Below are 57,671 nucleotides of genomic sequence, written 5' to 3' on the forward strand. Positions count from 1 at the left end.
GCGATGCCGTGCGCCGTCAGTCAGTTGGTTGGGCACTCCAGACGTTATCCCGTCAATTTCTGCAAAATTAAACTTGATACTGTATGACTATACAGTATAATTACCCGCAACAGAAAGTGCACAGGCACCATGCGTGCGTGTTTACCCGGCATGATTAGGAGTAGAAATGGCAATTGATGAAAACAAACAGAAGGCTTTAGCTGCCGCGCTCGGCCAGATTGAGAAGCAATTTGGTAAAGGCTCCATCATGCGCTTGGGTGAAGACCGCTCAATGGATGTGGAAACCATTTCAACGGGTTCTCTGTCACTGGATATCGCATTAGGTGCGGGTGGTTTACCGATGGGACGTATCGTTGAGATCTACGGCCCAGAGGCCTCAGGTAAAACGACACTGACACTTCAGGTTATTGCCGCCGCGCAGCGTAAGGGCAAAACCTGTGCCTTTATCGATGCCGAGCACGCACTGGATCCCATCTATGCTAAGAAACTGGGCGTAGATATCGACAATCTGCTGTGTTCACAGCCGGATACCGGTGAGCAGGCCCTGGAAATTTGTGATGCGCTGGCCCGCTCTGGTGCCGTTGACGTCATTATCGTTGACTCCGTAGCTGCACTGACGCCAAAAGCCGAAATCGAAGGTGAAATCGGTGACTCACATATGGGCCTGGCGGCACGTATGATGAGCCAGGCAATGCGTAAGCTGGCGGGTAACCTGAAGCAGTCTAATACGCTGCTGATCTTCATCAACCAGATTCGTATGAAGATTGGTGTGATGTTCGGTAACCCGGAAACCACTACCGGTGGTAACGCGCTGAAGTTCTACGCTTCTGTTCGCCTTGATATTCGCCGTATCGGTGCGATTAAAGAGGGTGACAACGTGGTGGGTAGTGAAACGCGCGTTAAAGTCGTTAAGAACAAAATTGCGGCGCCATTTAAACAGGCTGAGTTCCAGATCATGTACGGCGAAGGCATTAACACCTTCGGTGAGCTGGTGGATCTTGGCGTGAAGCACAAGCTGATTGAAAAAGCCGGTGCATGGTACAGCTATAAAGGCGATAAGATCGGTCAGGGCAAGGCAAACGCGGGCAACTTCCTCAAAGAAAATGCCGCGGTGGCCGACGAGCTTGATATCAAACTGCGTGAAATGCTGCTTAACGGTGGCGATCAAAACATCGCGGCGGACGTTGCAGGCAACGACGTTGAGAAGGCGGCGAGCGAAGCCAACGAAGATTATTAAAGCCTGAAGCAGGAGCGGATTTTCCGCTCCTGTTTTACATTAACGCCTCACGTGCCTTTCCTCTGTTCCTGTCTCCCGCCATACTCTCCCTCCGTTCGTAAAAGGTGCGCAGTATGTCTGAACAATCTCAGCCACAAGTCATCTCATTTTCACGCCTGCTGGATCGTGCGATGCGCCTGCTGGGCCAGCGTGACCACAGCCGCGAAGAGCTTAAACAAAAGCTCCAGCTGTCCGCTCAGCGTAGCGCGTGGATGAAACAAAAAGATCCTGAAATCATTACGCCCGAGCTAATGGAAAAGGTGCTGAACTGGTGTGGTGAAAACGGCTGGTTAAATGACGAGCGCTTTACCGCACGATTTATTCAGAGCCGAAGCCGCAAGGGATTTGGTTCACAGCGTATCAGGCTGGAGCTGGCACAAAAGGGCATCAGCCGTGATGCGATCGATCTCGCCATGGAAGAAACCGATATTGACTGGTCGGCCTGTGCGGCTGAACTCGCCGAGAAAAAATTTGGTCACCCATTGCCGACAGAATGGAAAGAAAAAGCCAAAGTGCAGCGCTTTTTGCATGCCAAAGGCTTTCTGAGCGAGGATATTCAGCAGGTTTTCAGAAATTTTGATGACTAAAAGTCGATGTGATTTTACTTCCCTCCGAAGAATATTTATCTTACCCCTTTTGGTTCCTTATGCTTGCTGCCGTAACGATGCGGTACGCCTGATAAAGAAGGACCTTTCGTTAGCGTGATTCCAGGATATATATGAGCAAGAGCACTGCTGAGATCCGTCAAGCGTTTCTCGACTTTTTCAATAGTAAGGGACATCAGGTTGTAGCAAGCAGCTCCCTGGTACCAAACAACGATCCGACGTTGCTGTTTACCAACGCCGGAATGAACCAGTTCAAAGATGTGTTTCTGGGTCAGGAAAAGCGTGACTACACGCGAGCAACGACGTCACAACGCTGCGTACGTGCCGGCGGGAAACACAACGATCTTGAAAACGTCGGTTATACCGCACGTCACCACACCTTTTTTGAAATGCTGGGCAATTTCAGCTTTGGCGACTACTTCAAAAAAGAAGCTATTGCGTTTGCCTGGGAACTGCTGACCGGCGAGCAGTGGTTTAAGCTGCCCAAAGAGCGCCTGTGGGTCACCGTGTATGAAACCGATGACGAAGCTTACGATATCTGGGCCAACGATATTGGCGTTCCCCGTGAGCGTATTATCCGTATCGGTGATAACAAGGGCAGCGCCTACGCGTCAGATAACTTCTGGCAGATGGGTGATACCGGGCCTTGCGGTCCCTGCAGCGAAATTTTCTACGATCACGGCGACCATATCTGGGGCGGACCACCGGGCAGCCCTGAAGAGGATGGCGATCGCTATATTGAGATCTGGAACATCGTCTTTATGCAGTTTAACCGTCAGGCGGATGGCACGATGTTGCCATTACCTAAGCCCTCTGTGGATACCGGGATGGGGTTGGAACGCATCACTGCGGTTCTGCAGCATGTTAATTCAAACTATGAAATCGACCTGTTCCAGACGTTGATTGAAGCGGTTGCGAAGGTCACCGGTGCGACCGATCTGAATAATAAATCCCTGCGCGTTATTGCCGATCACATTCGTTCCTGCGCCTTCCTGATTGCCGATGGCGTCATTCCGTCGAATGAAAACCGTGGCTATGTCCTGCGTCGCATCATTCGCCGCGCCGTACGTCACGGCAATATGCTGGGTGCTAAAGACGCATTCTTCTACAAGCTGGTTGCACCACTGATTCAGGTTATGGGCGCGGCAGGCGATGAGTTACAGCGTCAGCAGGCACAGGTTGAGAACGTTCTGAAAAGTGAAGAAGAGCAATTTGCTAAAACGCTTGAACGTGGCCTGGCACTTCTGGACGAGGAACTGGCAAAACTGCAGGGTGATACACTGGATGGCGAAACCGTCTTCCGCTTATACGATACCTTCGGATTCCCTGCCGATTTAACGGCTGACGTTTGCCGTGAACGTAACCTCAAAATCGATGAAGCCGGTTTTGAAAAGGCGATGGAACAGCAGCGTCAGCGCGCACGTGAAGCCAGCGGCTTCGGCGCAGACTACAGCAATGTGATTCGTATCGACGCGGCTTCCTCGTTTAAAGGCTATGAGCAGTTGGATCTGACGGCGACCGTCAAGGCGCTGTTCGTGAACGGTGAAGCCGTTGACGCCCTGTCTGCCGGTCAGGACGCGGTGATTGTGCTGGATGAAACGCCATTTTATGGCGAGTCTGGCGGTCAGGTAGGCGACACTGGCGAGCTGAAAGGCAATAACGCGCTGTTTAGCGTACAGGATACGCAAAAATATGGTCAGGCGATTGGTCATATTGGCAAACTCAGCAGCGGACAATTACGTGTTGGCGATCGTCTTGAGGCGGTGGTTGATGAGGCGCGCAGGGCTCGTATTCGTCTGAATCACTCCGCAACGCATCTGTTGCATGCTGCATTGCGTCAGGTTTTAGGTGAACATGTTGCTCAGAAGGGCTCGTTGGTTAACGACAAATATTTGCGTTTTGACTTCTCACATTTTGAGGCCATGAAACCTCAGGAGATTCGTCAGGTCGAAGATATTGTTAACGCACAGATCCGTCGCAATTTGCCTGTTGAAACCCGTGTCATGGATCTTGAGGCGGCGAAAGCCAAAGGCGCGATGGCCCTGTTCGGTGAAAAATACGATCAGCAGGTTCGCGTTCTGACCATGGGGGATTTCTCGGTTGAGCTGTGTGGCGGAACGCACGCTGCGCGAACCGGTGATATCGGCCTGTTCCGCATTCAGGCCGAGTCCGGTACTGCCGCAGGGATTCGCCGTATTGAGGCGATCACAGGCGAGGCGGCTTTGGCACAGGTTTATGCGCAGAGTAGCCAGCTACAGGATATTGCCCAACTGGTGAAAGCCAACAGCAGTAACCTGAATGAAAAAGTGCGCGGGCTGGTTGATCATCTGCGTTCGCTGGAGAAAGAGTTGCAGCAGTTACGCGATCAGCAGGCGGCGCAGGAAAGTGCGCAGCTGGGCAATCATGCGGTCGACGTCAAAGGCGTTAAGCTGCTGGTGACTGAGCTCAGCAACACCGATCCGAAAATGCTGAGGACCATGGTGGATGATCTGAAAAACCAGCTGGGCTCGGCGATTATCGTGCTGGCTACGGTAGCAGATGGCAAAGTGTCACTGATTGCTGGCGTAACGAAAGATTTAACCGACCGTGTTAAGGCTGGGGAACTCATCGCCGAACTTGCGCCTAAAGTGGGTGGTAAGGGCGGTGGCAGACCTGACATGGCGCAGGCAGGTGGCAGTGATGCTACTGCACTGAAAGGTGCGCTGGCAGGTGTTGAAGGATGGGTTTCGAGCCGTCTGTAATGAAATAAAATAATTCATCGTAGCAAGCGCCAGAACTGATGTTCCGGCGCTTTTTAATACGATGTTAAATTTGCTAGTGACAAAGTCGGGTTGATGTAGCGTATTTCGGCTAAACTATTTATCAGCAGAATGTATTGGCGCGTTGATGTGCAATGGTGTATTTCTCATAGCCTGTGTACAGCGTTAAGTGATGGATAACGCCGGGAAGCTTTATCAAGCCCGACTCTTTTAATCTTTCAAGGAGCAAAGAATGCTTATTCTAACTCGTCGAGTTGGTGAAACCCTCATGATCGGTGATGAGGTGACTGTAACGGTACTGGGCGTCAAAGGTAACCAGGTCCGCATTGGTGTTAACGCACCAAAAGAAGTGTCTGTGCATCGCGAAGAGATTTATCAGCGCATCCAGGCCGAAAAAACGCAACAAACCAACGTTTGACAGATTCAGCGTCTCGCACCTGTGCGAGACGCTACCCTTTGTTCCCACCGTCTCGCTTTTTCTTTTTCCTCGTTATCTACCCTTTTTGTTAACTTCATCATCTTTGATTGTTGATTATTCACTCTTTTTGCGGTCATTTTGTCCCAATTGCCTGTCATTTGTGCAAACGGAAAAAACCTTCCGAAAAATTGTTTGACTTATAAGTGCGGGAAAGTAATATGTGCGCCACGCAGTGCCGATGAGCAGAAACAAGTTCAGAAGCGCAGTTCGGAAGAACGCGTAAGGTGAGGTGGCCGAGAGGCTGAAGGCGCTCCCCTGCTAAGGGAGTATACGGTCAAAAGCTGTATCGAGGGTTCGAATCCCTCCCTCACCGCCATTTCCGATGCATCCGTAGCTCAGCTGGATAGAGTACTCGGCTACGAACCGAGCGGTCGGAGGTTCGAATCCTCCCGGATGCACCATATCGTTGAATATGGATATGTTGATGTCAGGCGAAGCGCCGCAGAAAACATTGTCGGAACAGAGTTGTAAAGTGAACTAGCAATTCCTTCATGGTGAGTCGTTAGCACCCTGCGTTGTACAAGAATTTCATAATGCATCCGTAGCTCAGCTGGATAGAGTACTCGGCTACGAACCGAGCGGTCGGAGGTTCGAATCCTCCCGGATGCACCATACTTTTCGGTATGGACGTGTATTCCTGGTCTGTAAGGCATCGTCGATTTGTCAGGCAGAGCCAGAGAGGATAACGTTGCTTCAGCAACGGCCCGAAGGGCGAGGCGTCAGCCGAATAATCCTCCCGGATGCACCATTCTTCGTATTACCCCCAGGTTGATTTCTGCCAGTCCATAAAAGATTATCTATGCATCCGTAGCTCAGCTGGATAGAGTACTCGGCTACGAACCGAGCGGTCGGAGGTTCGAATCCTCCCGGATGCACCATATTCTGTAGTGCTAAAGCGAAACCTCTCTGTCATGGTCCGGTGTCATCACAGCGAACACCAGGGAGGATAACGTTGCTTCAGCAACGGCCCGAAGGGCGAGGCGTCAGCCGAGTCATCCTCCCGGATGCACCATATTCTGTAGTGCTCAAGTGAAACCTCTCTGTCATGGTCCGGTGTCATCACAGCGAACACCAGGGAGGATAACGTTGCTTCAGCAACGGCCTGAAGGGCAAGGCGTCAGCCGAGTCACTGTCTTGCGAATCTTCTGGCCGAAATCCCCAGCATATGACCTGTGAAGCCATCGTGTTATCAGGCGCAGGACAACACTGTTCGTTCTCTCTGTTTACTCAGACGATCTGAGAACGCCTCACCTGAATGCCCTCAAACCTCACCTGTGTCGCGCAAGCTTCGGTTTATGCGGCCTGAACGCGTCCGGGCTTTAAGGCGTGAGCGTAGTCGCGATCTTGTGCCAGAATCACATTGATTGTGGTGATACATTTTCTGCTGAACATTGTTAATCCTTGATAACATTCCTGGCATAGCGCTTACCTTCTGCATCGCTGCTAAAATCACAGGGAATTCGCGACCTTACAGGCTTTCCAACCCGATCACCTTTATCTGAAAACTAAAATAGCTAATGCTTTCAAAGCATTTGCTGTTCATCCCGCCTGGCGACAACCTACGCACATTCAGCTAAAGTAATGGCTCATTTGTTGGAGGTCCTCAGTGACAATCTACGATCAATACGACGCCCTGATTTTCGATATGGACGGTACTATTCTTGATACTGAACCGACACATCGAAAAGCGTGGCGTCAGGTGCTGTCACGCTATGGCCTGGCGTTCGATGAAGCGCGCGTAACGGCGTTCAACGGTGCGCCCTCATGGCAACTGGCGAAGTTCATTATTGAAACCAATAATTCAGATCGCGATCCTTATTTGCTCGCCGCTGAAAAAACAGCAGCGGTAAAAGCGATGCTGCTGGATAACGTGCAGCCGCTTCCGCTCATGGAGGTCGTCAAGGCGTACTATGGTCGCCGCCCTTTGGCTGTGGGTACAGGCAGTGAGCACGCTATGGCTGATGCGCTGCTCAGCCAGTTGGGTGTCAGAGATCTCTTTTCTGCTGTGGTGGGGGCCGACGACGTGCAGCGTCACAAGCCTGAGCCCGATACCTTTCTACGCTGTGCTGCGCTGATGGGCATCGCGCCAGAGCGCTGTGTGGTGTTCGAAGACGCTGATTTTGGCGTGCAGGCAGCGAAGGCCGCAGGGATGGCCGTGGTTGATGTTCGCCTGCTGTGAGCGAAACACTGGCTTATGTGTCTTTATTGAGTAGCAGCTTTCTCAGTGCGACGTTACTTCCGGGTAGCTCAGAGGCGCTGTTAGTTGCACTACTGATCGCGAAAAGCGCATCAGTCTATGGGTTGATTTTAGTCGCATCGTTAGGGAATACCCTGGGTGGCTTGACCAACATAATTTTGGGTCGCTTATTGCCGTTAAAACGTCAGGGGCGATGGCATGAGACAGCGATGACGTGGTTGCAACGGCTGGGGCCGGCAGCACTGTTGTTTAGTTGGCTACCGATTGTAGGCGATCTGCTCTGCGTTCTTGCAGGTTGGTTACGCTTTGGCTGGTTGCCCTCAATACTGTTTCTGGCTATCGGTAAAACGCTGCGTTATATCGTTATTGCGACCGCCACATTACAGGGCATGGAATGGTGGCATTGATTCGTACTGATTCGGGGCTAGGGTTAACACTATGCTGAACAAAAATAAATTATTCACACAGCGGGAGGTTAATGTGATCCCCGACGTATCAAAAGCGTTATCCTGGCTGGAAGCGCATCCTGATGCACTTAAAGGCATTGGCCGTGGCATTGAACGTGAAACGCTGCGTGTGCAGCCAGATGGTCATCTTGCGACGACCGCGCATCCAGAGTCACTGGGGTCGGCGCTTAAGCATGACTGGATCACCACCGACTTTGCTGAAACGCTGCTGGAGTTCATTACCCCGGTTGATCACAGCATCGATCACATGCTGGCGTTTTTGCGTGACGTTCATCGTCATGTTGCCCGCGAACTCGGTGAAGAGCGCATGTGGCCTTTCAGCATGCCTTGCCTGATTGAAGATGCGGATAAAATTACGCTGGCACAATACGGCAAATCCAATATCGGTCGTATGAAAACCCTTTACCGTCAGGGATTAAAGAACCGCTATGGTGCGTTGATGCAAACCATCTCCGGTATCCATTACAACTTCTCGCTGCCGTTGTCCTTCTGGCAGGCCTGGGCGGACGTAAAAGATTATGAAAGCGGTAAAGAAACCATTTCTGCCGGTTATCTGCGGCTGATCCGCAACTACTATCGTTTTGGCTGGATCATCCCTTATCTGTTTGGCGCATCGCCTGCAATTTGTTCCAGTTTCCTGCAGGGCGGCGAGAGCGCACTGCCGTTTGACACCGATAATAAAGGTACGCTCTGGCTCCCCTATGCCACTTCGCTGCGTCTGAGTGACCTGGGCTATACCAATAAGTCTCAGAGCTCGCTGGGTATTACCTTTAACTCTCTTGAGGGTTATGTCAGCGCCTTGAAAAAAGCGATTAAAACGCCTTCTGAAGACTTCGTGAAGATGGGCACGCGGGATGCAGACGGAAACTGGTTGCAGCTGAACACCAACGTCCTGCAGATTGAGAATGAGCTCTATGCGCCGATTCGTCCCAAGCGCGTTACCCGATCCGGTGAAGCGCCTTCCGATGCCCTGCAACGTGGCGGCATCGAGTACATCGAAGTGCGCTCAATGGACATTAACCCTTTCTCGCCCATCGGGGTGGATGAAAACCAGGTGCGGTTCCTGGATCTGTTCCTGATTTGGTGCACGCTGGCAGATGCGCCAGAGATGAGTTCTGATGAATTGCAGTGCAGTCGGCAGAACTGGAATCGCGTGGTGCTGGAAGGGCGCAAACCCGATCTGAAAATTGCAGTCGGCTGCGGTGAAGCAGAGTATTCACTGGTCGAGGTCGGCAAGACACTGTTTGCTGATTTGCGCCGCGTTGCGGAAGCGCTGGACAGCAATCAAGGCACAACAGAATATCAGCAAGTCTGTGACGAACTGGTAGCATCCTTCGACGATCCTGAGCTAACCTATTCGGCGCGTATTCTTAAAGCCATGAAAGAAAGCGGCGTGACGGGAACGGGCATCGCTCTGGCAGAGCAGTATCAGCAGTTGCTGGTTAACGAGCAACTGGAAGTGCTCAAGCCGGAAGACTTTGCGCGTCAGGCACAGGCGTCCGTTGCCGCGCAGCAGCAGCTTGAAGCGAATGATACGTTAGATTTTGAAACCTATCTGGCTGGCCGGGAAGGGTAGAAAAGAAAAAGGCCACATCAATGTGGCCAAATTAACATCTCTGTTGTCAGGGATGGATGATAACAAATGCGCGTCTTTCATATATTCAGACGCTGGGCGATCGGAAAAGTTTCATCGTTCTCAAAAAATTTTTCAGACCAAGAGGTGACGTATGCCATTACTGGATAGTTTTACTGTTGATCACACCATCATGGCCGCGCCCGCAGTGCGTGTAGCAAAAACCATGAAGACTCCCCATGGCGATACGATTACTGTTTTTGACCTGCGTTTTTGTCGCCCCAATATCGACATTCTGACTGAACGTGGGATCCACACGCTTGAGCATTTGTTTGCGGGCTTTATGCGTAACCATCTCAACGGTAACGGCGTAGAGATTGTTGATATTTCACCTATGGGTTGCCGCACAGGCTTCTACATGAGCCTGATTGGTACACCAGACGAGCAACGTGTGGCACAAGCCTGGAAAGGCGCGATGGAAGACGTGCTGAAGGTGAAAGATCAGAACCAGATTCCAGAGCTGAACGAATATCAGTGTGGCAGCTATAAACTGCATTCTCTGGATGAAGCTCAGCAAATTGCCCGCAACGTGCTGGCGCAGGAGATCGGTGTTAACCACAATGACGATCTGAAACTGCCTGCCGAAAAACTGAAAGAGCTGCACATCTAGTCAGTTAGGTTAGTCCGGACAGTAAAACGCCGCACATGAGCGGCGTTTTTTATAACAGCGCCTGCATGACGACGGCGGGCTTTTCAAAAACCTGCGGGTCAGGCGAAAAAAACCGCCTTGCAATGAACTGCACCCAAAAAGTTGGACACCCAACTGAGTAAGGTGCAGTTTTTTATGAGCATCAGGATCCTACGGATTGCTTGAGCGGTGTCTGTGGTGTGATGCGAACCTGCTTAATCATATTGTCCTGCACATCCAGAATATCAACATCATAGTGATTCACCTGAACGCGCGTGTTCACTGTTGGAATCTCTTCCAGTGCTTCCAGTAACATACCGTTGATGGTACGCGCTTCCTGCTCAGGCAGTTGCCAGTTGAAGGCTTTATTGATCTCACGAATATTCGCGCTACCTTCAATCAGTACGGAGCCATCATTTTGCGGCATCACTTCTTCAGCCAGCGACGGAGACATTGAGGTCGTGAAATCACCCACAATCTCCTCCAGAATGTCCTCTATCGAAATCAGGCCTTTGATATCGCCGTACTCATCCACGACCAGACCGGTCTTTTTCTTGTTGCGCTGAAATTTCACCAACTGAACGTTGAGCGGCGTGCCTTCGGGAATGTAGTAGATCTCATCGGCGGCACGCAGCAGCATCTCTTTCGTAAACTCTTTTTTCTCGGTCATCATGCGCCAGGCTTCGCGCACCCGCAGCATCCCTACACAATCATCCAGCGAATCACGGAACAGGACAATGCGACCGTGCGGTGAATGGCTTAACTGACGGATGACTGATTTCCAGTCATCGTTGATGTTAATACCAACAATCTCGTTACGCGGCACCATAATGTCGTCCACACTGACCTTTTCAAGGTCCAGTACAGATAACAACATATCCTGATTGCGGCGCGACATGTGCGTACGCGATTCGTAAACGATGGTACGCAACTCTTCTTTACTGAGCGCTGAACTAATCGCACCATCCGCCCGGATGCCCACCAGTCGCATCAGCAGTCGGGTAATGGTGTTAAGCAACCACACCAGGGGCAGCATGATGTATTGCAGCGGACCGAGCAGAAAGCTACTAGGGTAAGCGACTTTTTCTGGATAAAGTGCAGCAACCGTTTTGGGCAGCACTTCTGCAAACACCAGTACAACAAATGTCAGGATACCGGTCGCGATCGCGACACCGGCATCGCCATACAAACGCATCCCTACGATAGTACCAATGGCGGACGCCAGAATATTGACCAGGTTATTACCGATAAGGACCAGGCTGATGAGGCGATCCGGGCGCTTTAACAATTTTTCGACGCGGCGGGCTGCGCGATGGCCATGTTTAGCCTGATGGCGCAGTTTATAACGATTGAGCGTCATCATGCCGGTTTCAGAGCCTGAAAAATAGGCTGAAACCAACACCATAATGATGAGTGTGACAATCAACGTCGTGGTCGAAACATGTTCCACCGCAAAACTTCCTTTTATTAAGAACTGTGAATGAGCAGGTGTTGCAGTACGCGACTGCCAAAGTACGCCATCGTGAGCAGCGCTGCGCCGCCGCAGTTAAACCACACTACGCGGCGACCACGCCAGCCTTCATGATAGTGGCCCCAGAGCAGAACGATGTAGACAAACCAGGCAATAATCGATAGCACGGCCTTATCTACGTTTTCGGCGCTGAACAGGTCATGCATATAAAACAGGCCGGTACACAGCACCAGCGTCAGTAACACAACGCCAACCTGGGTGATGTGAAACATTTTACGTTCAATGGTCAGCAGCGGTGGCATGTCCTGAGTGAAAGCCAGTTTTTTGTTCTTAAGCTGGTAATCAATCCACGCAAGCTGCAACGCGTACAACGCCGCGATGATGAGCGTTGCATAGGCAAACAGCGACAGCCCGATATGAATCATAATGCCGGGCGTGGTTTCAAGGTGCGTAATAAACGCATTCGGGACAAAAGTGGCAAAGGCCAGGTTAATTAATGCAAAGCTGTAAACAATCGGCAGCAGTAGCCAGCCACGATTTCGGGAGGCAACAATGGTCATGATTGCACAAATCAGCAGGCTGACCAGAGAGCCGATATTCAACAGGCTGAGATTTTGCCCGCCATCAACGGCAAAGATACGCTGCTGCAGGGCGACAGCGTGCGTGACTAACGCCACACAGGCCGACAGCACAGCTAACCTGCGCCAGCCGCTTTGACGCTTCAACAGGCTTGGGATGATGAGTGCAAGGCTCAGGGAGTAGGCGAACAGCGCCACAATCGCGAAAACGGACATAGTTCCTTTCAGGCATCAGTCAGATAAAGGAAAAGGGCAGTATAGCGCCAGCCGCAGCAGGCTCCAAACGATCTAAGGTGGAATTGAAGAGGAACTGAGGTGGAAGTGAAGAGATCGCCTCGGCTTCGTGTTATAATCCGCCGCATTCTGCCGGTATGGTGCCTCGCGATTTTTTTTAAGTGAGAGACAATGTTTGACAATTTAACCGATCGTTTGTCGCAAACTCTGCGCAATATCAGCGGCCGCGGAAGGCTGACTGAAGACAACATTAAAGATACGCTGCGCGAAGTGCGCATGGCGCTGCTGGAAGCTGACGTTGCGCTGCCGGTGGTGCGTGACTTCATTAATCGCGTCAAAGAGAGCGCGGTAGGCCACGACGTCAACAAAAGCCTGACGCCGGGCCAGGAATTTATCAAAATTGTCCGTAACGAACTGGTTACGGCGATGGGCGCAGAAAACAACGCGCTGGATCTTGCCGCACAGCCGCCGGCCGTTGTGCTGATGGCCGGTCTGCAGGGGGCGGGTAAAACCACCAGTGTCGGTAAGCTGGGTAAATTTCTGCGTGAAAAGCACAAGAAAAAAGTGCTGGTGGTATCTGCTGACGTTTATCGCCCGGCGGCGATCAAACAGCTTGAGACACTGGCACAGCAGGTCGGTGTGGATTTTTGCCCCTCGGATCTGAGCCAGAAGCCCGTTGATATCGTCAACAACGCGCTGCGTGAAGCCAAACTCAAGTTTTATGACGTATTGCTGGTCGATACCGCGGGTCGTCTGCACGTAGACGAAGCGATGATGGACGAGATTAAACAGGTTCACGCCGCAATTAATCCGGTAGAAACCCTGTTTGTCGTGGATGCCATGACCGGTCAGGATGCGGCAAATACCGCCAAAGCCTTTAATGAAGCGCTGCCGCTGACAGGGGTTATTCTGACGAAGGTGGATGGCGATGCACGCGGTGGTGCTGCCCTGTCGATTCGCCATATCACCGGCAAGCCGATCAAATTTATGGGGATGGGCGAGAAGACCGATGCGCTGGAAGCCTTTTATCCTGACCGCATTGCCTCGCGTATTCTTGGCATGGGCGACGTGCTGTCGCTTATTGAAGATATCGAAAGTAAAGTTGACCGCGCGCAAGCGGAAAAACTGGCGAAGAAACTGAAAACCGGCGACGGTTTTGATCTCAATGACTTCCTTGAGCAGTTAAAGCAGATGCGTAACATGGGCGGTATGGCGAGCCTGATGGGCAAGCTGCCGGGCATGGGGCAACTGCCAGACAACGTGAAATCGCAGATGGATGACAAAGTGCTGGTGCGCATGGAAGCCATCATCAATTCGATGACACGCAAAGAGCGTGAAAAACCAGAAATTATCAAAGGTTCGCGCAAGCGCCGCATCGCTACCGGCTCGGGCATGCAGGTGCAGGACGTTAACCGCTTATTGAAGCAGTTCGACGACATGCAGCGGATGATGAAGAAAATGAAGAAGGGCGGAATGGCGAAAATGATGCGCGGCATGAAAGGTATGATGCCGCCAGGTTTCCCAGGACGCTAATGGGTTCCACAAAAAAGCCTGGGATTACTCGGTTTAGGTTGCTTTTTGCGCCAAAATGAGTAAAATTTTCGGGCTTTTTATACAGCACCCGGACCCCGTTCCTCGATGGGGGCCGGGTGTTTTATTAACTGAAGAGGATGTTATGGTAACAATTCGTTTGGCACGTCACGGCGCTAAAAAGCGTCCGTTCTATCAGGTCGTCGTCACTGACAGCCGCAATGCACGCAACGGTCGCTTCATCGAGCGCGTAGGTTTCTTCAACCCGATCGCATCTGGTCAGGCAGAAGGTCTGCGTCTGGATCTGGATCGTATCGAGCACTGGGTTGGCCAGGGCGCAACGCTTTCTGATCGCGTTAACGCGCTGATCAAAGAAGCAAAGAAAGCAGCTTAATCTGTCACGGTGGTGAGCATGAGCAGACAACTTGCCGCACAGGCACCTGTTAACCCGATTGTTTTGGGGAAAATGGGTGCGGCATACGGCATTCGCGGCTGGCTCAAAGTGTTTTCCTCCACTGAAGACGCTGAAAGCATCTTTGACTACCAACCCTGGTTTATCCAGCGCGCCGGTAAATGGCAGCAGGTGGAACTGGATGGTTGGAAGCACCACAATCAGGACCTGATCATCAAAGTCAAAGGCATTGACGATCGGGATGCGGCGGCACAGTTGACCAATTGCGAAATTCAGGTCGACTCGACGCAGCTGCCTGCGCTGGATAACGGTGAGTACTACTGGAAAGACCTGATGGGTTGCAAGGTAGTCAACGTTGAAGGCTACGAACTGGGTAAAGTCGTCGATATGATGGAAACCGGTTCGAACGACGTTCTCGTCGTGAAGGCAAACCTGAAAGATGCGTTTGGTGTACAGGAGCGGTTAATTCCGTTTCTTGATGAACAGGTTATCAAGAAAGTCGATCTCTCTACTGGCCTTATTGAAGTAGATTGGGATCCTGGTTTTTGATCTCCGAATCAAACGGTAACGTAACGGCGAAGACAATGTGGATTGGTGTAATTAGCCTGTTTCCAGAAATGTTTCGCGCTATTACCGATTACGGGGTAACTGGCCGGGCAGTAAAAAATGGCCTGCTCAGCGTTCAAAGCTGGAGTCCACGTGACTTCACGCACGACCGGCACCGTACTGTGGACGATCGTCCTTATGGTGGCGGACCGGGAATGCTGATGATGGTACAACCTTTACGGGATGCCATCTCCGCAGCGAAAGCAGCGGCGGGAGAGGGTGCCAGGGTGATATATCTTTCACCTCAGGGCCGCAAACTTGACCAACAGGGCGTTTGCGAACTGGCATCACGAGACAAGCTCATCCTTGTCTGTGGTCGCTATGAAGGGATTGATGAGCGCGTAATCCAGACCGAAATTGATGAAGAATGGTCAATCGGTGATTACGTTCTCAGCGGCGGGGAACTGCCAGCAATGACGATGATTGACGCGGTTGCCCGGTTCATTCCGGGAGTACTCGGCAAACAGGCGTCAGCCGATGAGGATTCGTTCTCTGACGGATTGCTGGATTGTCCGCACTATACCCGACCTGAAGTGTTAGAAGGGATGGACGTTCCGCCAGTTTTGCTGTCGGGCAACCATGCCGATATTCGCCAGTGGCGCCTGAAACAGTCGCTAGGCCGTACCTGGCTAAGAAGACCTGAACTTCTGGAAAACCTGGCTCTGACTGAAGAGCAAGCAAGGTTGCTTAAGGCGTTCCAACAGGAACACCAGCAACAAAACGATGATGCGGAAGAGTGATCTTCCCTGACTATCAGTTTACCCAGGATAAGAGATTTAATTATGAGCAACATTATCAAGCAAATTGAACAAGAGCAGATGAAACAGGACGTACCTTCCTTCCGTCCGGGTGATACCGTGGAAGTGAAAGTATGGGTCGTTGAAGGTTCTAAAAAACGTCTGCAGGCATTCGAGGGCGTGGTTATCGCTATTCGTAACCGCGGTCTGCACTCTGCATTCACTGTTCGCAAAATTTCTAACGGCGAAGGCGTTGAGCGTGTCTTCCAGACTCACTCTCCGGTAATTGACAGCATCGCTGTTAAACGTCGTGGCGCTGTGCGTAAAGCCAAACTGTACTACCTGCGTGAGCGTACTGGTAAGTCTGCTCGTATCAAAGAGCGTCTTAACTAAGGTATCGCTAACGCGACATCTAAAAGTTAATAGCAAACAAGGGGTTGGCAATGTGCCAGCCCCTTTTTTATGCCAGTGCCTACAAAATGCCTACGCCGAATGTTTGCCGTCATCTGCAGGCAAAGTGTGCCAGACCAAAGCGCTGTCTCACATAAAGGAAAACCTGTCGGAACAGAACAGGTATCTTTGCGATGCTGTGCATGCCAACCGCCGGGATGCTGCGTAACGCAATCTGCTCGTCATCGGACACAACCGATTATTCTCTTATTCAATCTCATTGCCCTAAGGACAGGTTTTGAAAGACGTCGTTTTTTTAGTTTCCGGCTTTATATTTTCGCTCGCCTCATTCTATTCAGCCCGATATGCACTTGAAGGCAACAAGCATAAGTGGCTTTGCCGCTGCCTGACCGCAGTCTGGGTAAGCATGGGATTCGTGTTGTTTCCCCTTTTTCTTGCGCTGGGGTTGTATGGTCCGGCCCTTATCTTTGTGGCGGCTAACGTGATCCTTGTTTGGGCAGGCCGCGAACACAAAAAGGAACTGGCACGTAAGAACAAAACGTCCACGGCGGTGACGGCGCATGTGCCCCTGGTCGAGGTTGATATGCCCTGGCTGAGTCTAAAAGAGATCGGCTTCAGCTATTTTGACTACGAGGGTAAGGTGGCTTACCGGCGCGTGGATGTGGAGTCCTGCGATGGGATGTTTATCAAAGGCTATTGTCATTTCCACAGAGAGATGCGCGCATTCGAACTGGTCCGGATCGAATCCGGCATTATCATTCTGCGTAATACCGGGAAAACCATAGACGTTAACAGCTGGCTTGTCGCTTATGTTGAGGCCTACGACCGCTGAGTACGATCTCATGCCTTTTCATGAGGGGCGCTGGAAATGATAGATCGCCGCGTTGACCGGCCCGCTGTCTAAAACAATTAAACCATAACGGTAATCGATAAAGCGCCCGCCACTCTTTTCCGCTACACGTCTGCTGGCGAAGTTATTCTCCACCGCCAGCAGTTCTATTGTCTGTACATCCGGGCGCGCAAAGCCAAATTCCAGTAACAGCTTTACCGCTTGCGTGGCAACACCCTGACATTGCGCGTCACTGCGAACCCAGTACCCCAAAGCGCAAAACTCTCCCGGTTTTTTAGCAAAGCGAAAGCCTGCACCACCTAACAGGCGGTTCTGGGCATCCACGATGGCAAATTCTTCTGCTTCTTTAAGTGCGCGTTGTAAGTGTGTAAAGCGAATCCAGCTTTCGGCTTCATCCGGCTGATAATCCGGATGCGCCCAACTCATCCAGGGCAATAACGTATCCAAAGAGTCATTAACGGCTACGGTGAAGGCCTCAATATCGCTTAGATCAAAAGGACGCAGGCGAATGGCTGCGGTGGTCTGGGTCATGTTTTCGTCCTTGTCAGTTAACGTATCAATATTAACAGGGGGATTTCGGTGGTGGAACAGATGCTATGTATATTTATGTTTACACAATGACAGCCTGACTGATTGTGTTTTTATTTTTTAATTCATTGATATTAAATATATTTTATTGATATTTTCAGGTGTTTTATTTTTGATGGTAAATAAAGTGTACATAAGGGATTGTCGAGTGTACTCATTATGATACAGTTTCATCTCTCCTCCATGAGGATCCCGTGACCGCATAAATGAGTGTAAAGGACAGGACGATGCAAAAAGACGCGTTAAACAATGTTCATATCGCCAATGAGCAGGTGTTGATTACTCCCGAAGAGCTTAAAACGAAATTCCCGTTGAGCAATGCGCAGCAGGCGCAAATCGCCGCCTCGCGCCAGACGATTGCGGATATCATTGCAGGCCGTGATTCCCGCCTGTTAGTGGTTTGTGGCCCATGCTCAATTCACGATACAGAAGCGGCTCTGGATTATGCGCGTCGTCTGCAAAGCCTCTCTGAGCAGGTGAAAGATCGACTGTACCTTGTTATGCGCGTCTACTTTGAGAAACCCCGCACGACCGTTGGCTGGAAGGGGTTAATTAACGATCCTTACATGGATAACTCATTTGATATGGAAGCGGGTTTGCACATTGCCCGTGAGTTGCTGGTGAATCTTGTCGATATGGGCTTGCCGTTAGCGACGGAAGCGCTGGATCCAAACAGCCCGCAATATTTGGGCGATCTTTTTAGCTGGTCGGCGATTGGCGCACGCACGACGGAATCACAAACCCACCGTGAAATGGCTTCAGGCCTGTCAATGCCGGTGGGCTTTAAAAACGGTACCGACGGCAGCCTGGGGACGGCGATAAATGCCATGCGCGCGGCGGCAATGCCTCATCGGTTTGTGGGTATCAATCAGTCAGGCCAGGTTTGCCTGTTGCAAACACAGGGAAATCCTGACGGGCACGTTATTTTACGCGGCGGCAAAGCACCAAACTACAGTCCGGAAGACGTGGCACAATGTGAAACGGCCATGCTTAAAGCGGGACTCCGCCCGGCCTTAATGATAGATTGCAGCCACGGTAACTCTGATAAAGACTACCGCCGTCAGCCTGGCGTCGCGCAGTCGGCCATCGATCAGATCAAGAAAGGCAACCGTTCGATTATTGGCCTGATGCTGGAAAGCCACATTAGCGAAGGCAATCAGTCTTCCGAGCAGCCGCGCAGTGAGATGAAGTACGGCGTCTCTGTTACCGATGCCTGCATCAACTGGAACGTCACCGAGGCGTTACTGCACGAAATGCATGATGAGCTAAACGAGGTTCTGTCGGCGCGTCTTTCACACGAGGTGTAGTGGGCAATGGTGGCTGAATTAACGGCATTACGCGAACAAATTGATAAGGTAGATAAAGCACTGCTGGATCTACTGGCAAAACGTCTGGAACTGGTAGCGGAAGTCGGCGAAGTTAAAAGCCGCCATGGTTTGCCAATCTATGTTCCGGAGCGGGAAGCTTCTATGCTGGCGTCCCGTCGCAAAGAGGCAGAAGCGCTGGGCGTGCCTGGCGATCTGATTGAAGACGTATTGCGCCGCGTCATGCGAGAATCCTATACCAGCGAAAATGATAAAGGGTTTAAAACCCTGCGTCCCGAGTTACGTCCGGTGGTGATCGTCGGCGGTAATGGCCAGATGGGACGCCTGTTTAATAAAATGCTGACGCTGTCAGGCTACCAGGTAAAAACGCTGGATAAAGATGACTGGGATCGGGCGGAAACGCTGTTCAGCGATGCCGGTATGGTGATCATCAGCGTGCCTATCCATCTGACCGAGCAGGTGATTCAACAACTCCCTGCGCTGCCGGATGACTGTATTCTGGTGGATCTGGCGTCCGTCAAGAATCGCCCCCTACAGGCGATGCTGGCGGCGCATCAGGGACCGGTACTCGGTCTGCATCCTATGTTCGGGCCGGACAGCGGCAGTCTTGCCAAGCAGGTTGTGGTCTGGTGCGATGGGCGGCAGCCGGAAGCCTATCAGTGGTTTCTGGAGCAGATACAGGTCTGGGGAGCGCGCCTGCATCGCATTGGGGCAGAAGAACACGATCAGAACATGGCATTTATCCAGGCGCTGCGCCATTTCGCGACTTTTGCTTATGGCCTTCACCTGGCTGAAGAGAATGTCAATCTTGATCAGCTCCTGGCTTTGTCCTCGCCCATTTACCGGCTTGAGCTGGCAATGGTGGGGCGCCTGTTTGCACAGGATCCGCAGCTGTACGCGGATATCATTATGTCGTCTGAAAATAACCTGAACCTTATCAAACGTTATTATCAGCGCTTTGGTGAAGCCATTGCCCTGCTGGAACAAGGTGATAAAAACGCCTTTATTGCCAGCTTCAACCGGGTAGAAGAGTGGTTTGGCGATCACGCCAAACGCTTTTTGGTTGAGAGCCGAAGCCTGCTGCGCTCGGCGAACGACAGCCGGCCATAAGCTAAAAAGGCATCCAGTTGGATGCCTTTTTACTGATTACTTGTCGGGTTCAACGGGAATAATATTTTCGCTGGGGTAACAGCCAAGTACTTTTAACGAACGCGTCATTGCCCTCAGCTCTTCTAATGCCTGCTGCATCTTTTGAGACTGCAGATTGCCCTGCACATCCAGATAAAACATCTCTTCCCACGGGTTACCGTTGATAGGCCGGGATTCCAGTTTGCTCATAATCAGGTTGTGCTGGCGCAAGACCAACAGTGCGTCAACCAGTGCACCCGCCTGCTGGCCGGTTGCCATGATCAGCGTCGTTTTCGCCGAAATCTGATCGGATACTTCGATGGGCTTACGGGCCAGGACAATAAAGCGTGTGTGATTCTGCTGTTGGTTGGCCAGATTACGCTCCAGCACCTGTAACTGATACAGTTCGCCACCGGCTTCGCTACCGATCGCCGCGACCTTAGGTGAGTTGAGCGCGGCCACTTTTTCCATGGCAGCGGCGGTGCTTTCGGTGTAGACAATCTTCCAGTGCGGGAAGCGGTTAATGAAGTGGCTGGTCTGCTGAAAAGGCTGCGGATGGCTGTAGACCGTTTCAATCTGTTCCAGGTCGCTCTGGCTACTGACCAACATGCAGTGCTCAATCGGAAGCGTCAGTTCCCCTACGATAGAGAGGTTGGTCTGTTGCAGCAGGTCGTACACATCGTTGATTGAACCGGAGCTGGTATTCTCGATCGGTAAGACGGCGTAATCCGCCGCGTTATTCTCCACCTGTTTGATAATGTCATGAAATTTCAGGCAACCGCATTCAACCATGTTACTGAAATGACGCGCGGCATACTGACGGGCAGCCAGATGAGAGTAAGAGCCTTTCGGGCCCAAGAAGGCGATGCGGGCCGCATGAGCATGCGTATGGTTGAGGTTTTTTTGCAGCAAGGCCTGCTGAGTCAGAACCGAATCTTCAATCACTAACTGAAACAGGCGGGTAATGTAGTGCGCATCCAACTGATGTTTTTTACCCAGTACGATGAGGTGCTCAATCAGTGCGCGTTCACGTTCGACGTCGCGGACAGGGCGGTGCGTTGCCAGCTTCGACTTTGCAACCTCCACAGCCAGCAAACGCCGTTCAGCAAGTAACGTCAGTAGTTTTTCATCAACGGCGCTGATTTTATCACGCAGTGCCAGAAGCGGATTGTCCGGGGTCATAAGGCTCACCTGTAAGCTATCCAATAAAAAAGCCTCCCGGTTGGGAGGCTTTGTTGTTCGTCTTCGCTTTCTTTTTACACGACGAATGGCCTCCCAGTCAGGGGAAGGTAAAAAAGAAAGCGAAGAAAAACGACAGTGTTTTCATGACAGGTTCCAAAAATAAGCTGTTCTGAGAGTAACCGCACAGATGAAAAGCTGTCAACAAAAAACGCGCCCGTAGGCGCGTCAGGAAGGTGAGGACAAAACTTACTCTTCGGCGGCGGGGGTAAAGTCTTTAACGCTGGTGGCCGCGCGGCGCGCTTCAGATTTGTGCTGCACTTTATTAAGTTGGCGCTCGAGTTTTCCTATCAGATCGTTGATAGCAGTGTACATATCGTCATGTTTGGCACTGGCGACCAGTGTACCGTTTGGCGTATTAATCGTGGCGTCTGCCACAAACTCTTTGGATTCTTTCGACAGAACGATATGCGGGTTAATCAGGTCGGTTTGCCACTTTTCTAGCTTGGCGAGACGGTCTTCGACGTGTTCACGGATGGCTGGAGTAATTTCCATTTGCTTACTGGTAATATTCACGATCATTATGCTTACCTCTCTGTGATTGCCGTCTGAATAGATCCAGCATAGCGCGATATCTCTGTAGATGTGTGATTTTGATCACAAAAAAATGTCACTTTTTGTCAACTACAGCAAATTGTGAGAAAGGGCGAGAATGTGGCCGAAAAGCCTTGAAGCTAACACCTTATCAAGGCATTCTTGATAAGTTAGCTCAACAGGTAAATCAACATTTTGCCTGTTTTATGCGCATAAAAAAGCAGCCTCCAGGGCTGCTTTTTTTGTGGCTCAACGCGCGAACGTCTCAGTCGTTGTTTGCTGCGATAATTTTTGCGACTTTATCCGCCTCGGCGTTCAGTTGCAACTGGCGATAGGCGTTTTCCATCAGCGGTAACGCATCGTGCGTCGCCTGCGTGTCCGGATAATCGCGCATCATGCCTTCAACACGGTTAACAACCGCGACATAGGCCCCACGCTTGGTATAGAATTGCGCCACTGAAAGCTCATATTTTGACAAACGGTCTTTCAGATAGACCTGACGTTTATAGGCATCGGCTGCATATTGGCTGTTTGGATAGCTGCGCAGCAGCTGTGCAAAGTCGCGGAATGCATCACGAGCATGGGTAGGATCGCGATCGGAACGGTCGATGCCGAAAAAGCCCTGCAATGCCGAATCATCCAGCGCCATATCCGTCAGCCCTTTCATATAGATGACGTAATCGATATTAGGATGCGTAGGATTTAAACGCATAAAGCGGCTGATGGCAGCCTGCGCCATCGGCAGATCGGCATTTTTATAGTACGCGTAGATCAAATCCAACTGAACCTGCTGCGAATAGGGACCGAATGGGTAACGATTATCCAGCGCTTCCAGTTGCTTAATCGCCGCTTTAAAGTTACCGTCCTGCAGCTTTTGTTGCGCTGTAGCATAGATTTCAGAAGGCGGGTTGTCCGGTACCGCGTCATTTGAGCCGGAACAACCAACAAGTGCCAGGCTCAGTGTGGCTGCAGCCACCAGATATTTCATACGCGTCATGACGAAGTGATTATCCTCAAAATGTTATGGCGGAAGCTGTCCGTATAGCTCCCGGTAATGACCAGGTACGATAGCACATTATATTAAACGGCATCGCCGTAAAACCCAACGTTAACGAAGAAGCTGTATATGGCACAACAAGTTCAACTCACCGCAACGGTATCCGAATCACAACTCGGACAACGTTTAGATCAAACTTTGGCGGAATTGTTCCCTGATTATTCACGTTCCCGCATAAAAGAGTGGATCCTTAACCAGCGCGTCAGTGTCAACGGCACTGTGACTGATAAGCCGAAAGAAAAAGTGCTCGGCGGCGAGCGCGTGACCATCGATGCTGAGATCGAAGAAGAGCAGCGCTGGGAACCCCAAAATATCCCGCTGGATATCGTCTACGAAGATGAAGATATCATTGTCATCAATAAACCACGTGACTTTGTGGTGCATCCGGGCGCGGGCAATCCTGATGGCACCGTACTCAATGCGCTGCTGCATCACTATCCCGCCATTGCCGATGTGCCGCGCGCGGGCATCGTTCATCGCCTGGACAAAGATACAACCGGGCTGATGGTCGTGGCGAAAACCGTCCCGGCGCAAACGCACCTTGTCGACGCCCTTCAGCGCCGTGAAATTACACGTGAATATGAAGCGGTCGCCATCGGTACGATGACTGCTGGCGGCACGGTCGATGAACCGATTAGCCGTCACTCGACTAAACGTACGCATATGTCCGTGCATCCCATGGGGAAACCGGCTGTCACTCACTATCGCATCATGGAGCATTTCCGTGCTCATACGCGGTTGCGTCTGCGCCTGGAAACCGGCCGTACGCACCAGATCCGTGTGCATATGTCGCATATTAATCATCCTCTGGTGGGCGACCCGCTTTACGGTGGCCGTCCGCGTCCGCCAAAAGGCGCATCGGAAGACTTTATTACCACGCTGCGCGGGTTTGATCGCCAGGCGCTGCATGCGACGATGCTCCGGCTTTACCATCCTATCTCTGGGATTGAGATGGAATTCCATGCCGCGATACCTCAGGACATGATTGATCTGATTGATGCGCTGAAAGCGGATACAGAGATGTTCAAGGATCAGCTGGACTGGCTATGAGCCTGATTATTCCACAATGGCCGGCACCCGATCGGGTGCGTGCCGTCTCAACATTACGGCAGGGCGGCGTGAGCGAGGGGAACTGGCGTTCGCTTAATCTCGGCAGCCATGTCGGTGACAAGCTGCATCATGTGGCAGCCAACCGTGAGCGGCTGATAGCGCTTGCGGCGTTGCCCGCGATGCCGCAGTGGCTGGAGCAGGTTCATTCAACCGACGTTGCCTGCCTGAGCGCAGGGGGAACCGCGCCGCGACAGGCAGATGCTTGTATTACGCGGGAAACGGGCGTGGTATGTGCAATCATGACGGCTGACTGCCTGCCTGTGCTGTTTTGTTCGGATGACGGCCGTGAAGTTGCTGCGGCTCATGCAGGATGGCGCGGGCTGTGTGGCGGCGTACTGGAAAATACCCTGGCACAGTTTCAGGCTGCGCCCGGCAATATTCACGCCTGGCTCGGGCCGGCCATTGGTCCTGATGCGTTCGAAGTCGGTGCAGAAGTGCGTCGCGCGTTTATGAATCACGATCCTGAGGCAGCTGCCGCTTTTCGTCCGGCGGGGGAAAAATTCTACGCGGATATCTGGCTACTGGCCCGTCAGCGGCTCCATGCTGCAGGCGTGAAATCAGTGAGTGCGGATTCACGTTGTACCTTTAGCGAGCAGGACGATTTTTTCTCCTATCGTCGGGATGGCATCACCGGCCGTATGGCAACTTTAATTTGGCTGTTATAGTCTTAGCCCGTAAGACGATCCAGACAGCGCGTTTTTTAGTCCTTTTTCAGGTCATTAACCTTGAATATTTGAGGAATGACCTCATTTTAATCTCCAGTAGCATTTGACCTGTAATGGGAGGAATTATGCGTCTGGATCGTCTTACTAATAAATTTCAACTCGCTCTGTCCGACGCGCAGTCTTTGGCTTTAGGACAGGATAACCAGTTTATTGAACCCTTGCACCTGATGAGCGCGTTGCTCAAGCAGGAAGGGAGTTCCGTTGCGCCCCTGTTGTCCTCAGCCGGTACTGACGTAGCATCGTTACGTACGCAAATTGATCAGGCTATTGACCGTTTGCCGCAGGTAGAAGGCAGCGGCGGAGATGTGCAGCCATCATCCGACCTGATCCGAGTGCTTAACCTGTGCGATAAGCTGGCACAGAAGCGCAACGACAACTTTATCTCATCAGAATTATTTGTTTTGGCAGCCCTGGATTCACGTGGCTCGCTGGCGGACATATTGAAATCCGCAGGCGTCACCAACGAAAAGCTCACCAAAGCGATTGAACAACTTCGTGGAGGCGACAACGTGAACGATCAGGGTGCTGAAGATCAGCGTCAGGCTTTAAAGAAATATACGATCGATCTCACCGAGCGCGCCGAGAAAGGCAAGCTCGATCCGGTGATTGGGCGTGATGAAGAGATTCGCCGTACCATCCAGGTACTGCAACGTCGTACTAAAAACAACCCCGTGTTGATTGGTGAGCCCGGCGTAGGTAAAACCGCCATCGTCGAAGGGCTGGCGCAGCGCATTATCAATGGTGAAGTGCCGGAAGGGCTGAAAGGCCGCCGTGTGCTGGCACTGGATATGGGCGCGCTGGTGGCAGGGGCTAAATACCGTGGTGAATTCGAAGAGCGTCTGAAAGGCGTGCTCAGCGACCTGTCTAAGCAGGAAGGCAACGTCATTCTGTTTATTGATGAGCTGCATACCATGGTGGGCGCGGGTAAAGCAGATGGTGCAATGGACGCCGGCAATATGCTGAAACCTGCGCTGGCGCGCGGCGAGTTACACTGTGTCGGCGCTACCACGCTGGACGAATATCGCCAGTATATCGAGAAAGACGCAGCGCTGGAGCGCCGTTTCCAGAAAGTGTTTGTGGCAGAGCCCAGCGTTGAAGATACCATCGCGATTTTGCGGGGTTTGAAAGAGCGTTATGAGTTGCACCATCATGTGCAGATCACTGACCCGGCTATCGTCGCGGCAGCAACGCTTTCTCATCGCTACATAGCCGATCGCCAGTTGCCAGATAAGGCGATTGACCTTATTGATGAGGCGGCATCCAGTATCCGTATGCAGATTGACTCCAAGCCGGAAGCACTGGATCGTCTGGAGCGCCGTATTATTCAGCTGAAGCTGGAACAGCAGGCGTTGAAGAAAGAATCTGATGATGCCAGCGTCAAACGTCTGGATATGCTGGAAGCCGAGCTAAACCAGAAAGAGCGTGAATATGCCGAGCTGGAAGAAGAGTGGAAAGCGGAAAAGGCCTCGTTGACCGGCACGCAGAATATCAAAGCGGAGCTGGAGCAGGCGCGCCTTACCCTTGAGCAGGCACGTCGCTCAGGCGATCTGGCACAGATGTCTGAACTGCAGTACGGCAAGATCCCGGCGCTGGAGAAACAGCTGGCTTCCGCTACACAGTCTGAAGGCAAGACGATGAAGCTGCTGCGTAACCGCGTAACGGACGTTGAGATTGCCGATGTTCTGGCGCGCTGGACCGGTATTCCGGTCGCCCGGATGATGGAAGGGGAGCGCGACAAACTTCTGCGTATGGAGCAGGAACTGCATTCACGAGTCATCGGACAGGATGAAGCGGTTGAAGCGGTTTCCAATGCCATTCGCCGTAGCCGCGCAGGTCTGGCCGATCCTAATCGTCCTGTCGGGTCGTTCCTGTTCCTGGGCCCAACAGGTGTGGGTAAAACGGAACTGTGTAAATCACTGGCTAACTTCCTGTTCGACAGTGACGATGCGATGGTTCGTATCGACATGTCAGAATTTATGGAAAAACATTCTGTGTCGCGGCTGGTGGGCGCACCTCCGGGTTATGTCGGCTATGAAGAGGGCGGCTATCTGACTGAAGCGGTTCGCCGTCGTCCTTATTCTGTGATCCTGTTGGATGAAATCGAGAAGGCGCATCCCGATGTCTTCAATATTTTGCTGCAGGTTCTGGATGATGGCCGGTTGACGGACGGACAAGGGCGCACCGTTGATTTCCGCAATACGGTCGTGATCATGACCTCTAACCTGGGCTCAGATTTAATTCAGGAACGTTTCGGCAATCTGAATTATCCCGAGATGAAAAATCTGGTGATGGGCGTAGTGGGTCAACATTTCCGTCCAGAGTTCGTGAACCGTATTGACGAGGTAGTGGTGTTCCATCCGCTGGGTGAGAAACACATTGCGTCTATTGCACAGATTCAACTGCAGCGGCTGTACAAACGTCTGGAAGACCGAGGCTATCAGCTGCATATCTCTGATGCGGCGATCAAACTGTTGGGCGAAAACGGTTATGACCCGGTTTACGGTGCGCGTCCACTGAAACGCGCTATCCAGCAGCAGATAGAAAACCCACTGGCACAGCAGATTCTTTCTGGTGAGCTGGTCCCGGGCAAAGTGATAGAGATGGACGTAAAAGACGATGTCATTACTGCCCACCAGTAAAGGCATATTTATTAAAAACGGGCGTTACGCCCGTTTTTTGTACGCGGAATCTGTGGTTTTGGCTTTTTTTAAAGCGTATTGCCTGGAAAGTAATCACTCGAAAGATTTATTTGAATTAGCGCTTGTCAGCCTAAAATATTTGCCTATAATGCGCCTCCACTGACACGGCACAACGGCTTACGGAATGCGGTGTTGAGAGGGTCAGGCAACTGAGCCGCCGGAGAAAAACTTCTGAAAAAGAGGTTGACTCTGAAGGAGGAAAGCGTAATATACGCCACCTCGCGACAGACGGTTAACCCGCTGTTCGCACTGCTCTTTAACAATTTATCAGACAATCTGTGTGGGCACTCGCAGGATTGATATCAGCGTCTCCGGACGTAAAAAATATCAAAGCCTCACGAGTGAACACATAATGAAATTCATTATGACGTTTTACAGATGAGCACCGCTGGACTTGTTTCAGCAAATCAAACTTTAAATTGAAGAGTTTGATCATGGCTCAGATTGAACGCTGGCGGCAGCCTAACACATGCAAGTCGGACGGTAGCACAGAGGAGCTTGCTCCTCGGGTGACGAGTGGCGGACGGGTGAGTAATGTCTGGGGATCTGCCCGATAGAGGGGGATAACCACTGGAAACGGTGGCTAATACCGCATAACGTCGCAAGACCAAAGAGGGGGACCTTCGGGCCTCTCACTATCGGATGAACCCAGATGGGATTAGCTAGTAGGCGGGGTAACGGCCCACCTAGGCGACGATCCCTAGCTGGTCTGAGAGGATGACCAGCCACACTGGAACTGAGACACGGTCCAGACTCCTACGGGAGGCAGCAGTGGGGAATATTGCACAATGGGCGCAAGCCTGATGCAGCCATGCCGCGTGTATGAAGAAGGCCTTCGGGTTGTAAAGTACTTTCAGCGGGGAGGAAGGCGATAAGGTTAATAACCTTGTCGATTGACGTTACCCGCAGAAGAAGCACCGGCTAACTCCGTGCCAGCAGCCGCGGTAATACGGAGGGTGCAAGCGTTAATCGGAATTACTGGGCGTAAAGCGCACGCAGGCGGTCTGTTAAGTCAGATGTGAAATCCCCGGGCTTAACCTGGGAACTGCATTTGAAACTGGCAGGCTTGAGTCTCGTAGAGGGGGGTAGAATTCCAGGTGTAGCGGTGAAATGCGTAGAGATCTGGAGGAATACCGGTGGCGAAGGCGGCCCCCTGGACGAAGACTGACGCTCAGGTGCGAAAGCGTGGGGAGCAAACAGGATTAGATACCCTGGTAGTCCACGCCGTAAACGATGTCGACTTGGAGGTTGTTCCCTTGAGGAGTGGCTTCCGGAGCTAACGCGTTAAGTCGACCGCCTGGGGAGTACGGCCGCAAGGTTAAAACTCAAATGAATTGACGGGGGCCCGCACAAGCGGTGGAGCATGTGGTTTAATTCGATGCAACGCGAAGAACCTTACCTACTCTTGACATCCACGGAATTCGGCAGAGATGCCTTAGTGCCTTCGGGAACCGTGAGACAGGTGCTGCATGGCTGTCGTCAGCTCGTGTTGTGAAATGTTGGGTTAAGTCCCGCAACGAGCGCAACCCTTATCCTTTGTTGCCAGCGATTCGGTCGGGAACTCAAAGGAGACTGCCGGTGATAAACCGGAGGAAGGTGGGGATGACGTCAAGTCATCATGGCCCTTACGAGTAGGGCTACACACGTGCTACAATGGCGCATACAAAGAGAAGCGACCTCGCGAGAGCAAGCGGACCTCATAAAGTGCGTCGTAGTCCGGATCGGAGTCTGCAACTCGACTCCGTGAAGTCGGAATCGCTAGTAATCGTGGATCAGAATGCCACGGTGAATACGTTCCCGGGCCTTGTACACACCGCCCGTCACACCATGGGAGTGGGTTGCAAAAGAAGTAGGTAGCTTAACCTTCGGGAGGGCGCTTACCACTTTGTGATTCATGACTGGGGTGAAGTCGTAACAAGGTAACCGTAGGGGAACCTGCGGTTGGATCACCTCCTTACCTGAAGATACTTTCCCGCGAAGTGCTCACACAGATTGTCTGATAGAAAGATAAAGAAGCAAGACGGCTGCGAAGTCGAGACACGTCAGTGTCCCCTTCGTCTAGCGGTTAGGACTCCGCCCTTTCACGGCGGCAACAGGGGTTCGAATCCCCTAGGGGACGCCACTTGCTTGGTGACAGGTGAAAGGTGTCTCCACGAAGTATCTCAAAACTGGCCTCAGGGTCACGTTTGAGATATTTGCTCTTTAACAATCCGGAACAAGCTGAAAATTTGAAACGACGCATTGTCGTGTTCCTCCGTAATAAGGAACACAGTACAACGCGTTCGAGTCTCTCAAAAGCTTACAGCTTACAAGCTAACTGTGAAGCCGTTACGGCGAAACAGATAAACGCCTGTGGGTTGTGAGGTTAAGCGACTAAGCGTACACGGTGGATGCCCTGGCAGTCAGAGGCGATGAAGGGCGTGCTAATCTGCGATAAGCGCCGGTAAGGTGATATGAACCGCAATAACCGGCGATACCCGAATGGGGAAACCCAGTGTGACTCGTCACACTATCATGCAGTGAATACATAGCTGTATGAGGCGAACCGGGGGAACTGAAACATCTAAGTACCCCGAGGAAAAGAAATCAACCGAGATTCCCCCAGTAGCGGCGAGCGAACGGGGAGGAGCCCAGAACCATCATCAGCTTGTGCATCAGTGGAAGCGTCTGGAAAGTCGCAGGGTACAGGGTGATACTCCCGTACACAAAGGTGCACAGGCTGTGAGTTCGATGAGTAAGGCGGGACACGTGGTATCCTGTCTGAATATGGGGGGACCATCCTCCAAGGCTAAATACTCCTGACTGACCGATAGTGAACCAGTACCGTGAGGGAAAGGCGAAAAGAACCCCGGCGAGGGGAGTGAAACAGAACCTGAAACCGTGTACGTACAAGCAGTGGGAGCCTTCTTTATGGGGGTGACTGCGTACCTTTTGTATAATGGGTCAGCGACTTATATTCTGTAGCAAGGTTAACCGTATAGGGGAGCCGCAGGGAAACCGAGTCTTAACTGGGCGTTAAGTTGCAGGGTATAGACCCGAAACCCGGTGATCTAGCCATGGGCAGGTTGAAGGTTGGGTAACACTAACTGGAGGACCGAACCGACTAATGTTGAAAAATTAGCGGATGACCTGTGGCTGGGGGTGAAAGGCCAATCAAACCGGGAGATAGCTGGTTCTCCCCGAAAGCTATTTAGGTAGCGCCTCGTGAACTCATCTCCGGGGGTAGAGCACTGTTTCGGCTAGGGGGCCATCCCGGCTTACCAACCCGATGCAAACTGCGAATACCGGAGAATGTTATCACGGGAGACACACGGCGGGTGCTAACGTCCGTCGTGAAGAGGGAAACAACCCAGACCGCCAGCTAAGGTCCCAAAGTCATGGTTAAGTGGGAAACGATGTGGGAAGGCCCAGACAGCCAGGATGTTGGCTTAGAAGCAGCCATCATTTAAAGAAAGCGTAATAGCTCACTGGTCGAGTCGGCCTGCGCGGAAGATGTAACGGGGCTAAACCATGCACCGAAGCTGCGGCAGCGACGCTTATGCGTTGTTGGGTAGGGGAGCGTTCTGTAAGCCGTCGAAGGTGTGCTGTGAGGCATGCTGGAGGTATCAGAAGTGCGAATGCTGACATAAGTAACGATAAACAAGGTGAAAAACCTTGTCGCCGGAAGACCAAGGGTTCCTGTTCAACGTTAATCGGAGCAGGGTGAGTCGACCCCTAAGGCGAGGCCGAAAGGCGTAGTCGATGGGAAACAGGTTAATATTCCTGTACTTGGTGTTACTGCGAAGGGGGGACGGAGAAGGCTATATCGGCCGGGCGACGGTTGTCCCGGTTTAAGCGTGTAGGTGTGTGTTCCAGGCAAATCCGGTTCACTTTACACTGAGGCGTGACGACGAGGCACTACGGTGCTGAAGTGATAAATGCCCTGCTTCCAGGAAAAGCCTCTAAGCATCAGGTAACACAAAATCGTACCCCAAACCGACACAGGTGGTCAGGTAGAGAATACCAAGGCGCTTGAGAGAACTCGGGTGAAGGAACTAGGCAAAATGGTGCCGTAACTTCGGGAGAAGGCACGCTGGCGCGTAGGTGAAGGGACTTGCTCCCGGAGCCGAAGCCAGTCGAAGATACCAGCTGGCTGCAACTGTTTATTAAAAACACAGCACTGTGCAAACACGAAAGTGGACGTATACGGTGTGACGCCTGCCCGGTGCCGGAAGGTTAATTGATGGGGTTATCCGCAAGGAGAAGCTCTTGATCGAAGCCCCGGTAAACGGCGGCCGTAACTATAACGGTCCTAAGGTAGCGAAATTCCTTGTCGGGTAAGTTCCGACCTGCACGAATGGCGTAATGATGGCCAGGCTGTCTCCACCCGAGACTCAGTGAAATTGAAATCGCTGTGAAGATGCAGTGTACCCGCGGCAAGACGGAAAGACCCCGTGAACCTTTACTACAGCTTGACACTGAACACTGAGCCTTGATGTGTAGGATAGGTGGGAGGCTTTGAAGCGTGGACGCCAGTCTGCGTGGAGCCGGCCTTGAAATACCACCCTTTAATGTTTGGTGTTCTAACGTAGGCCCGTAATCCGGGCTGCGGACAGTGTCTGGTGGGTAGTTTGACTGGGGCGGTCTCCTCCCAAAGCGTAACGGAGGAGCACGAAGGTTGGCTAATCCTGGTCGGACATCAGGAGGTTAGTGCAATGGCATAAGCCAGCTTGACTGCGAGAGTGACGGCTCGAGCAGGTGCGAAAGCAGGTCATAGTGATCCGGTGGTTCTGAATGGAAGGGCCATCGCTCAACGGATAAAAGGTACTCCGGGGATAACAGGCTGATACCGCCCAAGAGTTCATATCGACGGCGGTGTTTGGCACCTCGATGTCGGCTCATCACATCCTGGGGCTGAAGTAGGTCCCAAGGGTACGGCTGTTCGCCGTTTAAAGTGGTACGCGAGCTGGGTTTAGAACGTCGTGAGACAGTTCGGTCCCTATCTGCCGTGGGCGCTGGAGAATTGAGGGGGGTTGCTCCTAGTACGAGAGGACCGGAGTGAACGCACCGCTGGTGTCCGGGTTGTCACGCCAGTGGCACTGCCCGGTAGCTAAGTGCGGAAAAGATAAGTGCTGAAAGCATCTAAGCACGAAACTTGCCCCGAGATGAGTTCTCCCTGAGCCTTTAAGGCTCCTGAAGGGACGTTGAAGACGACGACGTTGATAGGCCGGGTGTGTAAGCGCAGCGATGCGTTGAGCTTACCGGTACTAATGACCCGTGAGGCTTAACCTTACAACGCCAGAGGCGTTTTGGTTGAGAGACGACTTAAATTTTCAGCATTGTTTACCGGATAAAGAATTTAGTTCTGTTCTGCGGACGTGAGTCCGAAGGATTTTGCGCTGAGTGCAAGGCGGTAACCGAGACGGGGTGAAGGAGCATACTGAGGTATGTGACTGAGCGGCGCGAGGGAAGCCAGCGCGGCAGCAGCGTGAAAGACGCAGGACGGAGCACAAAGAATTTGCCTGGCGGCTGTAGCGCGGTGGTCCCACCTGACCCCATGCCGAACTCAGAAGTGAAACGCCGTAGCGCCGATGGTAGTGTGGGGTCTCCCCATGCGAGAGTAGGGAACTGCCAGGCATCAAATTGAACGACCTGCACGTAACTTCGGGCAGTTCACTACTCAGTAGAGTAGGACAAAAGCGAACGCTTTTGAACACTGCGAGGCAGCGGCCCGAAGGGTGAATCACAGCGTGATTCATAAACTGCCAGGCATCAAACAAGTAAAAAAGCCCTGAACTGACGTTCAGGGCTTTTTTACGTGCGTAACCGGTGAAAAGCGGGTCGTCAGGCCGGCTGTCCTGCACGGCCGGGACCGCGCGAGTGCCTTCCGCGTCATTAAAACCGCCGGATCGGGAAAATGGCGCGTGAGAAAGCCGGATGGCATGCCGCGCCCGGCGTCATATACCTGCACCCCCTGCCCAAAGACGACGAACCGCCTGATCATCGTGATACAACAAACGCCATCGATACAAAAGCCGCAGGTCAACAAAAGCCGCAAGTACCTGACCGCAATTCACCGCATTCCTTCTCTGTTTGAGATCCAGCACAATGCAATAGCTGTTTTTTTAACCGATAGCATTAATCAGGCAACAAGGAATTTGCCGACTACCTAGCTATGAAGGGTAGAACGAGTGAAAAGCAACTTTGCATTGCATCCTGCAAAATCGCGACACCGTTAAACCGGTAGCGGATGCGTTTTCTTCACTTCTCTGAGCGAAATCGAAGAATTAATACTCAGTATCCCCGGTAATTTACGCAGTTCCTTTTCGATAAAAAGACTGTAATGGTCTAAGTCGCGCGCCACGACCTGTAAAAGGAAATCAGCTTCACCGGTAATGTTGTGGCAGGAAAGCACATAGGGATTGGCATTAATCCTGTCTTCAAAATCCCGCGTTGCCGCTTCACTGTGCTGGCTACAGACCAGACGGACAAATGCCATCACGCCAAAGCCCACTTTTCTGCGGTTAACCACCGCCTGATAACCCTCAATAAACGCCTCATCCTCAAGCCGTTTCAGACGTCGCCATGCAGAAGCCGGGCTAACATCCAAATCCTGTGAAAGTTTAAGACTCGATACCCTGCCGTCCTGCTGCAGATAACGCAGCAGCGCCAGATCTTTCTTATCAAGAAGACTCACTGAAATATCCACTCAACCATTGCATGTTTGATGAAGGATAATTTCATAAATAATTATCCGCCTGCAACAGATGAAAAGTAATTTCCGAATCGAAAGGTATAATTTTATGAACGCCTACGATGAGGGTTTACTGATGAAAGCAGTGATATACGAGTCATTTCTGTCGCCGCCGATGCTGCAAACGGTCCCGGACCCTACTCCCGAGCCGCATGGCGTGGTGATTCGGGTCAAAGCCACCGGTGTTTGCCGAAGTGACTGGCACGGCTGGGTCGGGCACGATCCCGATATTCCTCTGCCTCATGTGCCGGGACACGAATTCGCAGGCACAATTGAAGCCGTTGGCAACGCGGTGACTAAATGGCGGCCAGGCGATAATGTCACGGTACCCTTCGTATCGGGGTGCGGCTTTTGTCACGAATGTCATACCGGTAATCAGCAGGTCTGTGACCATCAGTTCCAGCCTGGCTTCACGCACTGGGGATCGTTCGCCGAATACGTAGCGATACAGCAGGCCGACTTAAACCTTATCGCACTGCCGGACACGCTGAACTTCACTACCGCAGCCAGTCTCGGGTGCCGTTTTATTACCTCGTTCAGGGCAGTGGTCGATCAGGGAAGAACGTCGGCAGGACAGTGGCTTGCCGTGCACGGCTGTGGCGGTGTGGGACTTTCCGCCATCATGATCGCGAATGCGCTCGGGGCAAACGTGGTGGCGGTGGATATTTCGGATGAAAAGCTGCAGCTGGCCCGTGATTTGGGTGCAGTTGCCGTAGTAAATGGCGCTCGCGTGCACAATGTGGCGGAAGCCATTAGAGAAATCACCCAAGGCGGAGCACATGTGTCACTGGATGCGCTGGGTCATACTGTGACCTGCGTGAACTCCATTCATTCCTTAAGAAAAAGAGGCAGGCACATCCAGATAGGCCTGATGGCGGGCGAACACAGTGCACCGCCCATTCCAATGGCCAGCGTTATTGCTAACGAACTGGAGATTATTGGCAGTCACGGCATGCAGGCTCATCGTTACGGCGACATGATGAACATGATTGCCACCGGTAAACTCTGTCCTGAAAAGCTCATTGGCCGCACCATCAGCCTCAAGCAATCCATAGAAGCGTTAATCAATATGGATAAGTTTGAATCACCGGGCGTCACGGTAGTCACGACGTTCTGATGCACTAAAACACCGGCCTGTCTGCACTGCTCGTACACATGTTGTAGAGAAAGGTCGGTCGTTTTTGATATTCGTAGCGGGCTGGCGCGGTGGTCTGACACTTTCAGTTGTTACAGCAAATTAACAACATAAGTCACATTTTGTCATCCAGAACCAACACCTCTTTCCGTTTTATTCCCGTCCATGCTTTACTCAACGCTTTAACGCTGCTTATCAGCATGGAGCCGAGGCATAGCATGTCAGATGTGATCAAAAATCCACAATCGCAGTTGCTCGACAGAAAAAAACGTATCTGGGCCATAGTAGGTGCATCCTCAGGTAATCTCGTCGAATGGTTCGACTTTTATGTGTACTCGTTTTTCTCACTCTACTTTGCCCATATCTTCTTTCCGCAAGGGGATACGACAACCCAGTTGCTCCAGACGGCAGGCGTGTTTGCCGCAGGCTTTTTAATGAGGCCGATTGGCGGATGGTTATTTGGCTATATTGGTGACCGCCACGGGCGTAAAAAATCCATGCTGATTTCTGTCTGTATGATGTGTTTCGGATCGCTGGTTATCGCCTGTCTGCCGGGTTACAACAGCATTGGGATAGCCGCGCCAGCCCTGCTGTTACTGGCTCGTATGTTCCAGGGGCTGTCGGTGGGCGGGGAGTACGGCACAAGTGCAACCTATATGAGTGAAGTGGCCCTGGAAGGGCGCAAAGGCTTTTATGCCTCCTTTCAATACGTCACCTTAATTGGTGGGCAGTTAGCCGCTGTGCTGACGGTGGTGGTGCTGCAGTTCATCTTAACCGACCAGGAGCTACGCACATGGGGCTGGCGCATCCCGTTCTTTTTAGGCGCTGCGCTGGCCGTGGTGGCGTTATGGCTGCGCCGCTCTCTGGACGAAACCTCCGATAAACAGAGCCGTGAGCATCGGGATGCCGGTAGCGTCATTGGCCTGTTACGTAATCACACCAAACCCTTCCTGATGGTGCTGGGCTTTACGGCGGGCGGTTCGTTGAGCTTTTACACCTTTACAACCTACATGCAAAAGTATCTGGTAAATACCTCTGGTATGGATGCGAAAACCGCCAGTGCATTGATGACCGGTGTGCTCTTCGTCTATATGCTGCTGCAGCCCGTTATTGGCGGTTTGTCGGATAAAATAGGCCGACGCACGTCCATGATGATTTTCGGTGCCGGTGCAGCAATCTGTACCGTACCCATCCTTACTCTGCTGCAAAACGTACAGAGTCCGGGCATGGCATTTGTTCTGATTATGCTGGCACTGCTTATTACCAGCTTTTACACCTCGATCAGTGGGATTCTGAAAGCTGAGATGTTTCCGCCGCAGGTGCGAGCCCTGGGCGTCGGGCTGTCTTATGCGGTGGCGAATGCGATCTTCGGTGGGTCTGCAGAGTACGTGGCGTTACTGATGAAGCACAAAGGGATGGAAACCACCTTCTTCTGGTACGTGTCTGCGATGGGCGCGCTGGCGTTTCTGGTTTCGCTGCTGCTCCACCGGCATGGGAAAGGAATTAAGCTGTAGCAGAGGAAAGGAGTGCCGCAGGCAGGCTGCGGCATTCTGAGGGTTTACAGTATGCGGCTGATGAGGCGGTCAATACGAATACGGCGTAGACGGCGAATCAGCTTACGCACTTTCGCCGGGTAGTCAGCGATGCTCTCCAGCTCACGAAAGTGTCCAACGACCGTGGTATGTTGACGGATCAGCATCAGCTCATGCTGTCGCTGATCGGCCAACTGCTGATGCGGATCGTGGATCAGTACCGCATTCTCGAGATCCAGCCGCCAGGCGCGGGGATTAAGATTGTTGCCTGTGATGAGCTGCCACTCATCGTCAACCCACATTCCTTTCAGGTGATAGCTGTTTTCACCGTCTTTCCATAAACGTACGGTCAGCTGCCCGTTGCTAACGTAGTACTGCAGTCGGCTTAAAAAGCGACGCAGGTTAATTTCGTAGAGGTAGGGCAGTGCACCGATGATCTTAAATGGCTGATCGGGTGCGATATAGAAGTCATTCGCTGTTTTATCACCCACGATGATCTCAACGTCACGCCCCTGACGTAGCAGGCCAATGATATTGCGCACCAGCAGCGCAGGCAGGTTGAAATAAGGCGTGCAGATGGTGAGCTTCTTTTCAGCGCAGGGCATCAAATGGAAAATGGTCTTGTTCAGCAGGCTACGCTTGCCCAGGCCGACCAGTGGCGTCACGGTGAGTTCATCGTTGCCGGCGTTGCCTTCAAACTGATAGTTGAACCCGCGCAGGTCCTGACGAAACTGACGCGTTTCATTTTTAATTTCCGGACTGGAAGGACGCTCAGCATAGTCCAGGCGATTGACGGCCTCGGCGTCTTTTAAATGGTGGTTGATCCATTCAAACATGGTATCGGCCAGCGCGGGATTACGAATGAGCTGGTAGCGATCGTAGCGGTATTTATCGTGCTGATGCAGGTAAACGTCATTCAGGCTGGCCCCGCTGTAGAGCAGCGTATCATCAATGATGAAGCCTTTCAGATGCAGTACTCCGAGTGCCTCGCGAGTATTAACCGGAATGCCGTAGACAGGAATGACGTGGTCGGGATGCTGTTGGGCCATCTCACAATACCAGTCGGCATTGGTCACGCCTCGTGCAGCACCAATGCGGCCACGTTGGGCACGGTGCCAGTCGACTAAAATACTGATGTCGAGCTGTGGGCGAGCGAGTTTCGCAGCATACAGTGCATTCATGACGGCGCGGCCCGCATCGTCATTTTCCAGATAGAGTGCGACGATACAAATGCGCGATTGCGCTGACGCAATCTTTTCCAAAAGCGTCTCACGAAATTCGGCGGGCGAATAAAGCGTCGACACATCCGCAACAGATTGTGACAGTTTAGGCAGCTGTGCGAGGTGTTGTTGGTGTTTATTGCGTTTAAATTTAGACAACATCACAGTGCACTTCTTCTCGGTTCATTGTATGGCCTTTTGCCACCAAATCAGGGTCATAACGCTAAATAATAACATCAACCACGACGAACTGGGCGATTTTTACTTTTCTCTACACGGCAAACTGACATTATCCTGTAACAAAAGCTTAAGACTGACGATGCCATCGTCCATTTGGACATCCACGTCAAAGTTGAGTTTTTTCGCCAGCGTCACCATGCCGCGGTTGCCGGGCATGGTAATGCCATTCAGTTGTTGCAAGCCATGCGCGCGGGTGTAACGGATCATTTTTTCCAGTAAACGTCTTCCCATCCCCAGCCCTTTAAGATCGGAGCGCACCAGTACCGAAAACTCGGCATCAACGTTGTCGGCATCCGAAATCGCGCGGGTCACACCGATGATTTCTGGCTGCCCCTGATGCTGCCGAACGGCGACAATCGCCATTTCCCGGTCGTAGTCAATCTGCGTCATATTGGCCAAATCGTCATGGGTGAATTCATTAATTTCGCTAAAGTAGCGGTAGTAGAGATCTTCTTTCGTCACCTGGCTGATAAAGTCACGCAGCAGCGGTTCATCTTCCGGCAGGATAGGGCGGAATAAGCAGTGCTGACCGTCCTTCAACTCGACCTGTTCTTCCAGGTGCTGAGGATAGGGTCGGATGGCCAGACGCGTTTCGTTATCACCGTCAAAAGGCGCAAGCGTCAGCGTAACGTCCAGTAAGGTGAAATCGCTACCTGCCGCCAGCAGCGGATGAATATCCAGCCGTTGTATTTCCGGGCAATCTACCACCAGGTTAGAGACTTGAACCAGCAGTTGGCTCAGGCCAGCTACATCAAGCGGAATCAAGGCACTTCGGCTGCGGACCTTGCCGCTTTTTATTGCCTGGATCACCAGATAGCGCGCCAGGGTCATATTCAGCGGCGGCAAAGCAACCGCCGCCTGTTTCTCTGCCTGCCACTCTACGCCGCCTTCACCCAGCATGATGATGGGGCCAAACAGCGCATCCTGCTCCACCACAATCCGCAGCTCCTGGGCACCAGCCCGGTTCGCCATGCTCTGCACCACCAGTCCTTCAATACGCGCATGCGGCAGCGTCTGCCTGACCCGGTCAATAATCGCGTCCGCCGCGCGTTTAACTTCGGCGGCGTTACGCAGGTAGAGCATGACGCCCTGCACTTCGGACTTATGCGCCACATCGGGCGAACGGAGCTTCAGCGCGACCGGATAGCCGGTTTGTTCAGCAATCGTGACGGCGTCCTCACTGTCTTTTGCTATCCAGGTGGGTAACGTCGCGAGGCCGTAAGCTTTAAGAACGGGCTGCACTTCGTGCGTATCCAGCGACAGGATGCCCTTATCCAGCGCCTGAGACAGCAACTGGTGGGCCTGAGCGCTGTCCTGGGTCAGGTTTACTGGCAGGGCGGGGGTTTCCCGCAACAATTTCTGGTTACGCCGGTATTCAACCTGATGCATAAAGGCGGTGACGGTGCCCTCCGGCGTTCGCCAGGTGGGAATGCCGGCCTGAGTAAAAGCACGGCGCGCTGCCTGAGAGGAGAATTCGCCGCACCAGTTGGTCAACAGCGTGAGCTGTTTTCCGCGCGGATGCTGATGAATAAGCTGAATGATTTTCTCTGCGGTTTCGGTCGCCGGGGCAACAGCGCTGGGGGCATGAATAATCATCAGGGCATCTAAATCATGGCTGTCGAGCAGGACGGCCAGGCAGGCCAGATAGCGTTCCGGCGTTGCATCGTCCTTTAAATCGACCGGATTGCCGTGCCCGACGCCTTCCGGCAGAACGGCACTAAGCTGCTCTATCGTTTGCTCGCCCAGCGTGGCGAGCTTACCGTTGCGGGCATAGAGTTCATCTAACGCCAGCGCGGCGGGAGCCGCGCCATTGCTGATAATCATCAGCCGGTGCCCGCGTGGTGGACGCATATGGCTCAGGGACTCAACTGCGGTGAACAGCTCGTGCGTATCCTGCACCCGTAACAAGCCCGCACGCTGGATCGCCGCATCCCAGGCGGCATCGAGACCGCTGTGCGTACCAAGCAGCGCCTGTGCCTGGCGACTGCGGCCGCTTTTGATAATCAAAATAGGTTTGTTACGGGATGCGCTACGGGAGGCCGACACAAACCGGCGGGCATCGCTAAGGTGTTCAAGATAAAGCAGAATCGCGCTGGTTTTGCCGTCACGGGCCAGAAAATCCAGCAGATCGTCCACGTCGGTATCCAGGCTGTCGCCTAAGGCGATAAACCATGAAAAACCCAGGTTACGTTGCTGCGCCCAGTCAAGAATGGTGTTGGAGACGGCTGATGACTGCGATATGAACGCAATACGGCCTTTGGCGATGGGAACAGGAGAAAAGCTGGCGTTAAGCCCCTGCCACGGGGCCAGCAATCCCAGACTGTTTGGGCCTAACAATCGGATCTGCCAGCGGCTGGCGCAGGCTTTTAACTCGGCGAGCTGACTGGCGGGGGCGGAGAGGATGATGCAGGCTTTACAGCCTTTCTCGCCGAGCTCTTGTAACAGCCCCAGATTTCTTTTGTGATGGGTACAGATCACCGCCAGGTCGGGGGCGAAGGGCAAACTGTGAATATCAGGCCAGGCCAGCACGCCGCTAACGGCTTTATATTTTGGCGTCACCGGCAACACCGGGCCGCTAAAGCCGCCCGCCAGCAGATTACGCATCATAAAATAGCCTGCCCGTCCCGGCTTGACCGAGGCGCCGATTACCGCAATTGATTTTGGTCTTAACAGCGCTTCCAGTCCACGTTGACTCATCACCTTCTCCATTCGTCGGCATTTAGGGGAGTGTAAACGCTTTTGGGCTTTTTTACCGTCGGGCAGATCCCAGCCTGAATAATGACAAGCGGCCTGCCAGGGCGAGTGTTACTTCTTCTGGTCGGGATGATGCGGCTTACCGGCAAGATAGGCCTGACGGAACTGCTCAAAGTGCAGGGTCAATGCCTCGCCAGCCGCACGGTCGCCGGCCTGGTGCAGCAGCGCCGCGGCAATCTCTGCGGTGCAGTGCTGACCTTCGCCATGCGCTTCGCGCAGCCTGTAGCGGGACGGCGCGGTGACGTTGAGCGAGATCACCGGAAAGCGGTCAAGCCAGGGGCTTTTACGAAACATCTTGCGGGCTTCATTCCAGGTACCATCCAGCATGATAAACAGCGGCGGTTTACCTGACAGCGGCGGCGAATGCACAATCTGGCGACCTTCATCGGCGTAAGATGCAGGGAAAACCACCAGGGGCTGATAAGCCTCACTGGCCACGGCCTGCAGCAGTAAAGGATCGGGCTCGGTGCGTGACCAGCCAAAGGCCTGGGTATCTGGCAAGACGTCGGCGATCAACCGGCCCGTATTACTTGGCTTCATCGGTTCGGTATCAAACATCACCAGACAAAAGCGACTGCGGGCAGACTGCACACGAATGCTGGCGCACAGACAGTGTTTTTCCGGCAACAGGCATCCCTGGCAACGAAGCACACGGTTTCCACGCGCCAGAAAGGGACGTGTGGCGCGGGCCAGACGTTGGGCACGTAAACGCAAAACGGCATTTTCAGACATGATTATTCAGGACAGGAAAAAGCGTAGTGTAATCGAAGCGTCGGACAAAGGGAAAAGGCCAGCACGGGCTGGCCTTTTGCGCTTACAGGGATTCGTCGAGCCACTCGTTGAAGGGCGCTTTCGGCATGGCACCGTTTAGCATGTCCACCATCTCACCTTTCTTAAAGACCATAATGGTGGGAATGCTGCGAATGCGGAAGCGACTGCTCAGCGCCGGCTCGGCCTCCGTATTCACTTTAATGAAGCGCACCTTGCCGCTGCGCTCCTGTGCGACGTCTTTAAACACCGGGGCAAAATTAACGCAGGGGCCGCACCATGGCGCCCAAAAGTCCACCACAACCGGCAGATCGTCCTGCAGATAGCTGTCCAGCGTGGCGGCGGTGGCGTTGATGACCTCGCCAGAAAACAGGCTTTCGCCGCAACGACCACATTTGGCACCATCGGCAAGCCGTTCTTCGGGAACGCGATTGGTTGCCTGACAAGACGTGCATACCGTATTCATATAAACCTCTGATAATGAACTAGAGCACTTTGCTCAATATTGTCCATTATGAAAGGGTGGTAAGATCGTCTCAATGTGGATTGCTCTATAGGTACAATAGTTGATAGCTAAGCGCAGTCACATCAGGTAATCTTCGCGCTCTCAATGCAGGAGGAAGAAATGAACGACGAATTTAAAGGCAAAAGTGGTAAGGTCAAAGTCATGTATGTGCGTGGCGAAGATGAGCAAAGCGCGCGCGCGCCGAATCCTCGTACAGGCAAAGGTGGCCGTCCTGCTGCTCGCCGTGAAGACAATCGTCGTTCATCCGGCCCGCGCACTGAGCGTAGTGAAGAAGGCGGACGCGGCACAGGCCGTCGCAGCGATAGCGCGCCACGCCGCAGTGACAGCGCACCGCGCCGCAACGATCGCGGCAGCGACAATCGTGATGCTTACGGCAGCAGTGATTCCCCATGGCGCACCGTCTCCCGCGCGGCGGTCGTGGAAGACAACAAACCGGAAAACCCAGGGATCAGCGGTAAAGGCGTGGTTGACGTTGAGCAGATTCGTCGCCAGCGTCTGGAAGAAACCCGCGTTTACGGTGAAAACGCCTGTCAGGCGCTGTTCCAGAGCCGTCCTGAATGCATCGTTCGCGCCTGGTTTGTGCAAAGCGTGACGCCACGTTTTCGCGATGCGCTGCGCTGGCTGGCGGCTAACCGCAAAGCCTACCACGTGGTCGATGACGCAGAGATCACCAAAGCTTCCGGTACTGAACACCACGGCGGCGTCTGCTTCCTGATCAAGAAACGCATGGGCATGGACGTAGCTGAATGGCTTAACAAGGCCGAAAGCAAAGACTGTGTACTGGCGCTTGAAGATGTCAGCAATCCCCATAACCTTGGCGCGATCATGCGCAGCTGCGCGCACTTTGGTGTGAAAGGTCTGCTGGTTAACGATGCCTCGCTGCTGGAATCCGGTGCAGCGGTTCGCACGGCGGAAGGCGGCGCTGAACACGTTCAGGCTATCAGCGGCGCAACCTTTAATGAAGGACTCGAAGCCTTCCGCAAAGCGGGTTACACCATCGTGACGACCTCGAGCCATCAGGGCACATCCCTGTCTGACGCGGTGCTACCGGCCAAAATGGTACTGGTGCTGGGTCAGGAGCGTGAAGGCTTGTCTGACAGCACGTTCCAGCAAGGCGATATGAGCCTGTCGATTGGCGGCACCGGCAACGTGGAAAGTCTGAACGTCTCCGTCGCTACCGGCGTTCTGCTGGCCGAATGGTGGCGTCAGAACGCCTGATGTCAGCTGATGTATGGCGCCGTGAAACGTGCCATACAGGTTCAGTGTTCCCGGCGGGGCGTGAAAGATGCTCCGCCAGCCTGTTACCCCGCCTTACCGTGCCCGACGTCGGACGTAGCCTGATCAACATGTTCGTCCATCTCATCAAGCGCCCGTTGATTATCCAGCCCCCATTGATACAGCTGCTCTACCGGTTCCGCGAAGGTCTGGCCCAGCGCCGTTAACGCATAGTCGACTTTGGGTGGGATCACGTCGTAAACATGGCGGGTGATCAATCCGCGCTGCTCCAGCTCCTTCAGCGTCTGAAACAACATCTTTTTTGATATCCCTTGCAAACTTCGCTGCAACTCGCCCGTGCGTGCGCGGCCTCCCGGCCAGTGATACAGCGCATGCAGCACCATCGGATTCCACTTGGCAGAAAAAAGATCCATGAGTCGGCGCGGCGGTGAATCCACATAAAAAACCAGTTTACCCTCAACCCAGGCAGGCATCGTCTTCTCCCTCCTTTATGGTCACCAAATGGTAACTACTATCAATAATGGTACTATTTAAGTAGAGTTTGCCGCCCTCCGTTATCAAAAGCCAGTCACTATGAGAGGCACCATGAAAATTAATGCACTGATCGCGCACGATGCGACCCAGCCCCTTACTGCCGGCCAGATCGCGCTGCGTCCGCTTCAACCGCAGGATGTCCGGATAGAAATCCTTTACTGTGGCGTTTGCCACTCAGATTTGCATATGGCACGCAACGAATGGGCGGTAAGCCATTATCCCTTGGTGCCAGGACACGAAATCGTTGGACGGGTGAGCGAAACCGGTAGCGCTGCCACCCGATTTACGCCGGGTGATATTGTTGGCGTGGGCGTGATGGTGGATTCCTGCCGCACCTGTCATTTCTGTCAGCAGCAGGAAGAACAATATTGTGAAGCCGGTTTCACTGCGACCTATAACGGTACGGATAAATACACCGGTGAATCTACCCGAGGCGGCTATGCTGAGCACGTGGTGGTCGATCAGGACTTCGTGGTTTCGGTGCCACAGCACCTGCCGTTGGCCGGTGTTGCGCCGTTGCTGTGCGCAGGCGTCACTGTCTGGTCACCGCTGCGCCATTTTAACGTGAAAACGGGCGATAAGGTTGGCGTGATTGGTCTGGGTGGGTTAGGCCACATGGCGGTGAAGCTGGCGAGTGCGCTGGGAGCTGAGGTGACGCTTTTCACCACGTCGGCTGACAAAGCCGCGGATGCCCGCCGTCTCGGTGCCCGTCATGTGGTGGTATCACGCGATGCTCAGGCTATGCAGGCCAGCCAGAACGCGCTGGATCTTATCGTTGACTGCGTGGCGGCCCCGCACGATCTTGACCCTTATCTGGCGACGCTCAAAACCAATGGCCGCCTGGTGCTGGTGGGCATTCCCGACAGTCCGCACGCTTCACCGAACGTGACGCCAATGGTGTTCCGTCGTTTAAGCATCAGCGGCTCGTCCATCGGCAGCATTAAAGAAACCCAGGAGATGCTGGATTTCTGCGGCGACAACAACATCACCGCAGACATTGAGATGATTCGTGGAGAGCAGGTCGAAGAAGCCTTTACGCGAATGCTAAAAGGTGACGTGAAATACCGGTTCGTGATGGATATGAAAGCGACGCGCTGGGCGTAAAAACGGGTTCTGGCGGGCGTGACTTCCACGCCAGAACCCCATCGTGTTCGTCTAGTGCGCGCCACCACCACCGCCACCGGCGGTAAAGGGCGGACGGGCAAACCAGATCAGCACCAACAGCACCAGAAAGACGCCCGCCGACGCCCAAAAAATCTCGTTGGCGGAAATGATCAATCCCTGATTGGTGATCTGCTGAGCGATGTACGCTGAGGCCTGCTGATGCGTCATGCCCATCCCCTCAAGCTGACTGTACATCTGCTGCGCATTAACGTTATAAGGCGTCACCGATTCGCTGAGATTACTGTGGTGCATTGCCTCACGATCCGTCCACATCGTGGTGGTGATCGACGTCCCTATCGAACCCGCCAGCGTACGCACAAAGTTCGATAAACTGGAGGCCGCCGCCATCCGGTCGGGTGTCAAACCCGACAGCGTAATTGTGGTAAGTGGCATAAAGAAGCAGGCGACCGCGAAGCCCTGAATAAACTGTGGCCAGGCCGACGCGCCAAAGTCCATGCCCGGTTCAAACGTGTAAGCGCGCCAGTAGAAACAAATGGCATACATGATGAAACTGAAGGTGACCAGTTTCCGCATATCAAGCTTATGGGAGAACCGACCAATGATGGGCGACAGGATAACCGGGATAATCCCGACCGGCGCTGAGGCCAGCCCTGCCCAGGTCGCGGTATAACCGTAGACCTCCTGCAGCAACTGCGGCAAGAGAACGATCGATCCAAAATAGAGCATGTAGGCCAGGCTAATGGATAAGCAGCCTATGGTGAAGTTGCGCGATTTAAACAGCGACAGATCGACTATCGGGTGATCGTCTGTCAGCTCCCAAATCAACAGCATCACCAGCGCCAGCACCGCGACAATCGTCAGCACAATAATTTCTGTTGAGCTAAACCAGTCCAGCTCTTTACCGCGATCCAGCATCACCTGCAACGAGCCAACCCCGACCACCAGCAGCACCAGGCCAACGGTATCAATGGGGCGGATCTGGGTAGCGGTTTCACGACCACGCAGGGTTTGCAGCGTGAGCATGATGACCACAACACCAATCGGCACGTTGATAAAGAAGATCCAGCCCCAGTGATAGTTATCACTGATCCAGCCGCCGAGAATGGGGCCACATATGGGGGCCACAATCACCGTCATCGCCCAGAGTGACAGGGCGATACTGCGTTTTGCGGGCGGATAATTATTCAGCAGCAGGCTTTGCGACAGCGGGATCAACGGACCTGCAACGATCCCCTGAATTATCCTGAAGAAAATCAGCATTTCCAGGCTTTCGGACATGCCGCAGGCCCAGGAAGCCAGCGCAAACAGGATGGTCGACCAGGTAAAGAGTTTGACTTCACCGATGCGTTTGGCCAGCCAACCCGTTATCGGAATCGAGATGGCGTTTGCCACCCCGAAAGACGTGATGACCCAGGTCCCCTGGGAGTTTGAGGCCCCCAGATTACCCGCAATGGTCGGTATAGCAACGTTCGCAATGGTGGAATCCAGAACCTGCATGAACGTCGCCAGGGAGAGCGCAATGGTCATTAAGACCAGCGGCATCCCTTTAAGCGGTGCTTGTGCCATTACAGCCTCCGGGTGATCATCCGGCGTTCGCGTGGACGATATCGGTAATCAGCTTATCAACCGGTGCAAGGTCAATGGCCAGGGCGTTGCTGCTGTAGGCAGCCTGCTGACGAACGCTGGTAGCCAGTGCGCTGCCGTCTTTATTATCGGTATCAATTTCTACCAATGTTGACAGCCCGATACGCAGAGGATGTTTAGCCACTTCGTCCTGATTCAACTCAATACGGACCGGCAGACGTTGAACCACTTTGATCCAGTTACCGGTGGCGTTTTGCGCCGGCAGCAAGGAGAACGCGCTTCCGGTTCCCATGTCCAGACCGACAACTTTACCGTGGTAAACCACATCGTCACCGTAGATGTCCGCCACAACGGTTGCCGGTTGGCCGATACGCACGCCAGCCAGTTGGGTCTCTTTGAAGTTGGCGTCTACCCACAAGTCGGTTGCAGGCACCACCGCCATCAGCGGCGTACTGGTATTGATTTGCGAGCCAACCTGCACGCTGCGGCGCGAGACATAGCCATCCATTGGGCTGCGAATGTCAGTACGTTGCAGTGCCAGCCAGGCATCACGCAGCTGTGCCGCACTCTGCTTCACGGCAGGCTGGTTTTCCAGAGAGGTATTCAGGATCATCGCCTGGTTCGCGTTATACTGCTGAACCGCCACATCCAGCTCCGCTTTCGCTGAAGCCACGGCATCGCGTGCATGTTGCAGCTCTTCACGCCCAATCAGGTTAGAGGCGCCCAGCGGCTCGCGGCGTTTCAGGTCGGCCTGCGCCTGATCTAACGCGGTCTGACGCAGCGCAATGGTGGCCTGATACTGTTTCGCGTTGATCATCTCCTGATGTACCTGGCGCACGCTGGTCGCCAGCCCGGTCTGGGCTTTTTCAAACGCCTGCTGTGCGTCGGTTTTATCCAGCGATACCAGCACATCCCCTTTTTTGACAAAATCGGTATCATCAAACCAGACTTTATTGACGCTGCCTGAAACCTGGGCCATCACCTGCACCTGGTTACCGGCAACGTAAGCATCGTCCGTTTCCTGATAGTGGCGTAGCACCAGGTACCAGTAAACGCCCCACGCAATGCCAAGCAGTACGACGACCAGCGCCAGTAATAGCAGCGCGCCTTTGCGCTTTTTCTTCTTGTTATTTACTGGCTGATGCGGGCTTTGCGCCTCTGATGCACTCATTTATTTCTCCACGTTTTCCACTTAATCGGCGGGTTAAACTCCGTTTTCACCATCGCCCGAGCCAAAAAAGCCAGCGACTAAGCGCTGGCCGGATAAAAGAGGGTTAAAATAACGATTTCGTCAGGTGATTGTGTCGCAGATCTTGCTATTACCGCGACAGGGAAGCAGTTAGTTTATCTTCTTCCATCTTATCCAGACGGGTAAGCAGCTTGCGGGTGATGTTTTCCAACTGTGACTTCTCATCACCGGTCAGTGAAGACCACAGGTATTGCAGGCTCTGATGTTGAGGCGGCAGCACCTGCTGCAGAAATGCATTGCCTTTGTCGGTCAGATGCAGATGCAGACAACGGCGATCCTGCGCGCTTTCACGACGTTCAATCCAGCCCCGTTTTTCCAGCTCATCGGCAATGCGCGTGGCATTAGTCCGTGAGGAACCCAGGGCGGTGCTCAGCTCAGAAGGCTGAATGCTCTGGTCTTCCTGCGCATCCAGCGTCAGTAACGCCATAAACAGGGTTTCATTAATACCCTGTTCTTTAAGCATTTTGTTGCGATTGTCCAGCAATTTACCCTGCATATGCATGCAAAGGCGCGTCAGGAGAATTTCCTGGAAGGGGAAATCCGTGTGACGATTGGCACGGATATTTAACATTTGCTCAATGGGCGTAAACGAACTTTCCATTAGAAAAAACCTCACTAATTTCAACTTTTATAATCACCACGGTGGCAGCGTCATTGCTGAGTATTCTGGCCTTAACAGGTCATCCTCAGGCTGTCGCACTGTGGTAGTTCAAGATCTGTCCTTGACCCCAGGGTAAAGGTTTTGCGCATCGATTTCATACGCGTTGGTCGTACAGTGAAACGGTACGACATCAAATGATTGCAAAAGAAAAAATAACTGGCGTGAATAACTTTGGGCCAACGATAGCAAACTCACACTCCGCTGAACAGGCTAAATCACACTATTCTGGCTATTCCTTTGTTCCAGGCGATGATTCCGCCACCAGATCAGTAAATTCAGGCAAGTCAGTGTCGCACCGGCCGCGCAGACGCCATACCAGCCCGCGAAATGGTAGGCATTGGCCGACAGCAATGAGCCTAGCGCACCGCCAATAAAGTAGCTGGTCATATAACCGGCATTCAGTCGGTTTCGTGCCTCAGGCTGGCGTGCGTATATCACGCTTTGATTGGTGATGTGCACGGCCTGAACCGCCAGATCCAGCACTAAGATGCCGACAATCAGCGCCACAAGCTGCTGCGCGCCCCAGGCAATGGCCGCCCAGGACAGCAACATTAGCAGCAAGCCTGCGCTGGTAGTGAGTTTGGCATGACCTCTGTCCGCCAGCGAGCCAGCTTTCCTGGCTGCCAGTGCCCCGGCGGCGCCGACCAGTCCCAGTAACCCGATTTCTCCTTCCGAGAAACCGTAAGGCGTGGCAGAGAGCAGAAATGCCATTGATGTCCACAGGATGCTGAAATTCGCAAAGGTAAGACAGCCGGTAACGGAACGGGTGCGCAGTACAGGATCGGCGGCATACAGCCGAAATAGGGAAATCAGCAATTGCGGATAATTCAATGAAACAGAAGGTGTGATGCGCGGCAGCGTGCGCCATAGCGCAATCGCCATCAGCAGCATAAATACTCTGGCGACCCAGTATACGGTTTGCCAGCCACCTAACTGCGCCAGCCCGCCCGCAACGGTTCGCGCCAGCAGGATGCCCAGCAGCAAGCCGCTCATGACCGTGCCGGTAACTTTGCCCCGCTTTTCCGGCTCTGCCAGCGTCGCGGCCAGCGGCACCAGAATCTGGGCCGCCACCGAAAAGAGTCCGGTGATCACCGTGCCTAACAGCAGAAAGGGAAATGAGGAAGAGAGAGCAATGATCACCATGCCCGCCGCCGCCAGCACCATCATGCCCACTATCAGGCCGCGCCGTTCCAGCATATCGCCAAGCGGGACCAGCAACAGCAGCCCACAGGCATAGCCAAGCTGTGCGCTGGTCACAATGAACCCCGCGAGCGCCACCGACAGGTTAAAGTGTTGGGCAATGGTATGAAGCAGTGGCTGAATATAATAATTGCTGGCAACACAGAGGCCAGTGGCAACGGACATCAGTGCCACCAGTGCAGACGTTAAACCCAGGGCGAGATGTTGTCATAGGGAGGCAGAGGTAAATATTAATAAAGTGGCGTTAATAATAACCTAAAAAATTATTTGAGAGCTATGTTTATGTCATGCGCCTGTTAATCAGTCATAACGGAAAAGGGCAGACAGGTGTCCGCCCTTCGTCTGCCTGCCGAGCCTTACTGAGTCGCGGCGCGCGCGTCGTTAATCCACTTATCAAACTGGGCCTGATGGCTCTTGATCCAACCGTCTACGTGGCGATTGATATCCTCTTCAGAATTTTGCCCTGTGTGCATGGCGGCATTTTCCGCATTGATATCACCAATCGGCAGTGTCATCTCAGCAAACAGTTTCGCGGCGGCGGGATTTTTTTCCGCCCAGGCTTTGTTGGCCACTATGTGCATCGTGTTGACCGGGAAGCCATAGTTCGCGCCGTTAGCCAGTTTGGTATCCACGCCTTTCTGTTCGCCCGGCAATGAAGAGAATGGCACCTGCAGCCAGACCACGTCGCGGCCCGGTTTAAGCACATCACTCAGCCAGTAAGGCGTCCAGGTGTAGTAAAGGACAGGTTTTCCCTGTTTAAAGCGCGCCAGAGTATCCGCGATCATCGCCGAATAGTTGCCCATGTTGGCGGTGACGGTGTTGCTCAGGCCATAAGCTGTGTTTTGGTGGTTAATGACCGCCTCGCAGCCCCAGCCAGGCGTACAGCCGGTCATATCCGCTTTGCCATCGCCATTGCTGTCGAAAAGCCTGGCAATCTTGGGATCTTTCAACTGGGCGATATTGGTGATGTGATACTTTTCAGCCGTTTTTTTGTCGATGAGATAGCCCTGAGCCGCGCCGGAAACATAGGTTCCCTCGCGATAAAATGCCTGGCTCCCGCCTGCGGCTTTATACATATCGTCATGCAGTGGCCGCCAGTTGGTTGCCAGGAAGGTCGCATCACCCGAGGCGATGGTGGTATAGGCGACGTTGTAATCCACTTCGCTCGGTTTCTCAACGGTATAGCCCAGCATCTCCAGGCCCCGGCTCACGAGCAGCGTCTGAAAAGTCTCTTCGGCAATCGTACTTTGTACCGGTTTCACCGTGATGCCTTTACCCGGCAGATCGGCCGCGAAAGCGTGAGAAGCAGAGAAAGTGGCCAGAATGGCAACGGCAGCAGGGAGCGTCTTGCGCATGATTATTCCTCGTTTTTATTGTCGCGATAACGGCGGCAGTTGACTGCCGCGCTCAAGATTCAGGATTGACGGAAAGGACGTGTCAGCAGGCCAATAGGGCCGGTGTGATACCAGTGGCGACGGCCACGGCTGCGTTTGTCACGCGCCACCGACTGCGTCAGGCGGTCAAGGATAATGGCCAGAATCACGATGCCGACGCCGCCCACGGAGGCCAGGCCCATGTCCAGACGACCAATGCCGCGCAGCACCATCTGGCCCAGTCCACCCACGGCAATCATGGAGGCAATCACCACCATCGACAGGGCGAGCATCAGCGTCTGATTCACACCCGCCATGATGGTGGGCATGGCCAGCGGCAGCTGAACCTTAAACAGCAGCTGGCGCGGACTGGCGCCAAAGGACTCACTGGCTTCGATCAGGTCGGCAGGAACCTGTTTAATTCCCAGGATGGTCAGCCTGACAATGGGCGGCAGGGCAAAAATGATGGTGACGACGACGCCCGGGACATTCCCGATACCAAACAGCATGACAATCGGCACCAGGTAAACGAAGGCCGGTGTGGTCTGCATGGCGTCCAGCAGCGGACGCACAATACGTGCCGCACGTTCACTGCGCGCCAGCCAGATCCCCCATAGGCAGGCCCAATGATGATGCAAAACAGCAGGGCGGTGAGCACCAGCGCCAGCGTAATCATCGCCTGAGACCAGGCACCAATCGCGCCGATAGCGATCAGCGAAATCAGTGTGGCAATGCCCATTGCCGGGCTGGCGATTTGCCAGGCGATTAACGCAAACAGCGCGATAGCCACCGGCGCGGGCATGCCCAGCAGCAGCTGTTGAAACGCGCTGAGGATATAATCCACCGGTACGCGAATGCTTTGAAAGACCGGACGGAAATGATTCACGACCCAGTCGATCCCTTCGGTGACCCAGTGATCCAGCGGAATCCAGGTTTTATGGAACGGATCCATAATAGTGAAATGGTCCGCCTGGGGTGCAGGCGCGTTGTTCAACCAGTCTGTGCTGCTGCTGGAGCTTGTCGCGGCACTGCCATCTGGCGTGCCCCACGCATCTGCACCGCCGGTGGCGGCATGATGGCCGCTGTCGGCGGCACTGCTCTGATCTGCGGCACCCGACCAGTGATCGCTACTTTGGCTGCTCTGGGTATCCGTCGGTGCCGGGTTATCCCATGGGGTTGCTGTGTCTTTACTCATTGCTGGCTCCTTCACGATCTAAAGCACGTAGCAGCGTGCTTTTCGATATCACACCGACGTATTGATTTTCTTCTCCCACCACCGGAACGGCACAGGGAGCCTGCGCCACGTGTGAGAGCAGTTCGTTTAACGAGGTCGTGGCAGGAACCGCCGCTGGCGCGTCGAGCAGGGCGCTTTCCAGCCCTTGCCCTGCCGCCAGGGCCGCCTTGAGAGAGTCGGTTGACACTACGCCGATGAATTTCTGTTTCTCCAGCACGTAGCCGTAATCACGATCTTCTTCCTGCAGCAGTTGTATGGCCGAGCGCGGGCCTAATCCGGTCGCTTTGCGAATGAGCGCGCCAGCATTTCGGCGTGCAATATCGTTAGCGCTAAAGACGTGACTGATATCGACGCCGCGGAAGAACGTGCGGACATAATCATTGGCGGGATTATTCAGGATTTCATCGGGTGAGCCGACCTGAATGACTTCACCATTTTGCATAATGGCAATACGATCGCCAATGCGCATGGCTTCGTCCAGGTCGTGTGAAATAAACACGATAGTGCGCTGATGTCTGGCCTGTAATTTCACCAGCTCATCCTGCATTTCGGTACGAATTAAGGGATCGAGTGCAGAAAAGGCTTCATCCATTAATAAAATATCGGGATTAATGGCTAAAGCGCGTGCCAGACCTACACGCTGACGCATGCCGCCTGATAGCTCATCAGGATAGGCGTGGGCGTAATTTTCCAGCCCAACCTGACGTAATGCCTCAAGGGCTTTTTCCTGACGTTCTGCTAAGGGGATGCCGGCTAATTCCATGCCAAAAGCGGCATTATTTACAACGTCAAGATGCGGCATTAAGGCGAATGACTGAAATACCATGCTGATCTTATTTCGGCGAACCTCACGCAGTTCGCTGTCCGATATTTTTGCAATATCGACACCGTCAATAATCACCTGGCCGCGCGTCGGCTCTATCAGACGATTGAGAAGGCGAACCATGGTGGATTTCCCTGAACCGGATAACCCCATGATGACGAAGATCTCGCCTTCTTCAATGGCCAGACTGGCATTTTTGACACCGAGCGATAAGCCTGTTTTTTCGAGGATTTCCTCTTTACCACAGCCCTTATCAATATATTTAAATGCCCTCTGTGGATTATCACCAAATACCTTATAAAGATTTTTTACTTCTAATTTTATTGTCATCCGTAATTAATGCCCTGATTAAATTATTTTAATGTGAAATGACGTACCCTGGTTCAATTTAAGCAGGCTATAACCTGACATACTCAGATTATCTGTCAACCCTGGTGTAAAATATTCATGGCTGGAAATCACGCCTTATCGCGATAATTTCCAGTCATCACAAGGGATGCGGGGAGATGAATTTTTTATGATTTATTTTGAAAAACGACAGTAATTAGACCGTGCAGTGCTGAGATATTGGCAGAATGACGAGCGGAAGGGAGGGAATGAATAAGAAATAATGACGCTGATTTAAGGGAAATAACAGCTTATTAATCAGCGCCAGTAATCATGACCGCCTGTGACCTGTTATGACGGCACAGACAACCTTAGAAACTCCAGTCTTCGTCTTCCGTTTCGACCGCTTTGCCCATTACGTATGAGGAGCCCGAACCCGAAAAGAAGTCGTGATTTTCATCCGCGTTTGGGGATAACGCCGACAGAATTGCCGGGTTAACCTGAGTTAATTCTGCCGGGAACAGCGCTTCATAGCCAAGATTCATCAAGGCCTTGTTGGCGTTGTAGTGTAGGAAGGTTTTCACTTCTTCCGCCCAGCCGACATCGCCATAGAGCGCTTCTGTATAAACAACCTCGTTTTCATACAGCGCCAGCAGCAGATCGATGGCGAACTGCTGCAATGCTTCGCGGCGGCTTTCATCAACCTGCTCAAGGGCTTTTTGGTACTTGTAGCCAATATAGTAGCCGTGAACGGCCTCATCGCGGATGATGAGCCGAATCAGATCGGCGGTATTGGTCAGTTTGCCACGGCTTGACCAGTACATCGGCAGCCAGAATCCAGAATAGAACAGGAACGACTCCAGAAAGACGCTGGCGATTTTTTTCTTTAACGGATCGTCAGCGCGGTAATGAGTAAGAATGATCTCGGCTTTATTTTGCAGCGCCTGATTCTCTTCGCTCCACTGATAAGCGGCATCCACATCGCTGGTATGACACAACGTCGAAAAAATCGAGCTGTATGAGCGGGCATGTACCGCCTCCATAAAGCTGATATTCGACAAGACGGCCTCCTCATGCGGCGTCAGCGCATCGGGCATTAAGCCCGGCGCACCCAGCACGTTCTGGATGGTGTCCAGCAGCGTCAGGCCGGTGAATACGCGGATGGTCAACTGCTGATGCTGTTTATCCAGCGTCTGCCAGGCCGGCAGATCGTTGGACAAGGGGACTTTTTCCGGCAGCCAGAAGTTGCTGGTCAGACGGTTCCAGACTTCAAGATCTTTCTCATCCTGAATACGGTTCCAGTTAATGGCATGAATTTGTCTGAGTTGCATAATGGGTTCTCACAGTGCGCAGGAGACGCAGCCCTGAATTTCAGTGCCTTGCAGGGCCATCTGGCGCAGTCGAATGTAGTAAAGCGTTTTAATCCCTTTCTTCCAGGCGTAAATCTGCGCTTTATTAATGTCGCGCGTGGTCACGTCATCCCGGAAAAACAGGGTTAATGACAGGCCCTGATCCACATGTCGGGTCGCCTCTGCGTAGGTATCAATAATGGCTTCCGGCCCAATCTGGTAAGCGTCCTGATAGAGTTCCAGATTGTCGTTGGTCATGAAGGGGGCCGGATAGTAAACGCGACCGGTTTTGCCCTCTTTGCGGATCTCTATTCGCGACACAATCGGATGAATACTGGACGTGGCGTGGTTGATATAGGAGATCGATCCGGTAGGCGGTATCGCCTGCAGGTTTTGATTATACAGCCCCGAGGCCATCACCGATTCACGCAGTGCCAGCCAGTCGTTGTGACAGGGCAAGCTGATGCCCGCATCGGCAAACAGGGCGGCGATGCGGGCGGTTCGCGGCTGCCAGTCGCTTTGCAGATATTTGTCAAAATACGCGCCGGTGGCATAGGTTGAGGCGCTAAAACCGTCGAAAGCCTGCTGGCGCTCTTTTGCCAGCTGATTCGAGGCGCGCAGGGCATAATAAGTCACGCAGTAAAAATAGAGATTGGTGAAATCCAGCGCCTCGGGTGATCCGTAAGCAATGCCTTCACGGGCCAGGTAACCATGCAGGTTCATCTGACCCAGACCGATAGCATGCGAGCGGCGATTGCCTTCCGCAACGGAGGGAACCGAGCCAATGTCACTCATATCTGACACCGAAGTCAGCGCCCGAATTGCCGTTTCCACCGTGTGGGCCAGATCGCCAGAATCCATCGCATGGGCGATATTCAGCGAGCCAAGGTTACAGGAGATATCTTTGCCCATGCGGCGGTAGCTGAGATCCTCGTTGAATTCGCTGGCGCTGTTCACCTGCAAAATCTCTGAGCAGAGGTTGCTCATATTGATGCGACCGGCAATCGGGTTATCCCGGTTTACGCTGTCCTCATACATGATGTAGGGATAGCCTGATTCGAACTGGATTTCCGCCAGCGTCTGAAAGAAATCGCGCGGCTGAATATAGGTTTTACGGATTCTGTCGTCCGCCAGCATCTCCGCGTATTTCTCGCTGATGCTGATATCGCCAAACGCCTGACCGTAGATTCTTTCAACATCGTAGGGCGAGAACAGCGCCATCGGCTGATTCTCTTTGGCAAGCTGGAAGGTGATATCCGGAATGACCACGCCCAGCGACAGCGTTTTAATGCGGATTTTTTCATCTGCGTTTTCGCGCTTGGTATCCAGGAAGCGCAAAATATCCGGATGGTGAGCATTCAGCCAGACTGCGCCGGCTCCCTGACGCGCGCCGAGCTGGTTAGCATAAGAAAACGCATCCTCCAGCATTTTCATCACCGGAATAACGCCGGAAGACTGGTTTTCAATGCGCTTGATCGGCGCGCCGGACTCACGCAGGTTCGACAGCAGAAACGCCACGCCGCCGCCGCGTTTAGACAGCTGGAGCGCAGAGTTCACGGCCCGGCCAATCGACTCCATGTTGTCTTCAATGCGCAGCAGGAAGCAGGAAACCAGTTCGCCGCGCTGTTGCTTGCCGCTGTTCAGAAACGTCGGCGTGGCGGGCTGAAAACGCCCACTCAGGATGGCTTCCAGCACCGAGCGCGCCAGGGGTTCATCGCCCTGCGCCAGCGTCAGCGCCACCATACAGGCACGCTGCTCGAAGGTTTCCAGGTAACGCTTGCCATCAAAACTTTTCAGGGTGTAGCTGGTGTAGTACTTCCACGCACCCAAAAAGGTCTTGAACGCAAAGCCCCATGCATCGGCTTCGTCGTGCAGCCCGCAGACAAAGTTAAAATCATACTGATTAAGTACGGAAGCTTCGTAGTAGCCTTCGGCGACCAGATAGCGCAGGCGCTCGGCGATGCTGGCAAAGTGCTGGGTGTTGGGCTGCACGTGCTGAATAACAAACTGACGTGCGGCCTGCTGATCCTTGTCAAACTGGATACGGCCGTCAGCGTCATACAGGTTCAGCATGGCGTTCAGCGCATGGTAATCCAGCGCTACGTCGTTGAGGGTATCTGTCGTTGCCAAAATTGGGTTACTCCCGCTTTCACATTGGCGATATCGTCGGGGGTTCCCATCAGTTCAAACCGATACAGATAGGGAACCTGACATTTCTTAGCAATGATGTCGCCTGCCAGGCAGTAACCTTCGCCAAAATTGCGGTTACCGGCGGCGATAACGCCGCGTAAGCCGTTGCGGTTGGCGTCATCATTGAGAAACTGAATAACCTGTCTGGGCACCGCTCCGCGGTGGCTGCCGCCGCCATAGCTGGGCACGACCAGAATATAGGGCTGGTCAATGTGCAGCTGTTGCTTCGCGTCAATCGGTATGCGGCACGCGGGCAGGCCCAGACGGAGAATAAACCGATGGGTGTTTTCCGACTGGCTGGAAAAATAGACCAGTGGAAACATGCGGCTATCCGCCCATCGCCACGGACTGAGACAGGCCAGCTATCTTGTCAGGGCGGAACCCACTCCAGTGATCGTCACGCGTCATGACGACCGGTACCTGGCGGTAACCCAAGGCCTTGAGGTTATCGATGGCCTCCGGTTGCGTATCCAGGTTGATGAGGTGGTAGTCGATGCCCTGACGATCCAGTGCATTTTTCGTGGCATTACACTGGACACAGTTGTTTTTAGTGTAAATAATAATGCGCATGATTCGTATTCCTCTTTCATTGCGGTGCCGC

The 57,671-nt window shown here is 53.1% G+C and carries 47 protein-coding genes, 5 tRNA genes, 3 rRNA genes, 1 pseudogene and 1 other annotated feature (1 of these 57 running past the window's edge); of the genes and pseudogenes, 32 read left to right on the forward strand and 24 right to left on the reverse strand.

Annotated features, from left to right (window positions below; translation table 11 throughout):
• The 13 genes from pncC to luxS all read left to right on the forward strand — a co-directional run.
• Positions 1–71, forward strand: partial view of a nicotinamide-nucleotide amidase gene (gene pncC, locus P9J57_RS04940; protein WP_089517109.1) — the 3' end only. It extends 424 nt beyond the left edge of the window; 71 of the gene's 495 nt are visible here — the last part of the coding sequence; the start codon falls outside the window, past its left edge; the stop codon is at positions 69–71.
• A gap of 95 nt (positions 72–166) precedes the next feature.
• Positions 167–1,237 carry a recombinase RecA gene (recA, locus tag P9J57_RS04945; protein ID WP_014594423.1) on the forward strand — a complete coding sequence of 357 codons (1,071 nt, stop codon included), beginning with the start codon at positions 167–169 and terminating at the stop codon, positions 1,235–1,237.
• A 113-nt stretch (positions 1,238–1,350) separates the two neighbouring features.
• On the forward strand, positions 1,351–1,863 hold the full coding sequence (locus P9J57_RS04950; RefSeq protein ID WP_014594422.1) for a regulatory protein RecX: 513 nt from the start codon (positions 1,351–1,353) through the stop codon (positions 1,861–1,863).
• Positions 1,864–1,994: 131 nt separating this feature from the next.
• Complete coding sequence (gene alaS / locus P9J57_RS04955; RefSeq protein ID WP_072138251.1) at positions 1,995–4,622, forward strand: alanine--tRNA ligase; 2,628 nt, start codon at positions 1,995–1,997, stop codon at positions 4,620–4,622.
• A gap of 250 nt (positions 4,623–4,872) precedes the next feature.
• Complete coding sequence (csrA, locus tag P9J57_RS04960; RefSeq protein ID WP_006120718.1) at positions 4,873–5,058, forward strand: carbon storage regulator CsrA; 186 nt, start codon at positions 4,873–4,875, stop codon at positions 5,056–5,058.
• A gap of 283 nt (positions 5,059–5,341) precedes the next feature.
• Positions 5,342–5,434: transfer RNA gene (locus tag P9J57_RS04965), tRNA-Ser, on the forward strand.
• Between the two features lie 8 nt (positions 5,435–5,442).
• Positions 5,443–5,519, forward strand: a tRNA-Arg gene (locus P9J57_RS04970).
• A 134-nt stretch (positions 5,520–5,653) separates the two neighbouring features.
• Positions 5,654–5,730: transfer RNA gene (locus P9J57_RS04975), tRNA-Arg, on the forward strand.
• 189 nt (positions 5,731–5,919) lie between these two features.
• Positions 5,920–5,996, forward strand: a tRNA-Arg gene (locus tag P9J57_RS04980).
• 734 nt (positions 5,997–6,730) lie between these two features.
• Complete coding sequence (gene yqaB / locus P9J57_RS04985; RefSeq protein ID WP_024471530.1) at positions 6,731–7,297, forward strand: fructose-1-phosphate/6-phosphogluconate phosphatase; 567 nt, start codon at positions 6,731–6,733, stop codon at positions 7,295–7,297.
• A complete protein-coding gene (locus tag P9J57_RS04990) occupies positions 7,294–7,722 on the forward strand; it encodes a YqaA family protein (protein ID WP_072137114.1) in 429 nt (142 codons plus the stop codon). Before yqaB ends, P9J57_RS04990 begins: the two co-directional genes overlap by 4 nt.
• A 31-nt stretch (positions 7,723–7,753) precedes the next feature.
• Positions 7,754–9,358, forward strand: a complete 1,605-nt coding sequence (gene gshA / locus P9J57_RS04995; protein ID WP_110015379.1) for a glutamate--cysteine ligase — start codon at positions 7,754–7,756, stop codon at positions 9,356–9,358.
• Between the two features lie 151 nt (positions 9,359–9,509).
• The gene (gene luxS / locus P9J57_RS05000; protein WP_013026899.1) at positions 9,510–10,025 is read left to right on the forward strand and encodes an S-ribosylhomocysteine lyase; all 516 of its coding nucleotides are present in this window, start codon (positions 9,510–9,512) and stop codon (positions 10,023–10,025) included.
• 181 nt (positions 10,026–10,206) lie between these two features.
• Here the strand turns inward: luxS and P9J57_RS05005 are convergent, their stop codons facing one another.
• Both P9J57_RS05005 and P9J57_RS05010 read right to left on the reverse strand, forming a co-directional pair.
• Positions 10,207–11,493 (reverse strand): HlyC/CorC family transporter, encoded by a 1,287-nt coding sequence (locus tag P9J57_RS05005; protein ID WP_013026898.1) that lies wholly within the window; start codon positions 11,491–11,493, stop codon positions 10,207–10,209.
• A 17-nt stretch (positions 11,494–11,510) separates the two neighbouring features.
• Entirely contained in the window at positions 11,511–12,308 is a 798-nt protein-coding gene (locus P9J57_RS05010) for a cytochrome C assembly family protein (protein ID WP_013026897.1), read from the reverse strand.
• Positions 12,309–12,497: 189 nt separating this feature from the next.
• Here P9J57_RS05010 and ffh point away from each other — a divergent pair, with 189 nt between their 5' ends.
• The 6 genes from ffh to P9J57_RS05040 all read left to right on the forward strand — a co-directional run bounded on the left by ffh (position 12,498) and on the right by P9J57_RS05040 (position 16,854).
• Positions 12,498–13,859, forward strand: coding sequence for a signal recognition particle protein (ffh, locus tag P9J57_RS05015; protein ID WP_013026896.1), 1,362 nt, complete (start codon positions 12,498–12,500; stop codon positions 13,857–13,859).
• Between the two features lie 142 nt (positions 13,860–14,001).
• A complete protein-coding gene (gene rpsP, locus P9J57_RS05020) occupies positions 14,002–14,250 on the forward strand; it encodes a 30S ribosomal protein S16 (RefSeq protein WP_007893313.1) in 249 nt (82 codons plus the stop codon).
• Between the two features lie 18 nt (positions 14,251–14,268).
• A complete protein-coding gene (gene rimM, locus P9J57_RS05025; protein WP_014594416.1) occupies positions 14,269–14,817 on the forward strand; it encodes a ribosome maturation factor RimM in 549 nt (182 codons plus the stop codon).
• A gap of 35 nt (positions 14,818–14,852) precedes the next feature.
• Positions 14,853–15,614, forward strand: coding sequence for a tRNA (guanosine(37)-N1)-methyltransferase TrmD (gene trmD, locus P9J57_RS05030; protein ID WP_019104713.1), 762 nt, complete (start codon positions 14,853–14,855; stop codon positions 15,612–15,614).
• A gap of 42 nt (positions 15,615–15,656) precedes the next feature.
• Complete coding sequence (rplS, locus tag P9J57_RS05035) at positions 15,657–16,004, forward strand: 50S ribosomal protein L19 (protein WP_013026892.1); 348 nt, start codon at positions 15,657–15,659, stop codon at positions 16,002–16,004.
• Positions 16,005–16,299: 295 nt separating this feature from the next.
• Positions 16,300–16,854, forward strand: coding sequence for a hypothetical protein (locus tag P9J57_RS05040; RefSeq protein ID WP_019104712.1), 555 nt, complete (start codon positions 16,300–16,302; stop codon positions 16,852–16,854).
• Between the two features lie 18 nt (positions 16,855–16,872).
• Here the strand turns inward: P9J57_RS05040 and P9J57_RS05045 are convergent, their stop codons facing one another.
• Positions 16,873–17,403: a GNAT family N-acetyltransferase gene (locus P9J57_RS05045; RefSeq protein WP_014594414.1), complete on the reverse strand. Its 531-nt coding sequence runs from the start codon at positions 17,401–17,403 to the stop codon at positions 16,873–16,875.
• A gap of 284 nt (positions 17,404–17,687) precedes the next feature.
• Between P9J57_RS05045 and P9J57_RS05050 the strand changes: the two genes are divergently transcribed.
• A complete protein-coding gene (locus P9J57_RS05050) occupies positions 17,688–18,767 on the forward strand; it encodes a 3-deoxy-7-phosphoheptulonate synthase (protein ID WP_483279407.1) in 1,080 nt (359 codons plus the stop codon).
• Positions 18,768–18,773: 6 nt separating this feature from the next.
• Positions 18,774–19,895, forward strand: coding sequence for a bifunctional chorismate mutase/prephenate dehydrogenase (tyrA, locus tag P9J57_RS05055; RefSeq protein WP_105080805.1), 1,122 nt, complete (start codon positions 18,774–18,776; stop codon positions 19,893–19,895).
• A gap of 36 nt (positions 19,896–19,931) precedes the next feature.
• On the opposite strand, the gene pheA is transcribed toward tyrA, so the two are convergent.
• From pheA to bamD, 4 genes are all read right to left on the reverse strand, one after another.
• A complete protein-coding gene (gene pheA / locus P9J57_RS05060; protein ID WP_194761696.1) occupies positions 19,932–21,095 on the reverse strand; it encodes a bifunctional chorismate mutase/prephenate dehydratase in 1,164 nt (387 codons plus the stop codon).
• A gap of 22 nt (positions 21,096–21,117) precedes the next feature.
• Positions 21,118–21,241 (reverse strand) — a sequence feature (Phe leader region).
• Positions 21,193–21,240: a hypothetical protein gene (locus P9J57_RS05065; protein ID WP_193372328.1), complete on the reverse strand. Its 48-nt coding sequence runs from the start codon at positions 21,238–21,240 to the stop codon at positions 21,193–21,195. It overlaps the preceding feature by 48 nt.
• 100 nt (positions 21,242–21,341) lie before the next feature.
• On the reverse strand, positions 21,342–21,674 hold the full coding sequence (gene raiA / locus P9J57_RS05070; RefSeq protein ID WP_013026886.1) for a ribosome-associated translation inhibitor RaiA: 333 nt from the start codon (positions 21,672–21,674) through the stop codon (positions 21,342–21,344).
• 277 nt (positions 21,675–21,951) lie between these two features.
• Entirely contained in the window at positions 21,952–22,683 is a 732-nt protein-coding gene (gene bamD, locus P9J57_RS05075) for an outer membrane protein assembly factor BamD (RefSeq protein WP_013026885.1), read from the reverse strand.
• A 129-nt stretch (positions 22,684–22,812) separates the two neighbouring features.
• Here bamD and rluD point away from each other — a divergent pair, with 129 nt between their 5' ends.
• The 7 genes from rluD to rrf all read left to right on the forward strand — a co-directional run bounded on the left by rluD (position 22,813) and on the right by rrf (position 32,893).
• The gene (rluD, locus tag P9J57_RS05080) at positions 22,813–23,793 is read left to right on the forward strand and encodes a 23S rRNA pseudouridine(1911/1915/1917) synthase RluD (protein ID WP_013026884.1); all 981 of its coding nucleotides are present in this window, start codon (positions 22,813–22,815) and stop codon (positions 23,791–23,793) included.
• Positions 23,790–24,518 carry a purine nucleoside phosphorylase YfiH gene (yfiH, locus tag P9J57_RS05085; RefSeq protein ID WP_028715714.1) on the forward strand — a complete coding sequence of 243 codons (729 nt, stop codon included), beginning with the start codon at positions 23,790–23,792 and terminating at the stop codon, positions 24,516–24,518. Before rluD ends, yfiH begins: the two co-directional genes overlap by 4 nt.
• Before the next feature lie 125 nt (positions 24,519–24,643).
• Entirely contained in the window at positions 24,644–27,217 is a 2,574-nt protein-coding gene (gene clpB / locus P9J57_RS05090; RefSeq protein WP_014605184.1) for an ATP-dependent chaperone ClpB, read from the forward strand.
• A gap of 476 nt (positions 27,218–27,693) precedes the next feature.
• A 16S ribosomal RNA gene (locus tag P9J57_RS05095) occupies positions 27,694–29,234 on the forward strand.
• A 90-nt stretch (positions 29,235–29,324) separates the two neighbouring features.
• A tRNA-Glu gene (locus P9J57_RS05100) sits at positions 29,325–29,399 on the forward strand.
• Positions 29,400–29,640: 241 nt separating this feature from the next.
• Positions 29,641–32,548: ribosomal RNA gene (locus tag P9J57_RS05105) — 23S ribosomal RNA — on the forward strand.
• Positions 32,549–32,777: 229 nt separating this feature from the next.
• Positions 32,778–32,893 (forward strand): 5S ribosomal RNA (rrf, locus tag P9J57_RS05110).
• Together the 16S, 23S and 5S rRNA genes with 1 tRNA gene alongside form the textbook arrangement of a ribosomal RNA operon.
• A gap of 598 nt (positions 32,894–33,491) precedes the next feature.
• Here the strand turns inward: rrf and P9J57_RS05115 are convergent.
• Positions 33,492–33,953, reverse strand: a complete 462-nt coding sequence (locus tag P9J57_RS05115) for an Lrp/AsnC family transcriptional regulator (protein WP_014605185.1) — start codon at positions 33,951–33,953, stop codon at positions 33,492–33,494.
• A gap of 106 nt (positions 33,954–34,059) precedes the next feature.
• On the opposite strand from P9J57_RS05115, the gene P9J57_RS05120 reads away from it, so the two are divergent.
• A complete protein-coding gene (locus tag P9J57_RS05120) occupies positions 34,060–35,127 on the forward strand; it encodes a zinc-dependent alcohol dehydrogenase family protein (RefSeq protein WP_206099795.1) in 1,068 nt (355 codons plus the stop codon).
• A gap of 236 nt (positions 35,128–35,363) precedes the next feature.
• A complete protein-coding gene (locus tag P9J57_RS05125; protein ID WP_015699646.1) occupies positions 35,364–36,659 on the forward strand; it encodes an MFS family transporter in 1,296 nt (431 codons plus the stop codon).
• Positions 36,660–36,703: 44 nt separating this feature from the next.
• Here P9J57_RS05125 and pssA read toward each other — a convergent pair whose 3' ends face one another.
• From pssA to trxC, 4 genes are all read right to left on the reverse strand, one after another.
• Positions 36,704–38,059, reverse strand: a complete 1,356-nt coding sequence (gene pssA, locus P9J57_RS05130) for a CDP-diacylglycerol--serine O-phosphatidyltransferase (RefSeq protein ID WP_042678092.1) — start codon at positions 38,057–38,059, stop codon at positions 36,704–36,706.
• A 99-nt stretch (positions 38,060–38,158) separates the two neighbouring features.
• Positions 38,159–40,834 carry a bifunctional acetate--CoA ligase family protein/GNAT family N-acetyltransferase gene (locus P9J57_RS05135; RefSeq protein ID WP_044042294.1) on the reverse strand — a complete coding sequence of 892 codons (2,676 nt, stop codon included), beginning with the start codon at positions 40,832–40,834 and terminating at the stop codon, positions 38,159–38,161.
• A 108-nt stretch (positions 40,835–40,942) separates the two neighbouring features.
• Positions 40,943–41,623 carry a tRNA-uridine aminocarboxypropyltransferase gene (locus tag P9J57_RS05140; protein ID WP_426144398.1) on the reverse strand — a complete coding sequence of 227 codons (681 nt, stop codon included), beginning with the start codon at positions 41,621–41,623 and terminating at the stop codon, positions 40,943–40,945.
• Positions 41,624–41,705: 82 nt separating this feature from the next.
• A complete protein-coding gene (gene trxC / locus P9J57_RS05145) occupies positions 41,706–42,125 on the reverse strand; it encodes a thioredoxin TrxC (protein WP_013026875.1) in 420 nt (139 codons plus the stop codon).
• Positions 42,126–42,284: 159 nt separating this feature from the next.
• On the opposite strand from trxC, the gene P9J57_RS05150 reads away from it, so the two are divergent.
• Complete coding sequence (locus P9J57_RS05150; RefSeq protein WP_426144399.1) at positions 42,285–43,403, forward strand: tRNA/rRNA methyltransferase; 1,119 nt, start codon at positions 42,285–42,287, stop codon at positions 43,401–43,403.
• Between the two features lie 83 nt (positions 43,404–43,486).
• Here P9J57_RS05150 and P9J57_RS05155 read toward each other — a convergent pair whose 3' ends face one another.
• A complete protein-coding gene (locus P9J57_RS05155) occupies positions 43,487–43,894 on the reverse strand; it encodes a winged helix-turn-helix transcriptional regulator (RefSeq protein WP_024471363.1) in 408 nt (135 codons plus the stop codon).
• A gap of 112 nt (positions 43,895–44,006) precedes the next feature.
• Between P9J57_RS05155 and P9J57_RS05160 the strand changes: the two genes are divergently transcribed.
• On the forward strand, positions 44,007–45,059 hold the full coding sequence (locus P9J57_RS05160) for an NAD(P)-dependent alcohol dehydrogenase (RefSeq protein WP_015699651.1): 1,053 nt from the start codon (positions 44,007–44,009) through the stop codon (positions 45,057–45,059).
• Between the two features lie 51 nt (positions 45,060–45,110).
• Here P9J57_RS05160 and emrB read toward each other — a convergent pair whose 3' ends face one another.
• The 11 genes and pseudogenes from emrB to P9J57_RS05215 form a co-directional block, all read right to left on the reverse strand.
• On the reverse strand, positions 45,111–46,646 hold the full coding sequence (emrB, locus tag P9J57_RS05165; protein WP_013026871.1) for a multidrug efflux MFS transporter permease subunit EmrB: 1,536 nt from the start codon (positions 46,644–46,646) through the stop codon (positions 45,111–45,113).
• 16 nt (positions 46,647–46,662) lie between these two features.
• On the reverse strand, positions 46,663–47,835 hold the full coding sequence (gene emrA / locus P9J57_RS05170) for a multidrug efflux MFS transporter periplasmic adaptor subunit EmrA (protein WP_013026870.1): 1,173 nt from the start codon (positions 47,833–47,835) through the stop codon (positions 46,663–46,665).
• 148 nt (positions 47,836–47,983) lie between these two features.
• Entirely contained in the window at positions 47,984–48,514 is a 531-nt protein-coding gene (gene mprA, locus P9J57_RS05175; RefSeq protein WP_014594402.1) for a transcriptional repressor MprA, read from the reverse strand.
• Between the two features lie 270 nt (positions 48,515–48,784).
• Positions 48,785–49,939, reverse strand: coding sequence for an MFS transporter (locus P9J57_RS05180; protein WP_483279408.1), 1,155 nt, complete (start codon positions 49,937–49,939; stop codon positions 48,785–48,787).
• Positions 49,940–50,130: 191 nt separating this feature from the next.
• On the reverse strand, positions 50,131–51,129 hold the full coding sequence (gene proX / locus P9J57_RS05185; RefSeq protein WP_426144401.1) for a glycine betaine/L-proline ABC transporter substrate-binding protein ProX: 999 nt from the start codon (positions 51,127–51,129) through the stop codon (positions 50,131–50,133).
• Positions 51,130–51,188: 59 nt separating this feature from the next.
• Positions 51,189–52,342: pseudogene (gene proW, locus P9J57_RS05190) on the reverse strand (glycine betaine/L-proline ABC transporter permease ProW).
• Entirely contained in the window at positions 52,335–53,534 is a 1,200-nt protein-coding gene (gene proV / locus P9J57_RS05195) for a glycine betaine/L-proline ABC transporter ATP-binding protein ProV (RefSeq protein WP_019106308.1), read from the reverse strand. Before proV ends, proW begins: the two are co-directional and overlap by 8 nt.
• A 368-nt stretch (positions 53,535–53,902) precedes the next feature.
• Positions 53,903–54,862, reverse strand: a complete 960-nt coding sequence (gene nrdF, locus P9J57_RS05200; protein ID WP_483279409.1) for a class 1b ribonucleoside-diphosphate reductase subunit beta — start codon at positions 54,860–54,862, stop codon at positions 53,903–53,905.
• A gap of 9 nt (positions 54,863–54,871) precedes the next feature.
• Complete coding sequence (gene nrdE / locus P9J57_RS05205; RefSeq protein ID WP_483279410.1) at positions 54,872–57,010, reverse strand: class 1b ribonucleoside-diphosphate reductase subunit alpha; 2,139 nt, start codon at positions 57,008–57,010, stop codon at positions 54,872–54,874.
• Positions 56,980–57,393: a class Ib ribonucleoside-diphosphate reductase assembly flavoprotein NrdI gene (gene nrdI, locus P9J57_RS05210; RefSeq protein ID WP_013026862.1), complete on the reverse strand. Its 414-nt coding sequence runs from the start codon at positions 57,391–57,393 to the stop codon at positions 56,980–56,982. The genes nrdE and nrdI overlap by 31 nt, the downstream gene beginning before the upstream one ends.
• A gap of 4 nt (positions 57,394–57,397) precedes the next feature.
• Complete coding sequence (locus tag P9J57_RS05215) at positions 57,398–57,640, reverse strand: redoxin NrdH (RefSeq protein WP_014605200.1); 243 nt, start codon at positions 57,638–57,640, stop codon at positions 57,398–57,400.
• Between the last annotated feature and the right edge of the window lie 31 nt (positions 57,641–57,671).

It is taken from the genome of Pantoea sp. nfd-35 (genome assembly GCF_056892255.1).

Coding starts and splice junctions, on each gene's coding strand:
- recA (WP_014594423.1), top strand. CDS start 167: ATGGCAATTGATGAAAACAAACAGAAGGCTTTAGCTGCCGCGCTCGGC.
- P9J57_RS04950 (WP_014594422.1), top strand. CDS start 1,351: ATGTCTGAACAATCTCAGCCACAAGTCATCTCATTTTCACGCCTGCTG.
- alaS (WP_072138251.1), top strand. CDS start 1,995: ATGAGCAAGAGCACTGCTGAGATCCGTCAAGCGTTTCTCGACTTTTTC.
- csrA (WP_006120718.1), top strand. CDS start 4,873: ATGCTTATTCTAACTCGTCGAGTTGGTGAAACCCTCATGATCGGTGAT.
- gshA (WP_110015379.1), top strand. CDS start 7,754: ATGCTGAACAAAAATAAATTATTCACACAGCGGGAGGTTAATGTGATC.
- luxS (WP_013026899.1), top strand. CDS start 9,510: ATGCCATTACTGGATAGTTTTACTGTTGATCACACCATCATGGCCGCG.
- P9J57_RS05010 (WP_013026897.1), bottom strand. CDS start 12,308: ATGTCCGTTTTCGCGATTGTGGCGCTGTTCGCCTACTCCCTGAGCCTT.
- ffh (WP_013026896.1), top strand. CDS start 12,498: ATGTTTGACAATTTAACCGATCGTTTGTCGCAAACTCTGCGCAATATC.
- rpsP (WP_007893313.1), top strand. CDS start 14,002: ATGGTAACAATTCGTTTGGCACGTCACGGCGCTAAAAAGCGTCCGTTC.
- rimM (WP_014594416.1), top strand. CDS start 14,269: ATGAGCAGACAACTTGCCGCACAGGCACCTGTTAACCCGATTGTTTTG.
- trmD (WP_019104713.1), top strand. CDS start 14,853: ATGTGGATTGGTGTAATTAGCCTGTTTCCAGAAATGTTTCGCGCTATT.
- rplS (WP_013026892.1), top strand. CDS start 15,657: ATGAGCAACATTATCAAGCAAATTGAACAAGAGCAGATGAAACAGGAC.
- P9J57_RS05045 (WP_014594414.1), bottom strand. CDS start 17,403: ATGACCCAGACCACCGCAGCCATTCGCCTGCGTCCTTTTGATCTAAGC.
- P9J57_RS05050 (WP_483279407.1), top strand. CDS start 17,688: ATGCAAAAAGACGCGTTAAACAATGTTCATATCGCCAATGAGCAGGTG.
- tyrA (WP_105080805.1), top strand. CDS start 18,774: ATGGTGGCTGAATTAACGGCATTACGCGAACAAATTGATAAGGTAGAT.
- pheA (WP_194761696.1), bottom strand. CDS start 21,095: ATGACCCCGGACAATCCGCTTCTGGCACTGCGTGATAAAATCAGCGCC.
- raiA (WP_013026886.1), bottom strand. CDS start 21,674: ATGATCGTGAATATTACCAGTAAGCAAATGGAAATTACTCCAGCCATC.
- bamD (WP_013026885.1), bottom strand. CDS start 22,683: ATGACGCGTATGAAATATCTGGTGGCTGCAGCCACACTGAGCCTGGCA.
- rluD (WP_013026884.1), top strand. CDS start 22,813: ATGGCACAACAAGTTCAACTCACCGCAACGGTATCCGAATCACAACTC.
- yfiH (WP_028715714.1), top strand. CDS start 23,790: ATGAGCCTGATTATTCCACAATGGCCGGCACCCGATCGGGTGCGTGCC.
- clpB (WP_014605184.1), top strand. CDS start 24,644: ATGCGTCTGGATCGTCTTACTAATAAATTTCAACTCGCTCTGTCCGAC.
- P9J57_RS05120 (WP_206099795.1), top strand. CDS start 34,060: ATGAACGCCTACGATGAGGGTTTACTGATGAAAGCAGTGATATACGAG.
- P9J57_RS05125 (WP_015699646.1), top strand. CDS start 35,364: ATGTCAGATGTGATCAAAAATCCACAATCGCAGTTGCTCGACAGAAAA.
- pssA (WP_042678092.1), bottom strand. CDS start 38,059: ATGTTGTCTAAATTTAAACGCAATAAACACCAACAACACCTCGCACAG.
- P9J57_RS05135 (WP_044042294.1), bottom strand. CDS start 40,834: ATGAGTCAACGTGGACTGGAAGCGCTGTTAAGACCAAAATCAATTGCG.
- P9J57_RS05140 (WP_426144398.1), bottom strand. CDS start 41,623: ATGTCTGAAAATGCCGTTTTGCGTTTACGTGCCCAACGTCTGGCCCGC.
- trxC (WP_013026875.1), bottom strand. CDS start 42,125: ATGAATACGGTATGCACGTCTTGTCAGGCAACCAATCGCGTTCCCGAA.
- P9J57_RS05150 (WP_426144399.1), top strand. CDS start 42,285: ATGAACGACGAATTTAAAGGCAAAAGTGGTAAGGTCAAAGTCATGTAT.
- P9J57_RS05155 (WP_024471363.1), bottom strand. CDS start 43,894: ATGCCTGCCTGGGTTGAGGGTAAACTGGTTTTTTATGTGGATTCACCG.
- P9J57_RS05160 (WP_015699651.1), top strand. CDS start 44,007: ATGAAAATTAATGCACTGATCGCGCACGATGCGACCCAGCCCCTTACT.
- emrB (WP_013026871.1), bottom strand. CDS start 46,646: ATGGCACAAGCACCGCTTAAAGGGATGCCGCTGGTCTTAATGACCATT.
- emrA (WP_013026870.1), bottom strand. CDS start 47,835: ATGAGTGCATCAGAGGCGCAAAGCCCGCATCAGCCAGTAAATAACAAG.
- mprA (WP_014594402.1), bottom strand. CDS start 48,514: ATGGAAAGTTCGTTTACGCCCATTGAGCAAATGTTAAATATCCGTGCC.
- P9J57_RS05180 (WP_483279408.1), bottom strand. CDS start 49,939: ATGTCCGTTGCCACTGGCCTCTGTGTTGCCAGCAATTATTATATTCAG.
- proX (WP_426144401.1), bottom strand. CDS start 51,129: ATGCGCAAGACGCTCCCTGCTGCCGTTGCCATTCTGGCCACTTTCTCT.
- proV (WP_019106308.1), bottom strand. CDS start 53,534: ATGACAATAAAATTAGAAGTAAAAAATCTTTATAAGGTATTTGGTGAT.
- nrdF (WP_483279409.1), bottom strand. CDS start 54,862: ATGCAACTCAGACAAATTCATGCCATTAACTGGAACCGTATTCAGGAT.
- nrdI (WP_013026862.1), bottom strand. CDS start 57,393: ATGTTTCCACTGGTCTATTTTTCCAGCCAGTCGGAAAACACCCATCGG.
- P9J57_RS05215 (WP_014605200.1), bottom strand. CDS start 57,640: ATGCGCATTATTATTTACACTAAAAACAACTGTGTCCAGTGTAATGCC.